The organism is Nonomuraea sp. NPDC052116, assembly GCF_040680035.1.
GTDB lineage: Bacteria > Actinomycetota > Actinomycetes > Streptosporangiales > Streptosporangiaceae > Nonomuraea > Nonomuraea angiospora_A.
In genome coordinates, this window is the sequence record NZ_JBFAWA010000028.1 from 57,672 (window position 1) to 114,288 (window position 56,617).

Consider the following 56,617-nt stretch of genomic DNA (forward strand, 5'->3'; position numbering starts at 1 on the left):
CCAGCCGCATGCCGCGGATCTTGATCTGGTTGTCGGCCCGGCCGAGGAAGTCCAGCGACCCGTCGGGGGCGAAGCGCGCGAGGTCGCCGGTGCGGTACAGCCGGGAACCGTCCCCGGCGAAGGGGTTCGCCACGAACCGGGACGCCGTCAGGCCGGGCGCGTTGACGTACCCGCGGCCCAGGAGGAAGCCGCCCACGTACAGCTCGCCGCCGACGCCGACCGGGACCGGGCGCAGCTCCTCGTCCAGCACGTACAGCTCGGTGTTGGGGTTGGCCTTGCCGATCGACGTCGACAGGCGCTCGGCCGCGCCCCGGTAGATGACGTGCGAGACGCCGATCGTCGTCTCGGCGGGGCCGTAGCCGTGGTACATGGGGATGTCGAGCCGGGTGCGGAAGCGCTCGTACAGCTCCGGGGTCAGCACCTCGCCGCCGCACCACACGTGCCGCAGGCTGTCCAGCCGCCCGGAGTCGCCCGCGATCTCCAGCAGCACGTCCAGCATGGACGACACCAGGTACGTGAAGGTGACGCGCTGCTCGGCGATCACGCTCAGCAGGTGGTGCGGGTCGCGCTCGCCGCCGGGCCGCAGGACCACCAGCCGGCCGCCGCACACCAGCGGCAGGAAGATCTCGTTGATGGAGATGTCGAACGACAGCGGCGCCTTGAACAGCGACGCGTCGTCGTGGCCGAACCCCAGGATCTCGCGGGACTGCCACAGCAGGCGCTCGCTGATCGCCTCGTGCCGGATCATCGCGCCCTTGGGCCGCCCGGTCGAACCGGACGTGAAGATCACGTACGCCAGGGCGGGACCGGGGACGGCGATGTCGGTGTCCTCGGTGGGATACGACCCGAACCGCCAGTCGTCGAGATCGACGGCCACGGCCTCCGGCTCGCCCGCGCCGCGCTCGCCGGAGTCGTTGAGCTGCGCCACGACCCCGGCGTCCTCGATGACGACCGCCCGGCGCGCGGCGGGCCACTGCGGATCGAGCGGCACGAACGCGCCCCCCGCCTGGAGCACGCCCAGCAGGCCGATCACCATCTCGGCGGAGCGGCCCAGCGAGATGCCGACGATCTGTTCGGCGGTGAGCCCGCAGTCGATCAGGTGGTGGGCCAGCTGGTTGGACAGCTCGGCCGCCTCGCGGTAGGTCAGCGACCGGTGCCCGTCCACGATGGCGACGGCGTCCGGCCTGGTCCGAGCCTGCTCGCGGAACATCTCCACGATGGTCGGGCGGACCCGGTCCACGTCGTTGTCGTTCCACTCGGCCAGGGCCGCGAGCCGGGCCGGCACGCTGGACGGGCCGATGGTGCCGATGGGCCGATCGGGGAAGTCGGCCAGGTCGTCCAGCGCGAGCTGCGCGTCGGCCGGCGCGACCCCCTCGGGGACGGTGATGCTCCGGCCGTCCGCGCCGACCTCCCAGCCGGCGACCCCGTCCCCGCCGTTGTCGGCCCATCCGAGGACGTCGGCGAACAGGGTGGCGGAGGTGAGGTCGAGACTGCCGGGGCTCTGGCCGGCCGCCCAGTAGGCCAGCCCGATGGCGCACGCCTTGGTGATGGTCCTGTCGGAGTAGCCGCCGGTCCGCCGGCGCACGTCGGCCAGGCGCGCGGGAGAGAGCAGTGCGAGACGAGTGCTCGGTTCCGTCATCGAAGACTCAGCCGTCCCTTTCGAAGGATGAAGGTTCTTGCCACGCGCGCCACAGCCGCGCGTACCTGCCGCCCAGAGCCACCAGCTCCTCGTGGGTTCCCTGCTCCACGACGCGTCCCGCGTCCAGCACGGCGATGCGGTCGGCCGCCATCGCCTGGGTCAGCCGGTGCGCCACGAACAGCGTGGTACGGCCCTTGCAGGCGGCGGCCACGGCCCGCTCCAGCTCGGCGGCGCCCTGGCTGCCCGCCTCCGCGGTCGACTCGTCCAGCACCACGACCGGCGACCGGCCCAATACGAGCCGGGCCAGGGCGATCTGGGCGACCTTGGTGCCGTCCAGCCGCTCCCCGCCCTCGCCGACCACGGTGTCCAGCCCGTCGGGCAGCGCCGCGACCCACGTGTCGGCGCCGACCCTGCGCAACGCGTCCATCAGCTCGGCGTCGGCCGCCTCCGGCGCGGCCAGCCGCAGGTCGCCGGCGAGCGGACCGGAGAACATGTGCGTCTCCTGCGTCAGGATGCTCACCAGGGCCCGCGCGCCGGCCTCGTCCAGCCCGGCGAGATCGGTCGATCCGATGCGCACCGACCCGGCCTGCGGGGTCCCGATGCCCGCGATCAGCGCCGCCAGGGTCGACTTGCCGGCGCCCGTCGCCCCCACCAGCGCCAGCGACCCGCCGGCCGGGATCACCAGGTCGACGTCCCGCAGGACCGGCCGCTCCGAGCCGGGTTGGCTGCCGGGATAGCTGAACGTCAGCGCCTCGACCACCACCGGGTACGGCCCGGCGTCCGCGGCGGCCACCCGCCCCACCAGCCGCTCCTCCGTGGCCTCGCCCAGCACGCCGACCAGCCGGGTCAGGCTGGCGCCCGACTTCTGCGCCTCGTCGAAGGTGAACAGGATGGCGCCCAGCGGGTTGAACAGCCGGTGGAACAGCAGCGGCGCCACCGATGCCTCGCCCAGGGTGACGGCGCCGGCCTCCAGCAGGACGTACCCCACCACGAGGATCAGGACCAGCCCGATGAACTCGGCGCGGTTCTCCCTGCCGACGAACCGGCCGAAGAACCGGAACACCTCGACACCGAGATCGCGCACCCGCCACGACTCGCGGGTGACCTGCTCGCGGAAGGCCTCCTCCAGGCGGTACGCCCGGACGGTGTCGATCCCGTTCAGGCCGCTGATCAGCGCCTGCGCGCGATCGGCCTGCGCCTCCCGCTGCCGCTGGTAGAGCGGCGCGGACCGGGGGAGGTACCAGCGCAGGGCCAGCGCGTACGCGGGCAGCGCGCCGGCGCCCGCCAGGCCGAGCCGCCAGTCCAGCCCGAACATGCCGGCCGTGGCGATGAGGACCAGCACCCCCGACGAGAACACCGTGGGGACCGCCGTCCGGATGCCCTTGGACACCACGGCCACGTCGTCGCCGACCCTGGACAGCACGTCGCCCCGGCCGACCTGCTCGATCCGCGCGCTCGGCATGCCCAGCACCGCCCGTACGGCGCCTTCCCGCAGCCGCGCGAGCAGGTCCGCGCCCAGCCGCCCGATCAGGTACGTGGACGCCGTGGTGGCCGCCGAGCCGAGCAGCGCGGCGGTCACCATCAGCACCCCGACGGTGACCAGGACCGACCGCGACTGGCCTTCGACCACCCCGTCGACCACCCGGCCGAGCAGGAGCAACGGCAGCACCTGGAGCGCCGCCGCGGCCACCGCGGTGAGCGCGGTGGCGCTCGTCAGCCAGGGCACCTCGCGGCAGTACGCCGCGACCCATCGGGTGGCCTCGCGTCCGGTCGCCGTGCGCAGGATCGCCGGGGCGACGCGGGTGCCGGTGGTGCTCACACCCGGCCCACGGCAGGCCGGGGACAGGACACGTTCACCGGCATCACTAGGCGGCCGACTTGACGAGCTCGTCGATCGCGTACGGCAGGGACAGCAGGGTGCCCTGCGACATGGCCGCGCCGATCGCGGGGCCCTCGCTGTCCAGCAGGTACGACACCTTGCCGCCCTTGACCGCGGGCAGGTTGGCGAACAGCTTGAAGTTCTTCAGCGCGTTCTGGTCCGCCTGGTCGGCGATGACGAAGATGTGGTCGACGTCGATCAGGTCGATGCGCTCGGGGGACAGCACGGTGTAGAAGCTGCCGCCCGCGATCTTGTCGATCTCCGTCGCGCCCTTGAAGCCGATGCCCGACACCAGCCGTCCGCGCACGTCGGTGGTGGTGAACGGGGCGACCGAGTTCTTGTACCAGGACACCGCAACGGCGGTGCGCTCGGCGAACTCCGGGTGCGTCTTGCGGGCGGTGTCGAGCTTGTCCTGGATGCCCTGCACCAGCTTGGCGCCCTCGTCGGCCTTGCCGAGCGCCTTGGCGATGTGCAGCGCGTTGTCCTGCCACGGCGCGCTGAACGGCTCCTTCTCGGCCTTGGTGCGGCCCACCGTGGGAGCGATCTTGGAGAGCCGGTCGTAGGCGGCCTGGTCGATCTCGGAGTAGACCGCGATGATCAGGTCGGGCCGCAGGGCGGCGATCTTCTCGTAGTTGGGGCCGGAGTCCCCGTTGCTCATGATGACCTCGGGGCGGGTGTCGCCCCACTGGTCCTTCACCCAGGGCCACTGGGTGTTGATGTCGGGGGTCTTGCCCGGCGGGTTCGGGTACTGGTCGACCATGCCGACCGGCTTGATGCCGAAGGCCAGGATGGCCTGGTCGTCGGTGTAGCCGACGGAGACGACCCGCTGGGGGGCCTTGGTGATCTGCGTGGACCCGAACGCGTGCTCCACGGTCAACGGGAACACGCCACCACCCGTGGCGGCCGCAGTGGTGTCGCCGCTCGGCTTCTCCGCCGAGCCGGAACCGCATCCCGCGATCAATGTCGCAGCGGACAACACCACTGCGATGCCCCGCAAGGTCTTCGTCACTGTTCTTCGCTGGAGGAGCATCCGGAATCCCTTGCTTTCGTGCGATCCACTGGAACCGTAACATGCGCAGATTAGGTTAGCCTAACCTTACTTCTTCAGGTTCGCCCGCACCAGCAGGTAGACGAGGAAAGGGCCGCCGATCGCGGCGGTGACCACGCCGACCGGGAGGCTGACCGGCAGCGCCGTACGCGCCACCAGGTCCGCGCCGATCAGCAGCAGCGCGCCCACCAGCCCGGATGCCACCAGCGGCGGCGTCGGGCACCGTGACAGCCGCATCGCCACCTGCGGCGCCACCAGCGCCACGAACGGGACCGGGCCCGCCGCGCTCACCGCCACGCCGGCCAGCAGCACCGCGCACAGCAGCAGGACCGCCCGCACCATCGAGTACCGGACGCCCAGGCCCGCCGCGACCTCGTCGCCGAAGTGCAGCGGCCTGAGCTGGAACGCCACACACGACACGACGGCCATGAGGACGAGCGCGCACCACAGCGCCACCCAGACCTCGCCCCACGTCCGGTTGTCCAGCGAGCCGACCAGCCACGCCTGGGCCCGCGCCACGTCCCGGATGTCGGCCGTGACCAGCAGCCAGATCGTGATCGCCTCCGCCACGGCGCTCACCGAGATGCCGATGAGGATGAGCCGGAGGCCGTCGATCCCGCGCCGCCACGCCAGGAAGTACACCAGCAGCCCGGTGCCGAGCCCGCCCGCGAGCGCCGCCGCGGACAGGCCCACGGAGTCGACGACGGCCGCGGCGACCCCGCCCGACACCGTCACCAGGAACACCGCGACCGCGCTCGCGCCTCCGGTGATGCCCAGCACGTCCGGGCTGGCCAGCGGGTTGCGCGCGATGGACTGCGTGATCGCCCCGGACACCCCGAGCGCGATCCCCACGACGAGCCCGGCCAGGGCACGCGGCAGGCGCAGATCCATGATCACGAACTCGTCGACCCGCTCGCCCTGGCCGAAGAGCGTGGCGATCACCTGGGACAGGCCGATGGGGAAGTCCCCGGTGCCGATGGACAGGCAGAACGCCAGGAAGGCCGCCGCCGCCAGCAGCAGCGTGACCAGCACCATCCAGGGCCGCCACACGAACGACGCGTGGCCGAGCCGCACGCCCGGTGTCACCGGCCGCTTCACCGCCGTCTCGTTCATACCGTCTTGAACTTTCCGCGCCAGACCAGCGCCGCGAAGAACGGGGCGCCGACGACGGCGACGACGACGCCTGCCTGCAACTCGCCCGGCCGCGTCACCACGCGCCCCACGATGTCGCAGGTCAGCAGGATGACGGCGCCGAGCAGGCCCGCGCACGGCACCAGCCAGCGGTAGTCCGGCCCGGTGAGGTACCGGGCCACGTGGGCCACCATGAGCCCGAGGAACGCGATGGGGCCGCACGCCGCCGTCGTCGCGCCCGCCAGCAGGGTGATGGCGACGATGCCGACGGTCCGCGTGCGCGTGATGTTCACGCCCAGCCCGCGCGCGACGTCGTCACCCAGGTTGAGCAGGTTGACGGCGGGCAGCGTGGTGAGTCCCAGCACCAGCCCGGCCACGACGAACGCGGTCACCGGCCGGATGACGTCGAATCCGACCCCGGCGACGGTGCCCGCGTTCCAGAACCGCAGGGCGTTCAGCGACGCCTGGTCCGATAACGCGACCGCCGTCGTCATCGCCGCCAGGAACACCGCGACCCCCTGCCCCGCCAGCGCGAGCGTCAGCGGGCTGCCCGCGCCCCGGCCGATGCTGGCCAGCCCGAACACGACGGCGCCGGCGGCCGCCGCCCCCAGGAAGGCGAACCAGACGTACTGGTACGGATTGGCGAGTCCGAACAGGAGGATCACCGACACGACGGCGAACGAGGCGCCGGAGTTCACCCCCAGCAATCCCGTGTCGGCGATCGGGTTGCGCGTGTACCCCTGGATCAACGCCCCGCTGACCCCGAGGGCGACGCCCGCCACGATCGCGAGCACGGTCCTGGGCACCCGTACGGTCTGCACGATCAGCGCGATCTCGGTGAGCCGCTGGTCGGAGCCCGGCTCCGGGAACAACCCCTGCCACACCTCCGCGAGGCTCAGCCCGCGCGCGCCGACGGCCAGCGACACCGCCGCCGCGACCAGGAGAACCATCGCGAGCGCGCCCAAGCACACCACCCGCCGCCGGCGGACCCCTGTGACCTCGGACGTGGGACGTTTCTCCAGAGTCGTACTCATCGACCTACAATCCACGGGGGCGCGTCTCGATCATGAAACTTAGGTAAGTCTATCCTTAGTTTCTGGCCGACGATAGGGACGGAGTACGACCGCGCATGGAGCACACTTTCGCCACGTTCGGGTTCCCCGGTGAACCCGGTTCCGACGAGTTCTGGGCGGCGGCGGGAGCGCCCGCGTCGGTGCCCGCCGGCGACGGCTGGGTGACCCTGTTCCTGTGGCGCGGGTCTCCGGCGAGCGTCGGCTTCGAGAGCTGGTCGGAGCCCGTGCCCCTGCGCCGGTGGGGCGACACGGACTGCTGGTACGCCGAGGTGGCCATGCCCGCGCGGCTACGGGTGACGTACCGGTTCGTCACGGACGACGGGGCCTGCGCCGACCCGTTCAACCCGGCCGGCGCGGGCGGTGACCGGTCCATCGCCGCGACCCCGGACGCCCCCGCCCAGCCGCACTGGCCCGCCGTCGGCGCTCAAGACGTCCTGCCTCTCCCGCGCACCCGGATCCGCTGGAGCAGTGAGCGGCTCGGCGGGCGGCGCACCGTGCGGGTCCACCCGGCGGGCGGCGGCGGGCCGGTGGTCCTGCTGCTCGACGGGGACGACTGGCTGTACCTGCACCCGGCCATGACCGCGTTCGACTCGGCCGTCGCCCACGGCGAGATGCCCGCCGTCACGCTCGTCTTCCTGCCCGCCCAGGACAGGGAGGCCGAGTTCGGGTGCGTGGCCGAGCTGTGGGAGGCGGTCCGGGACGAACTCCTGCCACTGGTCGCCGAGAGCGGCGTGCCCGCAGACCTGGACCGGCTGGTGGTCGCCGGGCAGAGCCTCGGCGGGCTGAGCGCGATGTACGCGGCCCTGGAGTTCCCGGGGCTGGTGTCGGCCGTTGCCTGCCAGTCGGGGTCGTTCTGGTGGACGCCCGGCGCCGCCGGCCTGGCCGGCCCCATGGGCGGACCGCTCGGCGGCGCGATCGCCGAGCGCCTGCGGGAGCGCCCCGACCTGTCCGGACTGCGGGTCGCGTTCGACGTGGGGGAGCACGAGACGCGGATGCTCCCGCACTGCGAGCTGGTCGAGACCCTGGCCGAACAGGCCGGCGCGACCGTGCGGGTCTCCCGGTCGGCCTCGGGCCACGATCGGGCGGGCTGGCGGCACGCCCTGCTCAGGGATGTGGCCTGGGCGCTGCGGTGACGGCCGGGCCGTCACCGCGGCGGCCGTCAGCGCGAGAACGCGTACGGGGTGCGCAGCCGCCCGGCCACCGCGTCGACGATCTCCCCGGCCCGCACGGCGGTGTTCGACAGCAGCGTCGAGGTCAGGCCGTGGGTGTGCTCGGTGGCTCCCTGCACGTAGATGCCGCAGCGCAGGTGCGTGGAGGTGGCGATCCGGTAGTCACGCTCGATGCGCAGGGCGCCCGAGGGCAGCCGCTCGCAGTGCTCGCCGACGGCGCCCAGCAGGGTCAGCGGGTCGCCGGGCCGGTAGCCGGTGGCGTAGACGAGCGCGTCGGCGTCCAGGACGGTCCGCTCCCCGGTGGGCAGGAACTCGACGGTGGCGCGCACGCCCTCGGCGTCCCGGGCGACCTCGACGAGCCTGGAGGCGTTGAGGATGCGCAGCCGCTGGCTGCCCCGCACCTTCTCCTGGTAGTGCCTGCGGTACAGCTCGTCGATGAGGTCGAGGTCGACCACCGAGTAGTTGGTGGAGGCGTGGTAGGCGCGCAGGCTGTCCTTGACCGCCTCGGGCGCGTCGAAGTAGTGGTCGACCGCGCCGGAGTCGAAGATGCGGTTGGCGAAGGAGCTGTCGTCGGCGGGGGTGTAGCCGTACTTGGAGAAGACCGCGCACACCTCGGCGCCGGGGAAACGGCCGTGCAGGTGGTCGGTCACCTCGGCGGCGCTCTGGCCGGCGCCGACCACCACCAACCGGCGCGGGTCCGTCAGCGTGGGGAGCCTGTCCAGGAGCTCCTCGCTGTGCCAGACGCGTTCGTCGCCGACCATCCCGTCGGGCAGCACCGGGACCAGGCCGACGGCGACGACCAGGTTGCGGGTGCGGCGGGTGCTGAGCTCCCCGTCGCCCTGGCGGACCACCACGTCGAGGTACTCCACCGCGCCGTCGGCGGTGACGGGGGTGACCGCGACGACCTCCGAGCCGTACTCGACCTGGTCGGCGAACGGCGCCGCGGCCCACTCCAGGTAGTCGTGGAACTCCATGCGGGAGGGGAACATCGTCTTGTGGTTGATGAAGTCCAGCATCCGGCCGCGCGCCTTCAGGTAGGACAGAAAGCCGAACTCGCTGGTGGGGTTGCGCATGGTGACCAGGTCCTTGAGGAAGGAGACCTGCATCGTGGTGCCTTCGAGGAGCATGCCGCGGTGCCATCCGAACGAGAGTTGCTTCTCCAGGAACACCGCGTCGATCCGCTCGCCGGTACGCGCCTGCCGCTCGCGCAGCGCGATGGCCAGGGCGAGGTTGGAGGGTCCGAAACCGATGCCGACGAGGTCGTGGACGGGCTGCTCGGCAGTGGGCATGAAAGGCCTTTCGAGAGAGCGGTCCGAGATGGGAGCCTTGGGTGGAATCAAGAACCAACTTAGGTTAGGCTCGCCTAATTAGGCGAGCCTAACCTTTATTCCCCTCACCTCACAAGGAGAGCGCTGATGCGGGTCGTGATGTTCGGCTACCAGACCTGGGGGCATCGCACCCTCCAAGCCCTGCTGGACTCCGGGCATGACGTGGTGCTGGCAGTCACTCACCCTCAGAGCGACCACGCCTACGAGAAGATCTGGAGCGACTCGGTGGCCGAGCTGGCCGAGGCGCACGGCGTCCCGGTCGTGCTCCGCAACCGGCCCGACGACGAACTCCTGCTCACCCTCAAGGAAGTCGAGCCTGACCTCATCGTCGCCAACAACTGGCGCACCTGGATACCGCCGGAGATCTTCACCCTGCCCCGGCACGGCATCCTCAACGTGCACGACTCGCTGCTCCCGGCCTACGCCGGCTTCTCCCCGCTCATCTGGGCGCTCATCAACGGCGAGAAGGAGGTCGGCGTCACCGCCCACATGATGGACGCCGAACTGGACGCCGGGGACATCGTCGTGCAGCGCGCCGTCCCGGTCGGCCCGGCCGACACCGCCGCCGACCTGTTCCACCGCACGGTCGACCTCATCGGCCCCATCGTCGCGGAGGCCCTGGACCTCATCGCCTCCGGCCGTACCGAGTGGACGCCCCAGGACCGCACCAAGGCCAGCTTCTTCCACAAGCGTTCGATCGAGGACAGCAACATCGACTGGAACTGGCCGGCCGAGGACATCGAACGGCTGGTGCGCGCCCAGTCCGACCCCTACCCCAACGCTTTCACCCACTACAGGGGCGAGCGCGTCCGCGTCCTGAAGGCCTCGGTCTCCCAGGGTGTCTACGGCGGCACCCCGGGTCGGGTTTTCATCCGCGAGGGCGACGGCATCGTCATCGTCGCCGGCGCCGAGGCCCGCCGGGGCCGCAGCCACGGCCTGGTGATCGAACGGGTGCGCACCGAGGACGGCACCGACCTGCCGGCTGGCGAGGTGTTCCGGACGATGGGCGGCTACCTCTCCCGCCACCCGTGAGCGATCACTGGTAGGCGGAGGCCTGGAGGTCGTACAGGCGGGCATACCGGCCTGAGAGTTCGATGAGCTCGGCGTGCGTGCCGCACTCGGTGATGCGGCCGCCGTCGAGCACGACGATCAGGTCGGCCATCCGGATGGTGGCGAACCGGTGCGAGACCAGCAGGGTGATCCCGCCGGTGGCGTGCTGCCACTCCTGGGCCGCCTCCGCGTACCGCTGGTAGACCTCGTACTCGCTGGCCGCGTCCAGTGCGGCCGTCGGCTCGTCGAGTACGGCGAGCAGCGGCGTCGACCGCATGAACGCCCGTGACAGGGCGACCTTCTGCCACTGGCCGCCGGACAGCTCGACGCCGTCGCCGAGGGCCTTGCCGAGCCGGGTCTCCCCGCCCTCCGGCAGGCGGGCGAAGACCTGGGCGGCGCCGCCCTTCTCTGCGGCCCGCGCGATGTCGTGCATCCTGGGCAGGTCGCCCACGCCGACGGCCTCGCGGGCCAGGAACGGGAAGCGGCTGAAGTCCTGGAAGGCCGAGGTCACGCGGTCCCGCCAGGCTGCGGGATCCAGGTCGGCGAGGGGTGTCCCGTCCACAGTGATGGTGCCGCCGGTCGGCCGGTAGAACCCGCACAGCAGCTTGACCAGCGTCGTCTTCCCGCTGCCGTGGTCGCCGACCAGCGCCACCGTGGCCCCGGCGGGGAGCCGCAGGTCGATGCCGCGCAGCACGGGCGGCCTGCCGTAGGAGAAGTCCACGCCGGACAGGGTGATGCCGTCGCGCAGCCGGTCGGGCGGGGCGAGCGTGCCGCTGGTGCTCGCCGTGTGCAGGTCGCGCAGCCAGAGGTAGTGGCCGGCCATGGTCAGGCCGCGGGCGGCGAGGGTGAGCGCGTGGGTGAGCAGGTCGAGCTGGCCCCTGATCTGGCCGCCGAGCGTGGCCACCAGCAGCAGCGCGCCGGGACTGACCGTGCCGGACAGGGCCAGCTGAACGGTGAGGAACAGCGCCCCGATGAAGGCCGCCACGAAGACGAGCGAGCCGAGCAGGGTGAGACCGCCGACGGCGAGCGTGGCCCGCCACAGGATCGCGGTCCGCTCCTCGCGCAGGCGGCGCGCGATCGCGGCGGCGTGCGCGCCGGAGGCGCCGAGCCGGAGCTCCTTGGCGGAGTTCGCCTCGGTGATCATCGTGAAGAGGTGCTGTTCGGCCCGGTTGCGCTCGGCGGTCTCCGCCCTGGCCGCCTCGGTCCGGCGCGAGGTGGTCCGGGTGAGCAGGATCGACGGCACCGCGAACAGCGGCAGCGCGAGCAGCACGGGATGCACCCTGGCCAGCAGGATCGTGGTGATGACCAGCCAGAGCCCGCTCTGCACGACGCTCAGGCCGGCCAGCCCGGTGGTGACGGTGCGCGGGCCGAGCCCGCGGATCTGCTCGATCCGGCGCAGCGACTCGGTGTCCTCCAGGTGCGCGGTGGTCGGCAGGGTCGCGCACCACCGCATGATCCGCTTGTCCAGTACGGTGCCGACCTCGCTGCCCACCAGGCCGGCCTGCACCTGGATGACGCGACCGCCGGCCAGGACGAACGCGCCCGCCGTCGCCGCGCAGATCGCCCCGCCGACGATGAGCGGCCGGGACCCGGTGAGGGCGCCGTCCACGATCCACTGCAGGCCGAGGGCGGTCAGCGCGGGGGTGATCGCGCCCAGCGGGGTCAGGACGAGCAGCAGCCAGGTGCGCCCCGGCCGGTGGCGCAGGCACTCGCCCAGCAGGGTACGGATCTCGGCGAACCTCATGCGCTCTCCTTGAACTGCCGGGCCTGGAGGTGGAACATCCGCGCGTACTCACCGTCGGCGGTGAGCAGCTCGTCGTGGGTGCCGTCCTCGGTGATCCGCCCGCCGGACAGCACGACGATCCGGTCCGCCTTGCGCACGGTGGAGAACCGGTGCGAGATCAGGACGACGCTCGCCTGTCCGCGCACCTGGCGGATGCGGTCGAAGGCCTCCAGCTCGGCCTCGATGTCCAGGTTGGCGGTGGGCTCGTCCAGCACGAGCAGCCGCGCCCCGCAGGCGGCCGCCAGCGCCGCCCGGGCGAGCGCCAGCTTCTGCCACTGGCCGCCGGACAGGTCGCCGCCGTCGGCGTACTTGGGCGAGAGCACCGTCTCCCAGCCCCTGGGCAGCCTCTCGATCAGCCCGGTCGCGCCGACCGCGGCGGCCGCCGCCTCGACCTGCTCGCGCGTCGCCTCCGGCGCGGCGATCCTGATGTTCTCGTACGCGCTCAGCTCGTACCGGTTGAAGTCCTGGTACACCGCGTACGCCGTGGGCTCGGTGACCACGGTGCCGCCGCGCGGGAGGTACTGGCCGGTGAGGAGCTTGGCGAGAGTCGTCTTCCCGGCCCCGTTCACGCCGACTACCGCGATCACCTCACCGGGTGTGAGCGTTAACGTCACGCCTTTCAGCACGTGGACCTCCCCGTACCCGAAGTCCACGTCCTGAAGGGCGATCTGTCCGGCGCCGTCCGGTGTGGGCGGCGGCTCCAGATCGGGCGCGAGCGCGCGGATCCGGGTGACCGCCTCCACGGCGGGCATCGCGACCTCGTCCATGTCCTCGCCCTGGCTCGACATGGAGATGACGAACATGGCGGAGACCGCGCCGATCGTCGCGGCGATCCGGCCGACCGACACCTCACCGGAGGTGGCCACCGCCACGTACACCAGCGACGCGGTCGCCGCCCACCCGAGGAAGACCGCCATCTCGCGCCGCAGCAGGGCCACCCTCGACTCGACGACCCGCCGCGCGGCGTCGGCGATGTTCTCGTCCGCGTGTCTCTCCAGCCAGCCGGTCAGCCCGAAGATCCGCACCTCCTTGGCGTCCCGGCTGTCCGACATCATCGCGGCCCACGCGCGGCCGCGCAGCGCGGCCGGCATGGTGCCCGACACCACCTTGAAGAACTCCCGCCACATGCTCGCTCGGAAACGACCCAGCAGCAGCGCCGCCGCGACCGTCGCCGGGCCCCACCACCACACCACGGAGGAGAGCACCAGCATCGCCGTGACCAGCCCGGCCATGGTCAGCCCGGTCCGGAACCGGGCCACCGCCCCGGCGCCGATGCCCTCGTCGGACCAGGTCAGCAGCGGCGAGCGCATGGTGGTCAGCTCGTTCTGGACGGCGACGTCCTCCACCCGGTCCAGGGTCGGCAGCGCCAGCACGCGGGAGGTCAGCTCCTCGCGGACCGCCGCGTCGATCCGCTGCCCCACCCGTTCGGCCAGCGGCCGGCTCATCGAGCGGAGCACGTTGCCGGTGACCAGCAGCGCGCCGAGCAGCGCCAGCGGCGCCACGATGCCGACCTGCCCGGCCGCGCCGGTGGCGACGCCCTGTGCCAGGCGGCCCACCAGCTCGCCGGTCACCAGGGCCACGGCGGTCGGCTCCACCAGGAGGAACAGTTCGAGGAGGGAAAGGGCCGCCAGCCACGGCCGGCCGGCCAGCAGGAGGAAGCCCAGGAACCGGCGTTTGGGGGATAAGGCCACAAACAGCACCCTATCGACGTCCCGGCCTCAAGATTGATCAGCGCCGGCCGCACTGTGCGGCCGGCGCGGGGATCGCTCAGGGGCTGGAGCAGCCGATGCCGGTGGGCGTGTTCGCGCCGTTGCCGCCGGCGACGTAGCCGAACGTCGTGGTGCCGCCGCCTGCGAGGGTGCCGTTGTAGGAGGCGTTGCGGACGCTGATCGCGCCGCTGGTGCCGGTGTTGACGCCGCCCCACAGGTTGGTGACGGCCTGCCCGGCGGCCAGGGTCATGCCCACGGTCCACCCGTTCAGCGGTGCCGATCCGTTGTTGCGTACGGTCACCTCCGCCTGGAAGCCGCCGCTCCAGGTGTTGACCGTCCGGTAGGTCGCGGTGCAGGCGCCGCCCTGCCCGGGAGGCGTGGGCGTCGGGGTCGGCGTGGGGGTCGGGGTTCCCTCCAGGCTACCGGGGACCGAGCGCAGGGCACTGTACCAGACGGTCGCCATCTTGCTGTAGCCGCCGGCGTTGGGGTGGACGCCGTCGGCCAGGTCCGCGGTGGTCAGGGCGCTGTACATGTCCACCAGGTGAACGTGTTTGCCGGCTGCGGCCCTGGACTGCACGATGCCGGGGATCGCCGAGTTGAAGCCCCTGACGGTCGGGTCGGCGCCGTTGAGGGGGATGATCGTCGCCACGAACACCTCGGCGTCGGGCGCGGTGCCGGTGATGCGATCGATGAGCGTGGCCAGCCTGGAGGAGGCGCCGGTCGGGTTCTGGACCATGTCGTTGGTGCCGATGTGCAGCAGGATCGTACGCGGCTGGTAGGTGCGCAGCCAGGTCACGATGTTGGCGTCGATCTGGTCGATCCGCCATCCGGAGTGGCCTTCGTGGTCGTGGTCGCCCAGGTTCGAGGGACCGTTGAACTGGGATCCGACGAAGTCGACCCGGTAGCCGGCGGCCACGAGCTTCTGCCACAGGTCGACGCGGTAACCCCCTGGCACGTTGAACCCGTCGGTGATCGAGTCGCCGAGCGGCATCACCCGTACGCCGCCGTTCGACTCCGCGCCGGCCGCCGTTGAGTGCACCGTTGCGTACACCGTGGCCGCGAGCAGCGCCAGCACGGCGACCAGGCCGCTCAGCAGGCGCGTCATCCTCACCATGGATGTCTCCGTTTCTGTGAGCGCTAACAGAGACCGCGGTCCCTGAACGGTCGGCCCCTTCCACGTGGAGCGAACCCCGCCGGGCGTGGACCCGTCAATGCGCCGCTCCGCCGATCCCGTCCTGTCGCCCGCCGTCTTCCCTGGTCGCGCGGCGCGGCCCGCCCCGGACGGAGGATGAAAATTTCACGCCACCAGCCCGTGAAACGTTTCGGGTATCCGGCCTGAACGAGGCCCTCGAAGTGATCCGTACGAAGCTCGGAGGGCCTGGTCAAGTGGCCGAAATATTTCGGATCGCTATTGACACGTTTCGGAAGGCCTTCCACACTGGCCGTCGTCAGAGCGGCGTCCCCGGAAGGCATGAGGAGTTCACCTTGGGCACATCCCTCCGAACGGCCCGCAGACCGACGTTCGCCGCGCTCGCGGCGGCCGTGCTCGTCGCCGCGGCGGTCCTCGTCCACCTCGTCTCACCGAACGCGGGCGCGGCCGCCTGCGGCCCGCTGCCACCAGCGTCACCGGCACCCGCAACGGCACCACGCTGACTGTGACCGTGCAGGCCAACGGCCGCTCTGCCGCGTTCAACGCGACCGTCCGGCTGCCCGGCGGCACCGCCGCCACCCCGGCACTCACCTGCACCGTCACCTGACCACCCGTTTCGCCGGCCGGGCGTCATGAGCCGGCGTACTGCCCGGCGTACTCAGCCGAGGGCTCGATCGGGGTGATGACGTCGATGAGGACCCCGTTGGGATCGGCCACGATGAAGTGCCGCTGCCCGAAGTCCTCGCTGCGCAGCGCCAGCTCGGCGGTCAGCCCCGCGCCGACGACGAGCCGTTCCCATTCGGCGTCCACGTCCGCCACCTCGAAGTTGAGCAGCAGCCCGCGGACCGGGGCGCGATACGCCTCGGGCAGCGTCGGGTGGGTGTGGTCGAGCAGCGCGAGCTCATAGGACGGTGTCCCGGGGCGCCGCAGGCTGACGTACCAGTCGGCCTCGAACGTCGTCTCGAACCCCAGGAGCCCGGTGTAGAAGTCGCGGGACTCCTGAAGCCGGGCGGTGCAGATCACGGGATAGAAGCTGGTCAGTTTCATACGAACCTCTTTCGCATACCATCGGTACGTGAATGTGTATTTGACGTACCATCGGTATGTCAAGGGAGGAAGCATGAAGACGCACGGCGTCCGGGCGCAGCAGCGGGAGCAGACCAGGCAGGCCCTGCTGCGGGAGAGCAGGCGCCTGTTCGCGGACCGGGGCTACGGCGCGGTGAGCCTGTCGGAGATCGTCGCCGAGGCCGGGGTGACCAAGGGCGCGCTCTACCATCTCTTCGAGAGCAAGGCCGAGTTGTTCAGGGCCGTCCTGGAGCAGGTGCAGCAGGAGGTGGCCGAGACGGTGGCGCGGACCGCCGACGTCCACGACGACCTCTGGACCCGGCTGACCGTCGGCTGCCAGGCGTTCCTGACGGCCAGCACGGCCCCGGGCGTTCAGCGGATCATGCTCGTCGACGGCCCCGCCGTGCTCGGCTGGACCGAATGGCGCGCGATGGACGAGGCCGCCTCGGCCCGCCACCTGGCCGAAGCGCTCACCGACCTGATCAAGGAGGGCACGATCGCGCCCCAGCCGGTCGCGCCGCTGACCCACCTGCTGTCCGGCGCGATGAACGAGGCGGCGCTGTGGCTGGCCGGCTCGGACGACCCCGCGGACCTGCCGGCCACCCAGGCCGCCCTCGCACGGCTGCTGGAGGCGCTACGGCACGCTCAGCCCGACATCCCCGAGGAGGTGTAACCCTCGACGAAGCGGCGCTGCAGAGACAGGAACAGCACCAGAGGCGGCAGGGCCATGATCAGACCGGCCGCGCTGACGAGCGCCCAGTCGGGGGAGAAGCCCTGCTGGAAGGAGTAGAGCGACAGGGAGGCCGGCAGTTTCTCGCTGTCCTGGATGAACGTCACGGCCAGCAGGAACTCGTTGTACGCCTGCAGCCCCGCGATCAGGCCCGCGGTGAGGACGCCCGGCCAGATCAGCGGGAAGACGATCCGGGTGAACAGCCGCACCTCTCCCGCGCCGTCGAGACGCGCCGCCGCTTCGTACTCCCTGGGGACGGCGAGCAGGAACGAACGGATCAGCAACGTGGCGAACGGACTGTAGATGGCCCAGTAGATGACGATCAGCCCGAACCTGCTGTCGTACAGCCCGATCTTCGTCCACAGGGACAGCAGCGGCACCAGGAACAGCTGGATGGGCAGCGAGCTGGCGACCAGCAGATAGAGGATGAACAGACCGGGTTTGGGCAGGTCGAGCCGGCCGAGCGCGTAGGCGGCGCAGCCGGAGATGACGCAGACCCCCGCCGCGGTCGACACGGCGATGATCGCGCTGTTGACCAGGCCCGCGCCCATGTTCGCGTCGGTCCAGGCCGTCGCGAAGTTCTCCCAGCGGAACTCGCCGGGAAGGCCCAGGGGGTTGGCGCTGATCTCGCTCGGAGTCTTCAGCGAGGCCAGGACGAAGACCAGCATCGGGCCGAGGGCGTAGACGGCCAGGACGGTCAGGATCAGGTAGGCGAACGGGCGCCGGGTCATATCTCCCACCTCAGGCGGCGGCGCAGGTAGAGGTAACCGCCGACGGTGACCGCGCTGATCAGGGCCAGGATGACGCCGATCGCCGAGGCGTAGCCGGCCTGCTGCTCGCTGAACGCGGCGCGGTACATCACGGTGCTGAGCACGTCGGTCGAGCCGGCGGGACCTCCCTGGGTCAGGATGTAGATGTAGTCGAAGACGAGGAACGACCAGATGACGGTCATCAGCGACAGGAACATGAAGGTCGGGCGGATCGACGGCAGCGTGATGTGCCAGAACTCGCGCCAGCTGCCGGCGCCGTCCATCCTCGCCGCCTCGTAGAGCGACGGCTCGATCGACTGCATGGCCGCCAGGAAGATCACGACCAGGAAGCCCCACCACTGCCAGTTGTTGATGAAGGCCACCGCGCCGAGCGCGATCCGCCCGTCACCCAGGAAGTTCACGTCGTTGAGCCAGGGGAGGCCCAGGCTGCCGAGGGCGGGTGCCAGGCCGCTGGTCGGGCTGAGGATCTGCCGCCAGATGGCGGCCGAGACGACGGTCGCGATCACGTACGGGATGAAGTAGAGCAGCCGGAACAGCAGTTGGCCGCGCTGGATCCGGGACAGCAGGAAGGCGCCGAGCAGCCCCATCGACATCGGCACGACCAGGAAGAAGGCCGTCCAGAGCAGGTTGTGCAGCAGGGCCCCGCGGAAGTCGGGGCTGCCGAACAGCGTCGCGTAGTTGGCGAGCCCGACGAAGTGCGCCTCGTCGAGGCCGTCCCAGTCCGTGAAGGAGTAGTACACCGACATCAGGCCGGGCCCGGCGACGACGAGCAGGTTCACGAGCAGCAGCGGAGCGATGAACAGCCAGGCCGTCAGCCGGGCGCGGGCACGGGGCGCGCTCACGACTCGGGGGCGAACGGCTTGGCCACCGCGCCCGCCGCGAGCTCTGCGGCGAAGGTCTTCTGCAGTCCGGCGCAGAAGTCGGCGGGCGACATCGCACCCGTGATGACCTTGTCGAACTCCGTGTAGAGATAGGTGTCCGTCTTCGGCGGGACGAAGCTCCAGCTCGCGTAGCCCAGGTTCGTGGTCTCCGGGATGGCCTTGTACAGCCGCGCGACCCGCTCGTCCATGCCGGCCGGGTAAGCGTCGGCGGAGACCTTGAGCGGCGGGGGGTTGGTGCCGGTCGTGGCGAGGAAATCGAGCATGCGCTTGGGATCGGCGATGAGGTAGTCGATGAACTCGGCCGCCCCCGCCGGGTTCTCCGAACGCGCGTTGATCGACAGCGTGGTGCCGATCGCCAGCGGATAGACCCCGGCGGGCACGCCGTCACCGAGCGAGGGCAGCGGCGCCCAGTCCCACTTCTTGCCGCCGGTGAAGAACGTGCCGGCCGAGTCGAAGCTCCACGTTCCCGTCATGTACATCGCGACCTTGCCGCTGGCGAGGCCGGTGAACATGTCGGTGTCGGTGTTGGTGAAGTAGCGGTCGGCCCCGCCGCCCCACCAGCCCTTGTCGATCTGCGCCTTGAACAGGGTGATGGCGTCGACGAAGACCTTGTCGTCCCACTTGCGGGCGCCGGTGAGCGCCTCGTGGATGGCCTTCGGGCCGGCGGCGGCGTTGAGCACGCAGGTCAGGTACCACTCACTCTGCGCCTTGTAGCCGCTGTTGCCCGCCCCGACGGGGATCAGGCCCGCGCTCTTGGCGGCGGCGCACACGGTCTCGAACTCGGCCAGCGTGGTCGGCACCTTCCAGCCGTGCTGGGCGAAGGTGTCGGGGTTGTAGTAGAGCACCAGCGAGCCGTAGCCGGCGGGCACGGAGTGGAGCTTGCCGTCGATCTTGCTGACTTCGTACGCCCAGGGCAGCAGTTTGTCCTGCCAGCCGTACTTCGTGGCGTACTCGTCGAGCGTCACGGTCTTGGCGCTCTTGGCGAAGGACAGGGCGGCCGAGGGGCCGTCGGCGTAGACGACGTCGGGGCCCTTGCCCGCCGCCACCGCGGTGTTGGTCAGGTTGCCCAGCGTCATGAGCTGCTTGACGTCCATCTTGACGCGGACGTCCTTGGCGCTCTTGTTGAAGGCGTCGACGAGGTTCTGGCGGAAGTACTTCTCGCTGTCGGGGGTGGCGAAGGCGGCCCAGTAGGTGACGCTGTTGCTGCCGGAGCCGGAGGACGAGCTGCCGCACGCGGCGAGCGCCAGACCGGCGGCCACGGTGGTGCCGCTCAGCTTGAGGAAGTCACGGCGGGCGAGGTTGACGGACAAGGTGGTTCTCCTTACGGACGGCTATGACGAGTCGCGGACGATGAGCCGGTGAGCGAGGACGATCTCGCGGGCCGTGTCGTCGTACTCGCCGGCCAGCCGGTCGAGCAGAAGACGTGCGCAGGTCCTGCCGATCTCGCGGGCCGGGTTGAGCACTGTGGTCAGGGCGGGGGTGATGAGGGAGGCGGCCTCGATGTCGTCGTAGCCGGTGACGGCCACGTCGCCGGGGACGGACAGACCGAGCTGCCTGGTCACGTCGAGCGCTCCGACGGCGATGAGGTCGTTGGCGCAGACCAGGGCGTCGGGGCGGGGCGAGCGGGAGAGCAGGACTTTGGCCCCCTCCACGCCGCCCGCCCGGGTGAACGTGCCCGAATGGATCAACTCGGGCAGGATCGGCCGGCCGGCCTCGCGCAGCGCCCGCTCGTAGCCCTCGAGCCTGATCTGGCTCGGGTGCGCGTGCGGCTCGCCGTTGAGGAACGCGATGCGCTGGTATCCCCGGTCGATCAGGTGGCTGACGATGTCGTGCACGCCGCTGGTGTCGTCGGCCCTGACGATGTCGCCGAACTCGGCGCGGAAACGGCCGCCCAGCCGTACGAGCTTGGTGCCGGACTTCGCGATCTTGTCGATGTCCTGGTCGGTGGCGCCGTAGGTGGCCAGCACGATGCCGTCGACCCGGCGGGCCAGCACGTGCCGTACGACCTCGGGCAGGGCCCGGCTGGGCAGCGCCGCGTCGGTGACGGACAGCAGGTAGCCGCTCGACATCAGCACGTCCTGCAGCCCCGCCGCGACCAGCGGATAGAACGGGTTGGTCAGATCGGGGACGATCAGCGCGATCGACTCGCTGCGGTCCGTGCGCAGGCTGCGGGCCGAGGGGTTCGGCCGGTAGCCGAGCTCTTCGATGACCGCCTCCACCTTGGCCCGGGTACGGGCGCTGACCGGTCTGCGGCCGCTCAGCACGTGCGACACGGTCGTCACGCTGACTCCGGCGGCCGCGGCGACGGCGGCGATGTCCGGGCGCCGGCCTGCTTCCTTCATCTCGCTCCCACAAAATGCAAATCGATTTGGGTCGTAGCATGGAGTGCGGCCCCGGCTCCGGTCAAGGGGTCAGCGTAACGATCCTGTTTCCAGAAGTCATCCCAGGCAGCTCGCTGTTCGTGGGGGAGCGTGCGCTGCTAGCGTGTGCGGCATCATGCAAAACGATGCGACTCTGGAGAGCGAGTGACCACTCTGGACCGGTGCCGAGGCGCGCTGCTCGGCCTCGCGGTCGGCGATGCCCTCGGCGCACCCACCGAAGGCATGACACCTGCTGAGATCCGCGCACGCTACGGCAGGGTCATCGACTTCCTCACCGAGGACGCGGCCGGCACCGACGACACCGAGTACGCGGTCCTCTGCGCCCGGGGCCTGCTCGCCCACGGCAGGAGCATCACCGCCGACGACGTGGCCGACGTCTGGCTGGACGCGGTCGCGGCGCAGCGGGGCGGCTTCCACGGCGCCGGCTTCAGCGAGATGGTCGCCCTCGCCAATCTGCGTTCGGGGCTGCGACCGCCGCAGAGCGGTAGCGACAGCTACGAGATGTGGAGCGACGGCGCCGCGATGCGGATCGCTCCCGTCGGCATCCTCTGCATGGGCGACCCCGACGAGGCCGCCAGGATCGCGGCCGTCGACGCCTCGGTCAGCCACGCCCGCGACGGCGTCTTCGGCGCCCAGGCGGTCGCCGCGGCCGTCGCCGTCGCGATGACCGCGCACGACCACCGCGACGTGATCGACGCGGGGGTGCGCGCGCTGCCACGGGACTCCTGGTCGGCGCGGCTGGTGGGCCGGGCGCTCGACGTGGCCGCGGCGGCGGGCTCACCCGCCGCCGCGGAGGAAGCGCTGTACGCGGAGATCCCGCTCTTCCACTACCCCTGGGCCGATGCCGCCCCGGAGGCGGTCGCGCTGGCCTTCGGCCTGTTCGCCGCCCACCGGGGGGACTTCACCCAGGTGGTGCTGGCGGGGGTCAACATCGGCCGCGACTCCGACACCATCGCCGCCATCGCCGGCGCCATGGCGGGCGCCCTGCACGGCGCCCAGGCCATCCCCGAACGGTGGCGGGCCCAGGTGGCACGCGTGAGCGGACGATGCATCACCGCCACCGCCGGCACGGACCTCGTCGAACTGGCCGACCGCCTGCACGACGCCGGCCGACAGAGCTCGCCGCTCAGGGAGGTGGCCGTCGATGGGCGTTGACGCCACCGCCACGCGGGACAACCGTGCGGCCGGCGCCCTGCTGGGGCTGGCCGCCGGCGACGCCGCGGGCCTTCCCGCCCAGTTCCACCGCAGGGCCGGCTCGGCCTGGGCGCGGGCCGCCGGTTGGCGGCTCTCGGCCGCGCTGGACGAGCAGCGGGTCTCGCGCCCGTTGCTGCCGTTCACCCTCGGCATCGGGGACGACATCCCGCTGTCCCCCACGGACGACGCCGAGACCGCGGCCATGGCTGCGCTGGTGCTCCTCGAGGCACCGGGCCACGACGCGGCCGCGCTCTTCGCCGAATGGCGCAGGCGGATGTCGTCCGACGTCTGGACCGGCGTCGCCGAACGCTCCGCGATCATCAACAGCGCCAGGGGCCTGACGCCGCCCGCCACCGGCAACGACAACCCGATGCACTACTCCGACAGCGCCGTGCCCGCCGGAGTGTCGATCGGCCTCTACTACGCCGGCGACCCGGCCGGGGCCGCCGAGGTCGCGCGACGCTATGCCGAGATCACCCACGCCGAGGACGGGGTCTGGGCCGCTCAGGCGATGGCCGTCGCCATCGCGTCGCTGGTCGGCGGCGCCTCCCTCCGCGACGCGCTGCGGGAGGCGGAGGGCGCCTTCCCCGAGAACAGCTGGACCGCCCGCAACCTCGCCACGGCGGCCCGCGTCCGCGAGTCGGCGCGTACGGCCTTCGAGGCCGTCCCCGGCCTGGTCGAGCGGCTCAGCCCGGCCGTGTACAGCCATGGGGGAGTGGCCGCCGAGACCCTGCCCACGGCCTTCGTCCTGGCCGAGCTGGCCGACGGCGACCTCGCCACGGCCCTCGGCTCGGCCGCGCTGGTGGCCCGGCAGTCCGACAGCATGCCGGCCATGGTGGGCGCGCTGTGCGGCGCGGCGTCGGGGGCCGCCGCCGTCCCGGACGCCTGGCGGCGGCATGTGGATGAGATCGCGGGCGTCCTGGTCCCCGACCTGAAGGGGCTCAGCCTCACGGCCCTTGCGGGTCGCCTGCTGGCCGCGTCCGAGTCGGACGGCCGCAGGCCCGGCTGAGACGAACGGGCGGTCGTCGTCCGGCTGCTCATAAGGGCGGCGGCTGCCAAGACGCCCCGGAGCAGTACGGCCCCGGGACGAGCTGCCACGGCAGGGCTGTCCGCGTTGGCCCGCCGGGCTCGGTCTGCATGGCTCGGTCTGCAGGGCTCGGTCCGCAGCGCTCGGCCCGCAGGGCTCGGCCCGCAGCGCTCGGACCATGGGGCGATGAGGCCTGGCCCATGACGCCCGACATGAGCACCGTTGTCGGCATGGCGCGCAGTCCGGCCGCAGACCGCCGTCAGGACGACGAGGGGCGGGAACTTCCCCCTCGTCGTCCTGACGGCGGCAGGCCGACCGCGCCTCGGCTTCGGCGCCGAGATCGACGTGGCGTACGGCGTTCGCCGCAGGTCATGGGACGACACGGGACCCGGGTTAAAAGTGGGTGACATTTCGCATCACGTGCCGGAATGTTGGACGAGGGCGATGAGTTTTGTCGGTGGTGTAGGTCAGTCTGTGTATGACCACGACTACTCGTGAGACCCAAGGCTGGAATGCCGGCCGTGACGACACCATTTCCGACAATTCTGATAGAGGTACCGTGCCCAGCCCACAGCTCGACTCACCCGCCAAGTCCGCGGCCGCCGGTTCAGGCCGCACCCCGGCCGTGATCCGGCTGCTTGTGCTCGCCACGTTCGTGGTCATCCTCAATGAGACGATCATGATCAATGCGATCCCGCGGTTGATGGACGCGCTGCACATCACCGAGCAGACCGCGCAGTGGCTCTCGACCGCCTTCATGCTGACCATGGCCGCGGTCATCCCGATCACCGGCTGGTTCCTGCAGCGGGTGTCCACCCGCAGCGCCTACACGGTGGCGATGGCGTTGTTCTTGATCGGCACGGCGCTGGCCGCCGTCGCGCCGACGTTCGAGGTGCTGCTGGGCGCGCGCATCGTCCAGGCGTCCGGGACGGCCGTGATGATGCCGCTGCTGATGACCACGCTGATGCAGGTGGTGCCCGAGGAAGATCGGGGCAAGGTCATGGGCAACGTCACCCTGGCCATCTCGGTCGCGCCCGCGATGGGCCCCGCGATCTCGGGCGTGATCCTGCAGTTCGGGTCCTGGCGCCTGCTGTTCGCCGTGGTGTTCCCCATCGCCGCCCTGATCGCCTGGAGCGGCCTGAAGCGGCTCAAGAACATCGGCGAGCCCCAGTTCAGCACCATCGACTGGTTCAGCGTGGTGACCGCGGCGGCCGGATTCGGCGGCCTGGTCTACGGGCTCAGCCGGTTCGAGGGCGGTGACGTCCGGCTTGCCGCCGGGATCGTGGCGGCCGGGCTGGTCACCGTCGCCGTCTTCGTCTTCCGCCAGTTGTCGTTGCAGAAGCGCGACGTGCCGCTGATGGACCTGCGCACCCTGCGCCACCGCACCTACACCGTCGCGCTGATCCTGATGTCGGTGTCCTTCATGGCGATGCTCGGCTCGATGATCCTGCTGCCGCTCTACCTGCAGAGCGTCCGCGGGCTCAGCGCCCTGGAGACCGGGCTCCTCGTGATGCCGGGCGGCCTGGCGATGGGCCTGCTTGGTCCGACCGTCGGCCGCCTGTTCGACCAGTTCGGCGGCCGGGTGCTGGTCATCCCCGGCGCGATCGGCATCATGCTCTCGCTGGCCGGCTTCACCCAGGTCACGATGACCATGCCGTACTGGCAGATCCTCGGCCTGCACGCGCTGCTGATGGTGAGCCTGGCCGCGACCTTCACCCCGGTGTTCACCCTCGGGCTCGGCGCGGTTCCCCCGCACCTCTACTCCCACGGCAGCTCGATCCTGAGCACGCTCCAGCAGGTCTCGGCGGCCCTCGGCACCGCGCTCGTGATCACCGTGATGAGCGCACGCGCCGACGCCCTGAAGGCCGAGGGGGTCGCCGAGGCGCTCGCCAACCTCGACGGCATGCGACTGGCGTTCATCCTCGGCGCGGTGCTGTCCGTGGCCGTGGTCATCACCGCCCTGCTCCTTCCCGCCCGGGCGGAACACGCCGTCGAGCTGGAGGAAGCCGGTCGATGAAGCCGCAACCCGGCTCGGCATGACCTGGTCAGGCGGCGCCTGAACGCGACCGACGTACGATGAGCACTTAACCCGGCCCGGCACAGGGTCGGGTTAAGTGCTCCGGGGGTGCAGGTGGCGTGTCCTCGACTCCGGCGCCGCCCTTTGAGAGGCGGGTCGGTGTGCCCGGCCGATCGTCACCGGCTGCTCCGTGCCGAGAGAGTAGTGCCGTCCACGGGTCATCAGCGGTGGTGGGCGTGGTGGCCGAGGCGGTGGGAGAGGGTGGCGGCGCCGGTGCGGACGAGGTCGGTCCACTGTTCTCGGCGCTCGTCGGTCCAGCGGACGGTGGGCACCGAGACGCTCATCGCGGCCACCATGCGGTCAGTGTGATCGAGTACGCCGACGGCGACGCAGGCGACCGCTTCGTTGGACTCGCAGTTGTCGTAGGCCACGCCTGCCTGCCGGATCTCGGCCAGTTGTGTGCGGAGCCCGGCGGGCGTGGTGATGCTGTTCGGGGTCATCGACTGGAGGGGCCGGTCGTGCGGGTAGCGGGCATCGAGTGCCTCCGGGGTCAGGGTGGACAGCAGCATCTTCCCGACCGCGGTGCAGTGCGCCGGGAGCCGGCGGCCGACCGCGGAGACCATCCGTACCGAATGGGTGCTGTCCACCTTGGCGATGTACACCACCTCGGCTCCGTCCAGTATCGCGACGTGCACGCTCTCGTCGCAGGCGGCGGCCACCTCGGTGGCCGCGTGCTGAGCCTGCCTGGCCAGGTCGAGGCGGTCGGCGAAGAGCCCGCCCAGCTCGAAGAGCCTCATGCCCAGCTGGTAGCGGATCGGGGCGCTCGGCTCGGCGACCAGGTAGCCGCGGTTGACCAGGGTGTTGACCAGCTCGTGGACGGTGGTCCTGGGCAGGCCGAGACGGGCGGTGATGTCGGAGGCGGCCAGCTCACCCTCGGCGAGGAACAGCTCGAGGATGTCGAGCGCTCGGTTGACCGCCGGAACCGTTCGGGCCATCGCTGTCTCCTGCTGGTCGGGAGGCGTGGCATGTCCATCGGCCGGCATTGACGACCGCGAGCCGGAATCGTTAGCCTCCGCATGTCGATATACCGAACCTTGTTCGAGATTTCGAACAATACGGGACTGGGAGCGCGATGTCCACCACTCATGAGCTGCTCGTCCGTCTTGGGCTGCCCGCTGACGACGGGTCCACGCCTCCGCCGTCTCCCGGGCGGTTCCCCGACGGGGCCCAATACCGCGTCGAGATCCCCAGCGTGGAGGGGCCGGCCAGCCTCGCCGCCGTCCTGCGCGAGGCGCAACGGCTGGACGTCCCGGTCACCCGGGTCTCGCAGGGCAGCGGGGTGGGCCTGCTCACGGACGGCGAGATCACCGACATGGTCGGCATGGCCGCCGACGCCGGGGTGGAGCTGTCGTTGTTCGCCCGGCCGTGTGCCGGCTGGGACACCTCCGCGATGAGCCGCGCGCCCGCCGGAGGTGGCCTGGCGCCGGCGGTGCGCGGGCAGGACCAGCTGGTCGCGGTGGTGGACGAGATCCGCCGGGCGGCCGAACTGGGCGTGCGCAGCGTTCTGATCGCCGACGTGGGTGTGCTCTCGGTGTTCGGCCGGCTGCGTGAGAGCGGGGAGCTGCCCGCGGAGATGCAGGCCAAGATTTCGGTGATGCTCCCGATCGCGAACCCGGCCACCGCCAAGGTGATCGCCGGGCTCGGCGCGGACACGCTCAATCTGCCGACCGACCTGACCCTCGCGCAGATCCGAGCCATCCGCGGTGCGATCACTCAGCCGCTGGACATCTACGTCGAGTCGCCGGACAACCTGGGCGGGTTCGTCCGACACTACGAGCTGCCCCGGCTGGTGGAGCTGGCGGCGCCGGTGTACGCGAAGTTCGGTCTGCGCAACGCCCCGGACATCTACCCGTCGGGCAGCCACCTGGAGTCCACGTCGGTGGCGCTGTCGATGGAGCGGGTTCGTCGCGCCAGGCTGGGGCTGGACCTGCTGGCGCGGGCCGGTTCCGAGGCCGTGTGCTCCGTCGCCGGCGCTGCCGGACTGGCCCTACCGGTCACCGGCTGACGTCGGGCGGGTCGCGTCGGCCAGGTCACGTCGGGCGGGGTCACGTCGGGCGGGGTCGCGTCGGGCGGGCCCTGCCGGTCAGCGGTTGATGCCGGGTGGGGCGGACCTGGCAGATTGCGCCCCACCCGGATCGGTTCAGCGCCCGCCGTCGACGTTGTATCGGTACGCGTCCAGCGCGGGCAGCGCCTTGCCGGTGAAGTCGAACAGGGTCGTGTTGCTGACGAAGTTCGGCTCGCCGACCTCCCAGCCGACCCCGGGCGCCGGGATCATGACCGGGTCCCAGTAGAGATCGCCGATCACGGCGCCGTCGGGCACGCTCTTGAGCGCGGCGAACAGCTCATAAAGGAAGTCGCGCTGCCCGGCGGGAGTCTCCCCGTAGGGCACGGGGCCGTTGTCGTGGAGCTGGCCTTCGAGGCCTTCGTGGGTGACCGGGTTCCAGTTGATGCCGGTCTCCATCACCATGATCTTCTTGTTGAACTCCCGGCTGATGGCGTCGAAGAACCGGACGACGGTGGGGATGTCACGGCGGGTCCAGAACGGGTAGTAGGACGAGCCGATGAGGTCGTACGGGACGCCGAGCCGGTTGAGCAGGCCGAAGAACCAGCGGTACTCGTCGTAGTCGCCGGCATCGGTGATGTGGATGATGACCTGTGTGTCCGGCGACACCTCCTTGGTGGCCCGGTAGCCGGCCTTGAGGAACCGGGCCAGCGCCGGCGCCCCGTCGGCGGTGTAGGAGTAGCCGTAGGGGAAGAGCAGCCCGCCCTGCATCTCGTTGCCGAGTGAGACGAAGGCCGGCGGCGTCCCCTGGGCGGCCATGCGCTGGAGGACGTACCTGGTGTAGTCGTAGACGTGGCTCTCCAGCTTGTCCACGGCCTGTTCGCGGAGCAGGTCCGTGACGTCGCGCCAGTCCTTGGGGATGTCCTGGATCTCGCCGTTCGTCCAGTAGTCGCTGTAGTGGAACGTCAGCTGGATTCGCATCCCGTACCGGGTGGCGCGCCGGGCGAGGTCGAGGATGTCCTCCTCGTCCTGGTAGCCCTCGGGTAGATAATGACCGGGATACCCGACCCGCGGGTGATCGGGGCCGGTGTCGTTGTAGAGGCGAAGGCGGACGATGTCCGTCCCGTTCTCCGCCATGATCTTCAGCGGGTCCTCGCGGCGGCCCCGCTCGTCGTAGTACCTGCCGCCGCTGTCCTCCACCCAGTTGAGCATCGTGATGTCGCCGCCGGCGAGGAAGTCGTACGGCGCTCCGGCGGTCAGCCGCACGTCGTCGAGCCGGGTCCAGCCGCCCTGGGGAGCCTCGGTGCGCAGGCCGATGGTGAGCCTGCCGTGCCGGACCTCGACGCCGCGGACGGTGACGACCGTCCAGGCGGACGACACCGGCACCGCGGTGCGGGCCTGGCGTCCACCGGCCGGCTCGGCGAACAGGTAATTGGCGCGCTGCCCGCCGCCGCTCTGGGCGTAGGCGGTGAGGGTGTAGTGCCCGTCGGGCACGCGCACGGCCTGGGTGGTGGTGACCGTGTACGCCCGCGTGCCGTTGTGCTGCAACGCGAACGCGCCGGTCCGGGCGGGCCCGGCGATCGTCGCCGCGCCGCGGGTGCCCGCCGCGCGCCAGCCCGGTAACTCGGCCGGCCCGGTGGGAGGGGTCTCGAAGCCGGAGTTGCGGATCTCGGGGGAGGGCGCCGCCTGGGCGACGGCCGGCGCCACGGGCCCGAGCAGGCTGAGGACCAGTCCGGCCGCCAGGCCTGCGCGAACGCTCCAACTGGCCATGGGCATCAGGGCTCCTTCGGAACGGGGGGTGGGGGCCCAGTGTGGCTGTCGTGTTTCAGGAGTGTCAACTGATTAATAATATTTTTCAATACAAAAGTATGCTTGTTAAAGGCATGGTCGCCACCGTCGGCCGGACCTCGCCGAGGTCGGGAAGCAAGGAGGCCACGTGCGAACCCCGGGACGGGGAGATCGGCTTCGCCGCGCTGAGCCGGGTGATCGACGAGGCGCACCAGCGCGTACGGGGCCCGCCAGAACGTCGACTTCACGCACCCCGCGTTCCGGTTCCACGCCGAGCGGATCCTGCGCCGGATGGGGGAGGAGTTCGGCCGCCACCCAGGGGTGATCGGTTTCCAGGTGGACAACGAGAATCGGCGTGCACCAGATCGCCAATCCGCACGTCGTCCAGCGGTGCCGGGAGCACGTGACGCACGACCTCATCGGCGGCGACGGCGGTCGCAACACCGACCTGCGCGCCACGGCGCAGCGGATGGACGTCACCGCGGTGAACATCTACCTGCCGCTCCAGAACGCTCTGCGGCTGCCCGAACCTCCCGCCGAGGAGATGGCGGGCCTCGGCCCGGACTGGTCACGCGACTACGGCGCCTGCGTCGCCTCGTGGAAGGCCGATCTGGCCCGGCGGCGGCCGGCTGTGGTTCGTCGCCAACCACGGTTGGGAGCCAGGTGCCGGAGGCCGCCGAGGACGGCGGCACGCTGCGGCTGGGCCCGTGGGAGAGCCGAGTCGTCGTGAGGTAGACCGGACGACGCGGAGTGGCGCGGGCTCAGCGTGCGCGGTTCCGGTACGCGGTAGGCGCGAGCCCGTGGACGCTCGCGAACTTCCGGGAGAAGTACAGGGCGTCGTCGTACCCGGCCTCGCGGGCGACGGCCTTGACCGCGAGGCCGGAGTGGTCCAGCAGCTCGCGTGCGCGCGCCATCCGGAGCTGCGTCTGGTACTTCAGCGGAGAGACCCCGAGCTGCTCCCGGAAGAGGGCGCCGAGCTGGGACGTGCTCAGCCCGACCATCGCCGCCAGCGAGTCCACGGAGGTGCGCTGGGGCGTGGTCGCGCGCAGGTGCTCGACGGCGCGTTCGACCGGGCTGAGCGAGGTTCCGAGGGGACGGCGGCCGGTGGCGACGACCTGGGCGAGCGCGTTCCACGCCGCGCCGGCGGCCCGTACGAGGCCGCCCGTGGTCCCGGCGTCCAGGCCGTCGATCACCTGGGAGATGAGACTGGCGACGGGTGCGGGATCCCGGAGATGCGTGACGATCCCGCCGGCCGCCGCCAGCCCGGCGCTGACGAGGTCGGCGGCGTCGGCGCCCACGGCGTGGAACCACCACAGGGTCCAGGGGTCGGTGTCCGAGGCCCCGTACTCGTGGGCCATCCCGGCGGGCAGGAGGACCGCGTCGCCCCGCTGAACGGCGAAACGTCCATCACCCATCTCGACCCATCCCGAACCGTCGGTGCAGACCAGCAGGATGTGCTGTCCGGCGCCGCCGGGCCGGGCCGCTCCATGCCGTGCGGCGCGGAGAAAGATCCCGGTATCGGTGACAAGGAGCCGGTTCGTCACGGGCCGGCTGAGAGCCCTGCGCACCATGGGCCGGGGGACGACCAGCATCCGTCCGCCGGCGAACCCCTCAGGCAGCGTCGTTTCGTCCATATGAGGCAGTGAAACGCCCATCGGCTCGCCGGGTCAACCGGCCGTACGATCGCCCACGCCCCTCTCGAAGGAGAACAATGAACGACAAGGCCCGCACCGTGCGCGTCTCTCCGCAGGCCCCGCCCCGCCGGGGACACCTCCCGTTGGGAGACGACACGAGGACGTCGGACCGGATCGAGGTCACGAGCCGGTGGCTCGAACGCGGCGGCAGGCCCTGGTTCCCGGTGACCGGGGAGATCCACTACTCCCGCATCCCGCGCGAGCGGTGGAACGAGGTCCTCGGGCACGCGCGCGCCGGCGGACTGGACACGGTGGCGACGTACGTGCTCTGGCAGGCGCACGAGCCCGAGCCCGGCCGGTTCCGGTGGGACGGCAACCTCGACCTGCGCGCGTTCATCGAGCTCGCCGCACGCCACGGCCTGGACGTCGTCGTCCGGATGGGCCCGTGGGCACACGGCGAGGCGCGCCGCGGCGGATTCCCGGACTGGCTCGTCGAACGCGGGCTCAAGACCCGCACCAACGACCCCGCCTACCTGGAGCTGGTCCGCGCGCTCTACGCCCAGACGATCAGCCAACTGGCCGGCCTCACCCACGCCGAGGGCGGGCCCGTGGTGGGCGCCCAGATGGACAACGAGCTGTACGACCAGCCGCAACATCTCGCCATGCTCAGGCGCATCGCCGAGGACCTGGGACTGCGGGTGCCCCTGTGGACCGCGACGGGCTGGGGCGGCGCCCTGGTGCCCGAGACGCTGCTCCCGCTCTACAGCGCCTACTCCGACGGGTTCTGGGAGGACTCGCAGACGGAGTGGCCCGAGTTCGCGGCCCACCACTTCCGCTACAGCGGGGTCCGCGACGATCTGACGGTGGGCGCGGACCTGCGCGAGGCGCTCGACGGCATCGTGCTCGACCCCGCCGCGGTCCCGCTCAAGGACGACGCCGCGACCCCCTTCGCCACCTGCGAGATCGGGGGCGGCATGCACGTCGCCTACCACCGGCGCCCGCTGGTCACGGCTCAGGACGTGGCCGCGCTCGCCCTGGCCAAGATCGGGAGCGGGTCGATCTGGCAGGGCTACTACATGTACGCGGGCGGCACCCAGCGGGTCGGGCCGCACGGCACCGAGCAGGAGTCCCACGCCACGGGCTACCCCAACGACGTGCCGAGCCTGAGCTACGACTTCTACGCCCCGATCGGGGAGCACGGCCAGATCCGCCCGCACCACCACCTGCTGCGCCGCCTGCACCTCTGGCTGGCCGGAGAGGGCGCCCGGCTCGCGCCGATGAGCGTCAGCGTCGGCGGCGGCAGCGACGACCCGGGCGAGCTGCGATGGGCCGTCCGTTCGGACGGGCGCGGCGGCTACCTCTTCCTGACCACCTACCAGCCGCCCAAGCGGCCGCTCGACGCGCAGAAGGAGGTCCAGGTCAGGGTGTCGTTCGAGGACGCCGACGTCACCGTTCCGACCAGGCCGCTCGACCTTCCCGCCGGGGTGTCCCTGGTGTGGCCGCTGCGCTACCCGCTCGCCCCGGGGCTCGTCCTGCGCAGCGCCACCGCGCAACTCGTCACCCGGATCACCGACGAGGACGGCGACCTGGTCGTCCTGTGCGCCACCGATGGCGTGCCGGTGGAGCTCGTCCTCGACGGCGACGTGCGGGTCGAGGGGGCTCGGTCCGTCGGCGACACGACAGTGGTGGACGTCGCCGAGCCCGGGACGGAGTGCGTCGTCGACCTGCCCGGCGCGCGCGTCCTCGTCCTCGACGAGGCGAGCGCGAACCGCCTGTACCGGCTGGAGGTCGCGGGCCGCGAGCGGCTCGTGCTGTCCGACGCGCCGGTGTACGCCCTCGACGGCGCCCTGGTGATCGAGTCGGAGGCCGAGCGGTGCACCGTGGCCCTGCTGCCCGCGCCCGCCGGGCTGACGGCCGACGGCGGCGACCTCGACGGCCCCCGTGGAGAAGGGCTGTGGCGCACCTGGTCGGTGCACGTTTCCGGCGCAGGCACCCGAACGGTCGCCGCCGGCCTGCACCCGAACGCCCCCGCGCCCCCCGACCCGGTGCGCGGCGGGCCGATGGACCGGCTCAGCGCGCCGGCCGACTACTCCGGCGCGGCGCACGTGCGCCTGAACGTGCCGCGTGCCGCGCTCGACGGCGCCGACCGCGTGCTGTTGCGGGTGACCTGGACCGGCGACGCCGGCCGCGCGTACGTGGGCGACCGGCTCGTCAGTGACCACTTCTGGCACGGGCGCGCCTGGGACATCGACCTCACGCCGTGGCGTGACGACGTCGCCGGACAGGGGGTGCGGCTCGAACTGCTGCCGTGGCGCCGCGACACCGGCGTGTGGGTCGACCCGGCCGTACGGAACGTTCCCGACGGCATCGCCGTCGCCTCCGTGGAGGTCGTGCGGGTGGGCCGCGTCATCTTGCACCTCTAAAAATCGTATCAATGCAGAAAATAGTAGTACTGATTTGTTGACACCGGCGCCGGCCGCCGAGCATGCTGCTCGACACGCCCCCTGAGGCGAATCCCCCATCCTCGAAGGAGTTCCAGATGACCGACGTATCGCGTCGCGTGTTCCTACGTCGGAGCGGAGCGGTCGGTGGCGGCCTGCTGGCGGCGGGCGTACTCGCCGCCTGCGGCGGTGAGAGCGGCAGCGGCTCGGCGTCCGTGTCGTCGGGCAAGGTCGAGCTCAACCTGTGGACGCACGACCCGGGCTACGTGAAGACCTTCACCGAGCAGGCCAAGCGCCTCACGGAGGCCCCGGGCGGCCGGTACGACTACACGATGAAGTTCACCAACGCCGACAGTGAGGCGCTGGTGACCCGCATGATCTCGACCGGTGCGGCGGGCCGGGGGACGCCCGACATGATCGGCATCGTGATCAGCGTCTTCCCGCGCGTCATGTCCGGCGGCATCGGCAAGCAGCTCTTCGCCCCGCTGGACGACCTGGCCGCGCCGGTCAAGGACGACCTGCTGCGCACCGCCCCTTACTCGATCGACGGCACCCTGTACGCACTGGAGTCCGACACCTGCCTCAGCGTCCTGTACTACCGGGAGGACGAGTGGGGGAAGAACAAGATCCCCGCGGACATCGCCACCTGGGAGGAGCTCGCCGAGGTCGGTGCGAAGCTGCACGAGAAGACCGGCCAGTCGCTCGGCATGGTCTCCACCGGCGACAACACCTCCATCACCAACCAGTTCCTCCAGCTCCTGCTCCAGCGGGGCGGCGGCTACTACGACGAGGGCGGCAACCTCGTCCTCGACTCGCCCGAGGCCGTCGAAGTGCTGGAGTTCATGGCCAAGGGCGTGCGGAGCGGCTTCCTGATCGCGTTGCCCGACCCGTACGGCGCCCCGAACACCGCGGCGCTGAAGAACGGCAAGCTCATCGCGACCGTCATGCCCAACTGGTACAACGTCTACGGCCTCCAGGCGAACGTGCCCGAGCAGAAGGGCAAGTGGAAGATCCGCAACCTGCCGAAGTTCGCGGGCGGCGGCCACCTCGCCTCGGCCATGGGCGGCACGGGCTTCGCCGTCCTCAAGGACAAGCCGGGCACCGCCGCCGCGCTGGAGCTGCTGAAGCAGACCTACCTCACCCCCGAGGGCCAGCTCCTCCGCTTCCAGATGGGCGGCTTCCTGCCCACCCTCAAGTCGCTCTACAAGGACCAGAAGCTGCTGAGCACCGAGGACGCCTACCTCGGCCAGCGCGTGTTCGACGTCTACACCCCCGCCGCCGCCGACAGCCCGACCTTCTACCAGAACGAGAAGCTCAACACGCTGATCGAGGCGCTGGGCGGGCCGATGCTGGAGACCCTCCAGGGCAAGAAACCCGCCGCCCAGACGATCAAGGAGGCGGCGGCCGCGTACAAGAAGAACGGCGGATGAGCGTGACCGAGGTCGGTGTGCCCCGGAGGCCGCTCACCGCCCGCCTCCGGGGGCCCGGCGCCGCACCCTACGTCTTCGTCCTGCCGTTCTACGTCCTGTACGGCCTGTTCCTGGTCGTGCCGATCGGGATCGGCGGCTACCTCAGCCTCACCGAGTGGGCGGGCCTCGGCACGCCTCAGTGGGTCGGTCTGGCCAACTACGAGCGGCTGCTGTCGGACGGCAGCTTCCGGACCGCCGTGGGCAACACCGTGATCTACGTGGCCTTCTCGGTGGGCGTGGTCGTCCCGGCCGCGCTGCTGGTCGCCCAGGCGCTCAACACCCGGGGGCTGAAGGGCCGGGACTTCTTCCGGCTGACGTTCTTCATGCCGGTGGTGCTGTCGCCGATCATCATCGCACTGGTCTTCACCCTGCTCTACGACCGCGAGTACGGCCTGCTCAACGCCGCCCTGCGCGGGTTCTTCGGCTGGGGCGGCATCGACTGGCTGGGCGAGCCGAGCTGGGCCAAGGTCAGCGTGATGCTGCTGGTCCTGTGGCGGTGGACCGGCTACCTGACGATCTTCTTCCTGGCCGGGCTGAAGAACATCCCGCGCGACTTCTACGAGGCCGCCGAGATCGACGGCGCCGGACGGGTGCGCACCTTCTTCAGCGTCACCGTGCCGATGCTCAAGCCGGTCACCGCGTTCGTCGCGGTGACGGTGCTGGTCGGCACGGCGCAGATCCTGGAGGAACCCATGCTGCTCACCAAGGGCGGCCCCGGCGAGGCGACGTTGTCGGTGGCGATGTTCATCTACCGCGAGGCGTTCACCCGCCAGCAGCTCGGCTACGCCGCGGCGGCCGGGGTGGTCATGTTCCTGCTCGTCTTCGTGCTCGGGCGGGCCGCCAACGCGGTGTACGGCGTGGGGAGGGAGCGATGAAGGCCGCCCCGCGGTCCCGCCGCGGCCTCGTCTACGTGTTCCTGGCCATGCTGGTGGTGCTGTTCGCGGTGCCGCTGCTGTGGGCGCTGAGCTCGTCGTTCAAGCCGCGCGGCGACATCTTCGCCTATCCGCCGCAGCCGCTGCCGATCCCGTTCACCTGGGAGAACTACACCCGGCTGCTGGAGACCCAGCCGTTCTGGGGCTGGTTCCTGACCAGCACGGTCGTCGCGGTGGTCTCCACGGCGGTGTCGGTGTTCGTCTGCGCGCTGGCCGGGTTCGCCTTCGCGAAGTACCGCTTTCCGGGCAAGAAGTTCCTGTTCAACGTGATGTTCAGCTCACTGGCGGTGCCGTTCGCGGTGATCGTGGTGCCGCTGTTCATCATGCTGATCAAGGCCGGGGTCACGAACGTCTACTTCACCCTGATCGTGCCCTGGCTGGCCCCGGCGTTCGGCATCTTCATGATGCGGCAGTACGTCGAGCAGTCGGTGCCCGACTCGATCCTGGAGTCCGCCCGGCTCGACGGGGCCTCCGAGTTCGGCCTGTTCCTGCGGATCGTGCTCCCGCTGCTGCGCCCGGCGCTCGGCGCGCTGGCCGTGTGGAGCTTCCTGAACAGCTACAACAGCTTCTTCTGGCCGCTCATCGTGGTCTCCGACCCGGCCCAGTACACCCTGCCCCTCGGCATCCAGGCGCTCTACGGCGCCGAGAGCCGCCAGGTCGACATGGTGCTCGCCGGCTCGGTCCTGGCGGCCATCCCGAGCCTGATCATGTTCCTGCTGCTGCGCAAGCAGCTGCTCGACGGACTGACGGCGGGGGCCGTCAAGTCCTAGGAGATCCCTGTGACCCCTTCTCGCCTGACCATCACCCTCTGGGACTTCACCTGGTACACGCGCACCGGGCCCGGCGAGCCGTTCGCCGACCTGGACGCGGCCTTCGCCGAGGCCGTGGCGCGCGGGTACAACACGGTGCGGATCTGCGCGATGCCGTACCTGCTGTTCGGCTCCGGCCTGGACACCACGGCGCTGACGTTCAGCCCCTTCGGCGGCTACGGCGGGCGCACCCGCTGGTACGACGTCCGCGAGCGCACCACTCTCGACGGGCGCCGCCACCTGCTGGCCCTGTTCGAGGCGGCCCGGCGGCACGACTGCCACGTGATCGTCTCCAGCTGGGAGTTCCAGCAGAGCTCGGTCTTCCTGGACGATCCCTCCTGGTACGAGGCGTTGCGTGCCGTACCGCCCGCCGACCGGGCGTCGGCGCTGGCCGACGCGCTGGCCGACCTGGCGGACTTCCTCGACGCGCACGGCCTGGCCGACCGGATCGCGTTCGTCGAGCTGCACAACGAGATCCAGTCGACCTGGCTCAACGAGGTGGTCGAGCCGGATCGGCCGAAGGTGCTCGGGCTGCGGCCCTACCTGGAGGCGGCGATCGACGCCTTCAAGGCCCGCCGCCCCGAGCCGGTCACCGCCAACTACGCCCGGGTGCCGGTCGGCGAGATGCGCGGCCTGCCGCGCAACGCCGACGTCGGGGTGTTCCACCCCTATGTCTACGGCGTGCTCGACGAGCTGATCGACACCTTCGCCCTGCGGGACGCCGCGCGGCCGTTCCCGCAGGAGCGGGCCCACCGGGAGCTGCTGCGGCCGGACGCCCCGCCGCTGGAGGAGTGGGGCCCCGACCAGGAGTGGCGGCGCGCGGCGACGGTGGTGCCCGCCCGGGAGGTCTACGTCCACGACTGGTGCGACCCGGTCCGGTTCGACCAGTGGTTGTACGACCGCTACTCGACCTACCGCTACGGCATGTCCGAACGGCTGCGCATCTGGATCGACGCCGCCGCCGACTGGGCCGCCCAGGCGGAGGTGCCGCTCGTGCTCGGCGAGGGCTGGATCGGGTACACCCCTCTCCACGGGACCTTCGAGGAAGGTCCGGTCGGCCGCGCGACCTGCCTGGAGGCCGTCGCCCACGCGGCCAGGGTCGGCGCGTGGGGCACGGTGGTGTGCTCCAACGCCGCGCCCCATCACCCGATGTGGCAGGACCGCGCCTTCCAGGAAGAGGCCAACGCACTGTTCACGGGAGCCGCACGATGACCCGTTTCGCCGGGAAGATCGCCTTGGTCACCGCCGCCGCGTCGGGGATCGGCGCGGCCACCGCCCGGCTGCTGGCCGAGCGGGGCGCCTCCGTCGTCGTCATGGACGTGGCCGACGACGCGGGGGCCGAGCTCGCCGCCGAGATCGGCGGCCACCACCTGCACGGCGACGTCTCCTCCGCGGCCGCCTGGACCGCCGCCCGCGACCTCGTCGCCGACCGGTACGGCCGCCTGGACGTCCTGCACGTCAACGGCCCCGGCCGGGTCGTGCCGTCGGTCCCCGTCCACGAGCTGCCCGAGGACGACTGGGACCGGCAGATCGCGGTCTCGCTCAAGGCCGCCTACCTGGCCGCCCACGTCTTCTGCCCCCTCCTGGCCGAGACCCGGGGCTCGATCGTCATCACCTCCTCCGTACACGCCCAGACCGGCATCCCCGGCTGCGGCGCCTACGCCGCGGCCAAGGGCGGCCTGCAGTCACTGGCCGGCCAGCTCGCCGTCGAGTACGCCCCCGACGTGCGGGTCAACGTCGTCGTCCCCGGGCCGATCATGACCGCGGCCTGGGACGGCATCGGCGAGCAGGGCCGGGCCGCGACGATCGCCGAGACCCCCGCGGGCCGGTTCGGCCGTCCCGAAGAGGTGGCCGCCGCGGTCGCCTTCCTCGCCTCGGCCGAGGCCTCCTTCATCACCGGCGCCTGCCTCAAGGTCGACGGCGGCTGGAGCATCTCCACCACCTCCTCCTAGAACGGACCCCCATGAAGATCGTGTCCATGGACACCTTCCTCGTCCCGCCCCGCTGGTTGTTCCTGCGCGTCCGTACCGACGAAGGCATCACGGGCTGGGGCGAGCCGGTCGTCGAGGGCCGCGCCGAGACCGTCCGGGCCGCCGTCGCGGAGCTGAGCGAATATCTCGTCGGCGAGGACCCCCTGCGCATCGAGGACCACTGGCAGGTCCTGACCAAGGGCGGCTTCTACCGGGGCGGCCCGGTGCTGTCCAGCGCGGTCGCCGGCATCGACCAGGCCCTCTGGGACATCGCCGGCAAGGCCGCCGGGCTGCCCGTGCACGCCCTGCTCGGCGGCCCGGTCCGCGACCGGGTCCGCATGTACGCGTGGATCGGCGGCGACCGCCCCGCCGACGTCGCCGCCGAGGCCCGAGCCCAGATCGAGGCGGGCTTCACCGCCGTCAAGATGAACGGCTCGGCCGCGCTGACCCCCATCGACACCCCGGCCCGCATCCGCGAGGTCGTCGAACGGGTGACGGCGGTCCGCGAGGCCGTCGGCGAGGAGAACGACGTCGTCATCGACTTCCACGGGCGCATGTCGACGGCGATGGCCCGGCGGGTGCTGCCGCTCATCGAGCCGCTGCTCCCGCTGTTCGTCGAGGAGGCGGTGCTGCCCGAGCACACCCCCAACCTGGCCGCCCTGGCGCGGTCGACCTCGATCCCGCTGGCCACCGGCGAGCGCCTCTACTCCCGCTGGGACTTCCGCGAGGTGCTGCGCGACGGCATCGCGGTGGCCCAGCCGGACGTCAGCCACGCCGGCGGCATCTCGGAGGTGCGCCGCATCGCCGCCATGGCCGAGGCGTACGACGTCACGATGGCCCCGCACTGCCCGCTCGGCCCGATCGCGCTGGCGGCGAGCCTGCAACTGGCGTTCGCGATCCCGAACTTCCTGATCCAGGAGCAGAGTGTGGGCATCCACTACAACCAGGGCAACGACGTGCTCGACTACCTGGTCGACCGCACCCCGCTCCGGTTCGCCGGCGGTTTCGCCGAACGCACCGCCGTACCGGGCCTGGGCATCGAGGTCGACGCGGCGGCCGTGGAGCGCGCGGCCGAGCGCGGGCACCGCTGGCGCAACCCGGTCTGGCGGCACCCGGACGGCTCCTTCGCCGAATGGTGATCAGGCGGGCAGGGTCGCCGCGACCGCGGTGAGGGCCGCGCGGGCGTCGGGGAGCGGTTGGCCATGACCGACGCAGGCCAGCCGCGCGTCGATCTCCGCGAGCCTGCGGAAGGAACCGAGCAGCTCTGAGCGGTCCAGATTGAACACCCCGGGCATGACCTGTCCGTTGACGTGCGCGACCGTGTCCCCGGTGAAGAGAACCCCGGAGCGTGGCAGGTGAACCGCGATGCTGCCGTCGGTGTGCCCGGGAGTGTGGATCACCCGTGCGCCACCGCCGAAATCGATCGTGTCGCCGTCCTCCAGCTCGCGATCCACGCGGCACGCGGGCGCGGCGGGCAGCGGATGGGCCCCGAGGTCGCGGTGCAGGACGCGCTCCTCGTCGGTGAAGAGGGGCGGAGGGGCGGGCTTCTCGCCGCGGATGACCGGCGCCTCCAGCCGGTGGGCCAGCACGGTGACGTCGCCCCACCCGCTGATCTCGGCGGCCCCGCCGCAGTGGTCCTCGTGGAAATGGGTGAGCACGACCCGCTTGACGTCGCTCCTGCGGTGGCCCAGTCGCTCGATCGCGGCCGCGATGTCCTTGCCGGAGGTGGCGACGCCCGCGGAGGAGCTGCACTTCGGCCGGGCCGGCGCGCGGCTGTTCATCAGCCAGCAGGCGCTGTCGAAGCGGATTCGCCGGCTGGAAGAGGTGCTGACGGTGCCGCTGTTCGAGCGGACGACCCGCGCCGTGGAGCTGACCGAGGCGGGGGAGCGGTTGCTGCCCCATGCTCGTGACGCGGTCTCCGCGTTCGACCGGGCGATCCAGGCGGTCCGCTTGGCGGACGACCCGTTGCGGATGGACGTGTACGACGAGCGGTTCACGCCGCTGCGGATGGTGCGTCAGGCGAGCGAGCGCGACTCCCGCGTACGGATCGAGCTGAGCATGCGGCAGGGGCTGTCCGTGGCGTTGCCGGCCCTGCGGCGGCAGGAGCTCGACGCCGCGTTCGGGCGCGTGCACGACACGCCGGCGCCCTGGCCCGCCGAGCTGGCGTACCGGCTCGTGCGTCTGGAGCCGCTGCACGCGTTCGTGCCCGAGGATCACCGCCTGGCCGCCAGGGACGTGCTGCGGCCGGCTGACCTGCGCGAGGCGGGCATCGCGATGCCCGACCCGGCGGGCGCGGCGGAGTGGCGCGGTTATCTCGTACGGCTGGCCGACCGGTTCGGCGTGCCGTTGCGCTTCAACGCTCCGGCCATCGGCCAGCGGCATCTTGTGGAGCAGTTCCTGGCGGAGAAGAGCGCGGTGGGGCTGGGCGAGATGAGCATCGACCCGGCCGGGAGCGGCCTGCGCCGCATCCCGATCGTCGAGCCGACGCCGCTGATGCCCTGGTCGATCGTCTGGCATCGGCGCAATCCCCGGCCGCTTCTGCGGGCGCTACTGCGGCAGCTGCGCCCGCGCCCGCTGCCCGCCCCCTCCGACCCCGGGGTATGGGTGCCCGAGATCGACCTGACCCCTTTGGGCTCCGACGGCTGAAGCCATGCGTGTTCACGTGCCAGGCGCGGCTACCGCCCTGCCCGCCAGGTGGTTGCGGATGGCGGTCCTGGCGCGCTCGTAGGCGTTCGGGTCGTCGTGCAGCAAGGAGACGGCGTTGGCGTTCTCCATGAAAGAGATCAGCTCGAAGGCGAGCTGGTCGGCGTCCGTGTCGTCGGCGAGCTCGCCCAGCTGGCGGGCATCCTCGACGGTACGCGTCACGAAGCGGATCCAGTCGAGGCCGGCCGCGGCGACGGCATCCCGCACCCGGCCCGGACGGGCGTCGAACTCCGCGGTGACGGCGAAGAAGAAGCAGCCCCCGGGGAAGACCCGCCGCTGCGAGTAGCTCAACCAGCTCTCGCACAGCCGTCGCACCCTGCCCAGGCCCGGCGGCACGGTCAGCGCGGGCTGGACGACCTCGTCGACGAACACGCTCATCGCGATGCGGATCGTGGCGAGCTGAAGCTCCTCCTTGGAACCGAAGTAGCCGAACAGGCCGCTCTTGCTCACGCCGAGCTCCGTGGCCAGCCGGCCGATCGACAGCCCTTCCAGCCCGTCCTGCGAGGCGAGGTCCGCCGCCCGGCGCAGGATCACGTCGCGGGCCCGCTCGTCCCGCGGCCGTCCCGCCATCTCCACCCCTTCTGCGTACGAACGTTCGGCCCAGGATAGCGGCTTGACGTCATCTTCGGTATGTTCCTATTCTCGGCACGAACGTTCGTACAAAGAAAGGGGTGGAGCAGCGGCATGCTGAGATCCCGATGGACTCCCGGACCGGCGGCCGGCGCCACCGGCTCGGTGCTGGTCAGCGTCACCGACTTCAAGATCAGCCGGCCGCTCGACCTGCCCGGCGTCTACCAGGCCGGGCTCACCCTGCGCCGCGCGTGGCCCGACCTGCCCGGCGCGGTCGGCATGTGGCTGTGGACGGAGCCGCTGGCGGGCAGGTGCGGCTCGGTGTCGATCTGGCAGGATGAGCAGGCCCTGCGCACGTTCGTCGCCTGGCCGGACCACGTCGCCATCGTGCGGCGCTACCGCGGGCGGGGAGAGCTCAGGTCCACCACCTGGACGACTACCCAACCCGACCCCGGCGTCTGGGCCCGGGCCCGCTCGTACCTGTCCGGCGACCGTGACTAGCCACACCACACAAAGAAGGACATATGCCACCCGAGACCGGCGAACACGAAGTGCTGCGCGTCATAGCCGACCGGGTCCGTAGCGGCAGCCGTCCCGGCGCCCGCCAGGACGGCCACCGGGTGGCCCTGGCCATCGAGGGCGGCGGCATGCGCGGCACGGTCTCCGCCGGCATGGCCCTGGCCCTGCACGAGGCCGGCGCGGCGCACGCCTTCGACGCGGTCTATGGGGCATCGGCCGGGGCCATCACCGGGGCCTGGCTGCTGAGCGGAACCCCCGAGAACCTGACCGGCTGGGCCGAGCCCGTCTACGCGCGAGCGATGATCCGCCCGTTCAACCTCCTGCGCGGCCGTCCGATGGTCGACGTGCGGAACCTGGTCGAGTACCTGTACTGCGAAGTGACCCGGATGGACTTCGACGCGGTCCTGACCAACCCGATCGAGTACCACCCGCTGGCCACCGACGTACAGACCGGGCAATCCACCGATCTGCGCCCCCATCTGACCGGTCCCGTCGAGCTGCGGCTGGCCCTGCGGGCCAGTGCGGCGCTGCCGTTCCTCGCCGGTCCGCCGGTCGAGCTGGCCGGGCGGCTCTTCTACGACGCGGGACTCGCCGAGTCCATCCCGTACCGCACCGCCCTGGCGCAGGGCGCCAGCCACGTCCTCGTGCTGCGGTCCCGTCCCGCGCCTTCGGCCGCGGCCGGAGCACCGGCCGCGCGACCGTCCTACGGATCGCGCCTGATCGCCGCGACCGTCCTGCGGAGCTACCCCGAGGCACTGCACCGGAGTTTCTACGCGCGCGACCACCGCTTGCTGCACGACGACACGCTGCTCGCCCGGTACGACCGGCCCGAGCCCCGGACGACCCCTCCACCCGCCGACGGCCAGGCCGCGCCCGATCCGGCGGTGCTGTCCGTGCGCCCCGCGCCTGACTCCCCGCGCATCGGCCGCCTCACCCGCGACGGCAAGCCCCTCAAAGCCGCGCTCGAAGCCGGGCGCGCAGCCGTCAACCTGCTGCTGCAACCGCTCGGCCGGCCGGCCGCCGCACCATAGACGCGACTCCGCCACGCGGCCGGGTGTCGCCACTTGGCGATGCTCCACGCGGGGCCAGGTGCCGGTCCGGCCAGACGCGCCGTCCGCGCCCGGCGGCGGGGCGTTGCGGAGGTGGCGGGATCTCGTGCCCGTGATCCGCCCCGCGCATGTACAACAGTGCCTATGAAGGATGACGATGACCTCCAGGCGCGGGGAGAGGATCTTTCGGCTGTCGTCACGGCGGTGCTGACCGGGTCGCGGCTGTTGGTGGCGGTCGCGGTGAGGTCATTGGGAGCGGTCGGGGACAGGGTCACGTTGCCGCAGTTCAGGATGCTGGTGGTGCTGGCCGGCCATGGTGAGACCAAGCTGGTCACGATGGCGGAGCTGCTGGGCGTCAACTCCTCCACGGCGATGCGGATGGCCGATCGGCTGGTGGCCGCCGGGTTGATCGTACGGGAGGTCAATCCGCACAACCGGCGCGAGAGCCTGATGCGGCTGACGGACGAGGGACGCCGCATCGTGGACGAGGTGACCGCGCGCCGCAGGGAGGAGATCGGCGCGATCGTGGCGCGGATGTCGGCCAGGCAGCGCCGGGCGCTCATCTCGGCGATGAACGCCTTCAACGAGGCGGGCGGCGAGCCACCCCTGGACGTGCCGAACCCGCTGGGCTGGTCCGCCGTCTGAATCGCTTACGCGGCGGCCGGAAGCCGTGCGGGCTCCCTCCTCGGCCGTCAGATGGACGGGGTGGGGAAGCTCTCGGGTGTCGTCAGGCCGGTGCTCTCCAGGAGGCGCTGGTGGTTGAGCACCGCGGCGTTGGCCTGTTCGGAGAAGCGCCGGACCAGGGTGTTCTGCGTGGTGCCGCGTACCGTGCCGATCAGGCTGAAGATCTGTCCGTGCGCCAGGCGCAGCCATTTGACGTACGTCTTGTCATAGGCGGATCCGGACCTGCCGGAAATATCTGTCATCCAGTCCTGCTGCTGAGGCGTGGGCTTCACCGGCAGTTTGACCTTCAGCTTGGCGGCCACATCGCGCACCTGCCCGTCGAGCATGTCGTGCTGAGCCGCGATCTCCTTGCTGACCTGGCGGACGCGGGCGCTGTTGGCGCGCTGTATCGCGTCCTGGGCCATGGGCATCTCCCACAGGCTGGCGAGCCGGACCTTCTTGATGAGCTCCTGGTCGGCCTCCGACAGCGGTCCCCACTTGGTCTGCCGGGTGCGGGTCTCCGGCTCGTCCTCCACCGGTTGGACGGTGGGTGCGTCGGTCGGTCCGGTCTCGATGTCGGTCGGCTCGGTGCCGAGGCCGGCGGTCGGCTCGGTGCTGAGGCCGGCGGTGTCAGAGACGGGCGTCGGCGTGTAGCCGGCGCAGGCGGTCAGAGTGCAGAGGGCGGCAATGCCGCAACTGATGAGAGCGCGACGGCTGTCGAGGAGTCGCATACGCCGTCATCCCCTTCCGGTCCCTTGGACGCGGCCTTCGTGAGTGGCGCCGGTCACTGAGGGATACGCGGGAGGGTGCGGGAGTGTTCATGGCATTGTGCAAGATTTGCATTGCGCAAGACTGCCGGGGTCCGCTGAGCCGTTGCCCGAGGCGGCCTTCACCGGTGCCATCCGTGGACGGCGTCCACCGCGTGCTCCTCCGGGCCGAGAGGAGCACGCGGGGCGGCGTCCACCCGATCGCGGTGCGGACCCGCCGTGTGGGCTCAGGCCGTGGGGCGGCCCAGGCCGCGCAACTGGTCGGCGGTCAGCGCGGAGACGTTCTGGTCGACAGGGGACTCGGAGTACTGGTGGATGGCCCAGGACTTCCAGTCGGCGGGCGGGGAGATGGCCCCCTTGGCCTTGCTGTAGTGGGCGACCCACAGCGGGTACTCGGACAGGCCCTTGCCGTACTTGTTGGCGAAGTTCCAGCCGCTGTAGAACATTGGGGTGATCCCCGTCTTGTCCTTCACGTACGACAGCCACGTCTTGGCCCAGGCGTTGACTTCGGCGACGGATCTGCCGTTCGCGGTCTCCAGGTCAAGGACCAGCAGGTCGCCGGCCTTGGCGGGCTGCGAGTTCACCACGGACAGGAAGTGCTCGGCCTCCGCGATGGGATTGTTGCGGGGATGGCCATAGTGGTACGCCCCGCGCACGATGCCCTTCTTGCCCAGCTCGCGCCAGTGCCTGGCGAATGAGGCGTCGCGGAAGGACGTGCCTTCCGTGGCTTTGATGATGCCGAACTTGGCCGGGCTGGCATTCCAGTCGTACAGGGGCTCGTAATTGGAGATGTCCAGGCCGTAGATGAGGGGTCCGGCTGCCTGACGAGTCGCCGGCACCGGGTTCTGCGCGGTGGGCGATGCGAAGGCGAAGGTGGCGATGGCGGCGGTTCCGGCGAGGATCGCGACGGCGACGGTGAAGCTGAGGTACTTGGTGAGGAGATCGCGGTGATTCTTGAGGATGTAGGCGATTGTGGCAAGCCGGGGCTTGGACATGAGGCATTGACTCCTTGCTTCCATACCGCCTACCGGGTTAGCTGACGGGTTCGGGCCTGGAAGTGCCCTACATGGCGCAGCCTGGGCTGGCGTCTGATTCACCCCAAGAACGTGGGTCCCCGGTTCCGCGAGGCGCGGATTCGGCGGCCGGACGCTGTCCCCGAAGGGCTTCTTCGGGCAGCGCGCGGTCCGGTCAACGAAGCGGCAACGATGTGGCGAAAGGGCTCCACATGTGTGCCGCAACTAGGCAAAAGATAGACATATACCCATAGATGGCGCAAGTAGCGCAAATCGGATTCGCGGGTGTGGGCGACTGGGCGGCGCTGAAATGCCGTGCCTGTAGGGATTCTGGCACTTGGCAAAAAATCGGGGGCGTCGCTTCCGGGCCTTTATGATCTCGGCACAGGTGGGGCAGGCCATTCATGCGTTGCCATTGTGACAAAACACCGTTCTACCGGTAATCGTGACTCCAGCCCCGTCCTTTGACGTCCGCGGCGCCGTCGGGCACGCGGGAGCCGGGCGGACTCCAACTCTCCGGGGGTCCGCACGTCGATCGGCCCCGGCGGGTCACCGGATCCCGGCAGGTGTCCCGGCGTCGCCGGTGCCGAGGGTGGTCAAGCGGGCTCCTCATCGGGGGTGGTGATGGGCAGGCCGGCGTCGGCGGCCCGGGGGTAGGCGTCGTCGATGTGGACCACCTGGCGGCCGCTGCGGGCCAGCAGGCTCGCGGCCGCCGCGGCCCGGTAGCCGGTGCCGCAGTGCACCCACACCGTTCCCTCCGGCACCTCGGCCAGGCGCTCCGGCAGCTCGGGCAGCGGGATGTGCACGGCGCCGGCCACGTGGCCGGCCCGCCATTCGTTGCCCATGCGCACATCCAGGACGGTCAGGCCGCCGACCGGTTCCCCCGCGCGAGCGGCGGCCAGGTCGGCGAAGGTCGCGGTGGCCAGCTCGGCGATCAGGCCCGGGTCGTGTCCGGCCCACTGTTCGACGGAGCCGGTCGAGGCGGCGGCCGGGCGGTCTATGCCGATGCGGGCCAGCTCGCGCTGGGCGGCGGCGACCTGTTCGGCCGACTCGCCGAGCAGCGTGAGGGGTGCGCCCCACGGGGCCAGCCAGCCCAGCCAGGTCGCCATCGGCCCGTCCAGGCCGAAGCTGAGTGTGCCGGCCAGATGCCGGTCCGCGAACGCCTTGCGTGAGCGCAGGTCCACCACCCATTCGCCCGCCCGCAGGCGAGCCAGCAGCTCCGCGCTGTCGGCCCGCCGCGCCGGGGTCAGGTCGATCGGCTCCGCTCCGGCGGCGTTGCGCGCGCCCATATGGGCGTAATAGGCGGGGTAGGCGTCCAGGCCTTCCAGGATGTGGGTGACGAAGTCGTCGGCCTCCATCCGCAGCACCGGGTTGACGTCCTTCTCCCGGCCGATGGTCGAGGCGGACGCGCCGGACTGCGTGACCGCGCAGAAGCTGCCGAACCCGTGCGTCGGCCAGAGCCGCGCCCCGTCGGGCAGCAGGCCGGACAGCCGCCGCGCGGAGGCGTGCTGGTGGCGGGCCAGGGTGCGGGCGTGCTCGGCGCCCAGCAGGTCGGTACGCCCGGTGCCGCCGAACAACAGCGACCCTCCGGTGAACACCCCCTCCGGCCCGCCCGGCCCGGCCACCACGTAGGACAGGTGGTGGAAGGTGTGCCCCGGCGTGCCCACCACGTCCAGCCACATCCGCTCGGAGACGGCGACCCGATCTCCGTCATGCACCGGCACACGGTCGAAGCCGACCTCCTCGGCCCCGCCCACCAGGTACGCCGCCCCGCTCACCCGGGCCAGCGCCAGGCCGCCGGAGACGTAGTCGTTGTGCAGATGGGTCTCCACCACGTGGGTGATCCGCACCCCCAGGCGGCCGGCCAGCGAGAGGACGCGGTCGATGTCGCGCTGCGGATCGACCACCACCGCGACCTGCCCGTCATGGGCGAGATAGCTGCGGTCCCCCAGGGAAGAGGTCTCGATCACCTCGACCTGGATCGTCATCTCCTTGTCTCCTTTCGATCGTCAAATACCCCGGGGGGTATCAAGAGAACATACGGGTGCCCCAGGGCACCCGATCACACGGTCACGAAAGAGCGAGGAACAGCTTCTCCAACCGCTCCACGCTGATCGGCGGCTCCTCACCCTGCTCGCGCGCCACCTGGCACTGCTGCAACCCGGTCGAAATGATCTTGAATCCGGCCCGGTCCAACGCCTTCGACACCGCCGCCAGCTGCGTCAGCACCTTCTCGCAGTCATCGGCGTTCTCGATCATCGCGATCACCCCGCCGAGCTGGCCGTGGGCCCGCTTCAGCCGCGTCAGCGCGTCCCTCAGGACGGTCGCGTCCATCTCCATCCGCACCACCTCCGCGCCCAATATACCCCCGGGGGTAACTCGGCAAGGGCCGCGGCGGTAGTCAGCGGCGCTGAGAGCCCTGGTCCACCTTGATCAGGGTTCCGGCCGGGGGCGGTGACGTGCTGGAGCCGCGCGTATTTCCGACGGGAGCAAGGGAACGAGAACGTGATCTCGGGACCTGACGTGCTCCTACGGGCGGCGGCGAGGAGGTCCGGCGAACGATTCGTCATGACGCGCGGGGTGTCGTGGGCGGCGACAGGTTGAGGAACTCAGATCTCGGATCGGCGAAGGAGGCCGGTCCTCTTCGGTGAGCTCAGGATCGGGGTCACCTCCAGCCTGCGGACATCGTCAAGCGATCCGACGGTCTCGGTGAGAAAGGAGTACAGCCCGCCCAGATCGTCGGCCGCGACGGCCACCAGGAGGTTCGCCGCCCCGGTCGTGGCCGCGGTGAACCGCACCTGCGGATGCCGGCTCAGCTCTTGTCCGGTCGCTTCCAGGCTGCCTGGACCGGTGGCGATCCACAGCAGCGCCTCACTGCCGATGCCCAGCAGCCTCAAGTCCACTTCGCACGCCATACGCACCATGTGGGCAGAGATGAGCAGGTCCAGCCGACGGCGCACCGTCGACGCCGACGTTCCCAGCCGGGTGGCCAGGTCGCTGTAGCCGGCGCGCGCGTTCGCGGCCAGCTGGTCGATGAGCGCGTCATCGAGCGGTTGAATCTGCGGCGCGTCGGCGGGCTCTCGCGGCAAGGTGGCGAGGGTCTCGAACTGGTCCATGGGCAGCAGTCCCGCGCTCCAGGCGAACCCCGCGGGAAACACTTTCAGCAGGTCGTAGGCGTCCCACGAATGGACGGCGGCTGTGGCGGGCAGGTCCCGAAGCAGCAGCGAGGTCCGGGCCCGGGGCCCGTCGAGAAAGAGCACGCTGCTGATCTCGTCACCGCCGCCGAGAATGTCGACCCACACCGTGTCGGCACGCCGCGCCAGTCCCGCGGCGATCGCCTGGATGCGGCTGGGCCGGCACCGGATCCGCAACACCATGGGGATGAGCCGGGGAAAGCGAGCGGGATTGCGGATCGCTGTGGGCCGCAACGTGCCGTCGTGCAGGAGCGGTGTCGCACGGCGCACGACCGTCCGCTCGGAGATCCCCAGGACACGGGCGATCGTTCGCCATGACGCCCGCGGCGACGCCATCAGCACCGCGGCGATCCGCCGCTCCGTCGCATCCATCTCATGCCTCATGTGTCTTACTTTCGCCAGAATCCCATGATCCATGACGCATATCACGAAGCCATGGGGGCGCTGCTCGCTCTTTTCCGCCGAGCGACCGTAGAACGGAGGCGTACCACTCCGGCAAGGAAGGTGACATCAATGATCGTGAGGGAACGCCCCGTCGTGGACACCGAGTCGGGGAGCGTGCAGGGCACCGTCGAGGACGGCGTCGCCGCGTTCCGCGGCATCCCCTACGCGGCTTCCCCGCTGGCGGACCGGCGCTTCGCCGCCCCCGCGCAGCACCCCGGCTGGTCGGGCCGGTGGGATGCCGCCTGCCCCGGCCCGTCCGTCCCCCAGGCCCCCTCCCGTCTCGAAGCGGTCATGGGACACCGCACCCCCGACTGGAACGAGGACGGCTCTCTCACCCTCAACGTGTGGACCCCCCGCCTGCCGGCCGGCGGACCCGCCCCGCACGCCCTCCCGGTCCTGGTGTGGTTCCACGGCGGCGGATTCACCAGCGGATCCGGTGGCTGGGACTGGTACGACGGCCGGAACCTGGCCGCCGCCGGCGACATCATCGTCGTCACCGCCAACTACCGCGTCGGTCCCCTTGGCTACCTCTACCTCCCGGAACTCGGTATCGAGAACCTCGGCGTGCAGGACCAGGCCGCCGTCCTCACCTGGGTGAAGCGCAACATCACCGCCTTCGGGGGAGATCCCGGCAACCTCACTGTCGGCGGCCAGTCCGCCGGAGCCTTCTCCGCCCTCTACCTCGCCCTCTCACCGGTCACCGGCCCGCAGATCAAGCGGGTCATCACCCAGAGCGGTCCCTGGGGGCTCCCCCCGCAAGACCCCGGGGAGGCGGCCGACCATGCCCGACGCTTCCTCAAGATCCTCGGCCTGGAGCGCAGCCCGGATCCCATCGCCACCCTGCGCGCCGTCCCAGCCGAGCAGCTCCTCGCCGCCTACCAGCGGCTCGCCCAGGACGTCTTCCGCCCGGGCGGCGTCGCTCCGCCGATGTACCCTGTCCTCGGCGCCTTCGGAATGCCCGAGGCGTGGGAACAGGCGCTGGCCTTCGGACGCCTCGACGGCAAGCAGCTGCTGACGGGGACCACCAGGAACGAGATGGCGGCGTTCTTCGCGTTCGACCCGCGCATCCAGGCCGTCACCGCCGCCCAGGCGAGCTCGATCGTGGCCGGCCAGCTCGACGGCGGCGCCGAGCGGTTCGACCGCGCCGCCGCCCGGCGTCCGCACGCGACACCGAGCGACGTCTTCACCGAGGTCGAGACCGAGATCATTTTCCGCGACGGGGCTCTCGCCATCGCCGATCACCACGCCGCGGCCGGCAACCCGACCTACGTCTACCAGTTCGACTACGCCCCGGCTCAGGACCCCGCACACCTGGGCGCCGCGCACTGCGTGGAACTCCCCTTCTTCTTCGACACCATCGACGCCTACCCCGACAGTCCCATGCTCGGCGAGGCCACCGTCGCGGCCCGCTCGCTCGGCCACATGTTCTCTCACGCGGTAGCGGCCTTCATGGCCACCGGCCGGCCCGCCGCGGATCAGTGGCACCCGTACGAGGCCGCCAACCCTGCGACCATCCGGCACTTCGCCTGATATTCCGCCGCCTCCTGGTCCGCGCGCCTTGGAGCACGGCCGCTCCAACGGCGGACGGGACCGGTGGCGAGCCCGCTGCCGACCGCGGCGAGCCCGCTGTGGCGACGGCTCTGCCGTCTGCGGTGGGCTGAGCTGCCACCGACCCGCCCAGCGGTCGCGCCAGGTGGGTGCGGATGCGGAAACCGTGGGTTTCTCGGCCGTGACGATGGATCGACGGCCGAGGCGATGGGACGTGACCATGTCCGCCGCCACCAGGAAACGCCCGCCGACGCCGGAGTGGGGGCCGGCCGTTACGAGCGTTTCCGGGATTCGGCGGCGGCCCAGGCGAAAATGCCCTTCGCCATGAGGGACAGTTCGCCGGCCGCCCTGGCGGAAAAGACCTCCGCGCGTACGCGATGCACTCCCGCGTCGTCCGGAGCCGCCAGGGCGGCCATTTCCGCCAGATGCCCGGCCAGCCGCTCATCGCCTTCGGAAAGGGCCTTGAGCGCCGCGTCCGCGAGGGCCTGCGCCCCGCCCGCCAGTTCCGCGACCGATTTCGCCAGCACCGCCTCGGGAGCGGGCTTCAGGTGGGCCGGATTGCCGTCGTACCAGCCGCCGTAAAGGCGCCACAGATTGCGTACGACGAATTCCGGCTCGTCGTAACGCGCCCGCAGATAGGGCCGGTCGGCCAGATGCTCCGGCGCCTTCACGGAGTGGACGATCTCGTCGACCCGGGCGCCCGCGTTGAGCAGTTGCAGGGTCTGCGTGATGAGCGACTCCAGCCATTCGGCCGTTTCCAGCAACGCCTGCCGGATGCGGTCGCGGCCGAAGATCGGGGCGCCGTGGCCGGGGAGCATGATCTCGGCGTCCATGGCGGCCATCCGGTGCAACGCGTGCACCCATTCCCGGGGATAGCGCTGCGCCTTCTGCGGGTTGCCGCAATTGGGCGTCACCCAGAGGAACAGGTCGCCGGGCAACAGCAGTTTGTGCTCGCGCACGTAGCCGATGGTCCCGTCGTCGGTCTCGCCCTTGGCGTGCACGAGGTCGAACGTGAGCCCGCCGCGCCGCACGGTCAGCGCGTCGGTGTAGGTCACGTCCGGACGGCGGTAGTCGGTGGGCCAGTGGAGCCCGGCGGCCTGGAACTGCCGCTGGTTGATCACCGAGTTATAGCCATTTGTCAACACATAACGCTCGAACCGGTCAACAACCGCTTTATGGGCATAAATCGCGGCGCGAGGCCCCGATTCCTCGAACGGCCCCGTCCCGAAGACATGGTCGACGTGCCCGTGCGAGTAGAACGCCGTGGTCAATGGCGCCCGCGTCCAGGCCCGGACGTCCTCGTGCAATTTCGCCGCCGAGAACGCGCTGCTGGTGTCGAACAGCACCAGCTCGCCCTCGGTCTCGAACGCGGTCACATTGCCGAACCCCGGCCACCAGCCGACACCGTCGGCGATCGGCTGAACGCCCTTGCCCTGCAGGCCCGCGTCCACGACGCTGTCGTCCGATTCGCCGCGCCAGACGCGCTCGGCGTACTCGATAATCATGGGCCCAACCCTGCTTCCAGAACCTCATTCTGGGCAAGGGGTTCGCGGCAGGATCTCGCCTTTGGTGCGCGGTCAAAGGGTGCAGGCGCTCGGCTTCCTTGCAGGTGCAGGTCAGAGATGATGACACGCTGTGGGAGCGCTCCCAGATATATGACGAAGATGTTTCCGAGCTGTCAAGGACCCGAAAGACAGAGCCAACGGAAACATGGATGCGACGTGCGCACATCGCGAATTGTTCTTGTTAGACCACGCTGGGCATCCGGAAATGCGGATCTAGCCCTTGACCTCGAAGGAGCCGAAACCTAGCCTCCCTCGTGGGAGCGTTCCCACGGCCTCATCAGGCTTCGCCGTTCCGGCTGCAGCACATCCGCGTCATCGCCGCGGACCTCCGTACGTGTACGTGTACCACCGCGTGTTCCGAGGAGAAAGACGCGTGACCAGGAGCTCCCTTTCACCGGCCAAGCAGGCCCTGCTGGAGCGCCGCCTTCGGGCGCGCGGCACCAAGGTCAGTGTTCCCCGCCGTGACCCCGGCACCGCGCCGCCGCCGTCGGCCATGCAGGAGCGATTGTGGTTCCTTGAGCAGTACGCCCCAGGCACGGCCGCCTACACCGTGCCGTTCGCGGTCCGACTGACCGGCGAACTCGACGAGAACGCCCTGGCCAGAGCCCTGACAGAGCTCACCCGGCGGCACGAGAGCCTGCGTACCAGCCTGGTCACCACCCCGGACGGACGCCCGGAGGCGGTGGTCGCCGAGGAGCCGGTCGTGGAGTTCCGCGTCACCGACGACCCCGGCGAGATCGACCGGGAGCTGGTCCGGCCGTTCGACCTGGCCCGCCCGCCGCTGCTGCGCGCCCTGCTGGTGCGCTCGGCCCCCGGCGAGCACGTGCTGCTGCTCACCATGCACCACGCGATCACCGACGGCTGGTCGTGCGACATCCTGTTCCAGGAGCTGCTGGCGCTGCACGCGGGCCGGGAACCGGCGCCGGTGCCGCTGCAGTTCGGCGACTACGCGCACTGGCAGCGCGGCCGGACCTTCGACGACGACGTGCGCTACTGGGTCTCCAGGCTGGACGGGGTGCCCGCCCTGGAGCTGCCGACCGACCTGCCCCGGCCCGCCGAGCAGCGCTGGGACGGCGCCGCCGTGGACGTCGTCGTGGACCCCGCCCTCACCGCGTCGATCGCGGAGCTGGGCAAGGCGCACCGGGCCACGCCGTACATGACGCTGCTCGCCGCCTTCCAGGTGCTGCTCGGCCGGTTCGCCGGGCAGGACGACTTCGCGGTGGGGTCGCCGGTGTCCGGGCGGGAGCTGCCCGAGCTGGAGACGGTCGTCGGGCCGTTCATCAACACCCTGGCCCTCCGGGCCGACCTGAGCGGCGACCCGACGTTCGGCGAGCTGCTCGGCCGGGTCCGCGACTCCACCCTGGACGCCTTCGCGCATCAGGCACTGCCGTTCGACCGGCTCGTCACCGAGCTGGCCGTGGAGCGGGACGTCAGCCGCACGCCGGTCTACCAGACCATGTTCGCGCTGCAGAACTACCGCGGCCGGACCCTGGACACCTCCGGGCTGGGCGCGGAGCCGTACCCGATCCCCACCGTGGCCAGCCGGTTCGACCTGGCGCTCTACCTCTTCGAGGGCGGCGGCGGGCTGCACGGGCAGCTCACGTACAGCACCGCGCTGTTCCGGGAGGACACGGCGCGGCGGCTCGCGGGATGCCTGGAGACGCTCCTGCGGGCGGCGGTCGCCGACCCCGGGCTGCCGATCTCCCGGTTGCCGCTGCTCGGCCCGGACGAGCGGCGGCGCGTGCTGGCCCTCGGGGTCGCCGAGCCGGCGCCGCCGGCCGGGATCGGGCTGCTGCACGAGGTCGTCGCCGGGCAGGATCCCGCGGCGGTCGCGGTGGTCGCGGGGGACGTCTCGCTCACGTACGGCGAGCTCGGCGCCCGCGCCGACCGGCTGGCCCGGCGGCTGCGGGCCCTCGGCGCCGGGCCCGGGGAACGGGTGGCGCTGTGCCTGGAGCAGTCGGCCGGACTGGCCGTGGCGGTGCTCGGCGTGCTCAAGGCGGGGGCCGCGTACCTGCCGCTGGATCCGGAGCATCCGCCCGAGCGGCTGGCGTACGTGGTGCAGGACGCCGGGGTACGGATCGCGGTGACCGATTCGGCCTCCAGGTTGCCCGATGGCCTGCTCACGGTCGGCCTCGACGAGCCCGGCGGTGACGAGGCGCCGGTCCCTCAGGACGTGACCCCCGACGACCTGGCCTACGTCATCTACACCTCCGGCACCACCGGAAGGCCCAAGGGCGTCGCGATCCAGCACCGGCAGGCGCTGGTCTATCTCGCGGGCCTGCGGGAGCGGCTGGGGATCGAACCCGGCGGTTCGTACGGGCTGCTGCAGTCGCTGGCCTTCGACTTCGGGGTGACGGTCTTCTACGCGTGCCTGATGACCGGCGGCACGCTGCACATCATCCCGCCGCGCACGGCGGGGCACGAGCTGGCCGAGTACGTCCGGGACGCCGGCATCGACTATCTCAAGATCACCCCGTCCCATCTGGCCGCGTTGCAGGCCGACGTGCTGCCGCGCAAGCTGCTGATCCTCGGCGGCGAGGCGGCGCCCCGCGACTGGGCGGAGGAGCTGGCCGCGTCCGGACGCTGCCGGGTCGTCAACCACTACGGCCCGACCGAGGCGACGGTCGGCGTCACCACCTATCCGGTCGAGGGCCCGGTCGGAGGCGACGCCGGCACGACCACCACGCTGCCCATCGGCAGGCCGCTGCCGGGGGCTCGGGCGTACGTGCTGGACGAGCATCTGGAGCCGGTGCCGATCGGCGTCGCGGGGGAGCTGTACCTCGGCGGGGACCGGCTGGCCAGAGGCTATCTCGACCGCCCCGCCCTGACCGCGGAACGGTTCCTGCCCGACCCGTACGGCCCGCCCGGCGCTCGCATGTACCGCACCGGCGATCTGGCCCGCCACCTCCCCGACGGGAACCTGGAGTTCCTCGGCCGCCGCGACCTGCAGGTGAAGATCCGCGGCTACCGGGTGGAGCTGGCCGAGGTCGAGTCGGTGCTCGGCCGGCATCCCGGCGTGACGTCGGCGATCGCCGACATGCGCGGCGGTCTCCTCGTGGCGTACCTCCTCGCCGAGTGCGGTGAGGCCCGGCCGGAGGCCGCCGAGATGCGGACGTGGCTGGCCGAGCGGCTTCCCGACTACATGATCCCCGCCCGGTACGTGTGGCTGGACGAGCCGCCGCCGCTGAAGTCGCACGGCAAGGTGGACCGGGCCGCCCTGCCCGACCCGGCGCCGGAGACGACCGGCCGGTTCGAGCCACCGCGATCCGCCGCGGAACGGACGGTCGCCGCCGTGTGGTCCGAACTCCTCGGTGCCGCCGAGGTCGGCGCCACGGACGACTTCTTCGAGCTCGGCGGCCACTCCCTGCTGGCCATGCGGGTGGTGGCCCGGCTCAGGCAGGAGCTGCCGGAGCGTGCCGTCACCGTGCTCGACCTGTTCAAGCACCGCACCGTACGCGAGCTGGCCGCGCTGCTGGAGTCGGACGGCGACGGCCCGCGCCACCTGCTGCACCGGCTCACCCCCGCCAGGACGGCCACCTCGACGTTGGTCTGCGCGCCGTACGGGGGCGGCAGCGCGGTCATCTACCAGCCGCTGGCCGACGCGCTGCCGGCCGACTGGGCGCTCTACTCGATCGCCGTGCCCGGGCACGAGCTGGGCGAGGAGTCCCGGCCGCTGGACGAGGTCGCCGACGGGTGCGTGCAGGAGATCCTCGACGGCATTGAGGGCCCCGTCACCCTGTACGGCCACTGCGGCCTCGGCGTGATGCTGGCCGCGGAGATCGCCCGCCGGCTGGAGGCCGCCGGCCGCGAGGTCGAGGCGGTGTACCTCGGCGGTGTCTTCCCCTTCGCCCGTCCCCGCGGCCGCCTCTCGGGCCTGACCGAGCTCATGGAGCGCATCCGCGGCGACCAGGCCTGGATCAACGACCTGCGCTCCGCCGGCCTGGACGTGGAGGAGGTCGGACGTGACCAGCTCGACCTCATGGTCCGCAACCGGCGGCGCGGCACCCGGCAGGCGGAGCGGTACTTCACCCGCATGTTCGAAGAGGCTACGGCCCCGCTGCGGGGGCCGGTGATCGCGCTGGCCGGCGAGCGTGACCCGGCGATGGAGTTCTACCAGGAGCGCTACCGCGAATGGCACGTGCTGTCGGAGCTGACGGCCCTGGTCGTGCTGGACGAGGCCGGCCACTTCTTCCTGAAATATCGGGCGGAGGAGCTGGCGGCCATCGTGACCGGCACGCACCGCGCCATCGCCGAGGGACGGACCGAGCCGCTGGCACGCGCACCGCGATCCACGTGGTGGCTGGAGGGCGTGTCCTCCGGAGACTCCCCGGCCCTCTCGGAGGAACGCCGGGCGCGGCCGGGCATGGGGCGGTTCGCGCTGGTCGCGGCCGGGCAGCTGGTGTCGATCCTGGGGTCGGCGCTGACCGAGTTCGCCGTGCCGCTGTGGATCTAC

47 protein-coding genes, 1 pseudogene and 1 riboswitch (2 of these 49 only partly in view) are annotated in these 56,617 nt (G+C 71.2%); of the genes and pseudogenes, 23 read left to right on the forward strand and 25 right to left on the reverse strand.

Going from position 1 to position 56,617, the window contains the following annotated elements; translation table 11 throughout:
- From AB0L65_RS41885 to AB0L65_RS41905, 5 genes are all read right to left on the reverse strand, one after another.
- A protein-coding gene (locus AB0L65_RS41885) for an amino acid adenylation domain-containing protein (RefSeq protein ID WP_364257769.1) crosses the window boundary here: on the reverse strand, nt 1–1,639 show its beginning. 9,236 nt of this gene lie to the left of the window's left edge; the window shows 1,639 of its 10,875 coding nt (coding positions 1–1,639); the start codon lies at nt 1,637–1,639; its stop codon lies beyond the left edge, outside the window.
- A 7-nt stretch (nt 1,640–1,646) separates the two neighbouring features.
- Nucleotides 1,647–3,458 carry an ABC transporter ATP-binding protein gene (locus tag AB0L65_RS41890; protein WP_364257771.1) on the reverse strand — a complete coding sequence of 604 codons (1,812 nt, stop codon included), beginning with the start codon at nt 3,456–3,458 and terminating at the stop codon, nt 1,647–1,649.
- Between the two features lie 46 nt (nt 3,459–3,504).
- Nucleotides 3,505–4,527 carry an iron-siderophore ABC transporter substrate-binding protein gene (locus AB0L65_RS41895; protein ID WP_364257774.1) on the reverse strand — a complete coding sequence of 341 codons (1,023 nt, stop codon included), beginning with the start codon at nt 4,525–4,527 and terminating at the stop codon, nt 3,505–3,507.
- Nucleotides 4,528–4,614: 87 nt separating this feature from the next.
- The gene (locus tag AB0L65_RS41900) at nt 4,615–5,679 is read right to left on the reverse strand and encodes an iron chelate uptake ABC transporter family permease subunit (protein WP_364257777.1); all 1,065 of its coding nucleotides are present in this window, start codon (nt 5,677–5,679) and stop codon (nt 4,615–4,617) included.
- Entirely contained in the window at nt 5,676–6,731 is a 1,056-nt protein-coding gene (locus AB0L65_RS41905; RefSeq protein WP_364257780.1) for an iron ABC transporter permease, read from the reverse strand. The genes AB0L65_RS41900 and AB0L65_RS41905 overlap by 4 nt, the downstream gene beginning before the upstream one ends.
- A gap of 95 nt (nt 6,732–6,826) precedes the next feature.
- Between AB0L65_RS41905 and AB0L65_RS41910 the strand changes: the two genes are divergently transcribed.
- Complete coding sequence (locus AB0L65_RS41910) at nt 6,827–7,903, forward strand: alpha/beta hydrolase-fold protein (RefSeq protein WP_364257783.1); 1,077 nt, start codon at nt 6,827–6,829, stop codon at nt 7,901–7,903.
- Nucleotides 7,904–7,929: 26 nt separating this feature from the next.
- Here AB0L65_RS41910 and AB0L65_RS41915 read toward each other — a convergent pair whose 3' ends face one another.
- Nucleotides 7,930–9,228 carry a lysine N(6)-hydroxylase/L-ornithine N(5)-oxygenase family protein gene (locus AB0L65_RS41915; RefSeq protein WP_364257785.1) on the reverse strand — a complete coding sequence of 433 codons (1,299 nt, stop codon included), beginning with the start codon at nt 9,226–9,228 and terminating at the stop codon, nt 7,930–7,932.
- A 126-nt stretch (nt 9,229–9,354) separates the two neighbouring features.
- Here AB0L65_RS41915 and AB0L65_RS41920 point away from each other — a divergent pair, with 126 nt between their 5' ends.
- The gene (locus AB0L65_RS41920) at nt 9,355–10,299 is read left to right on the forward strand and encodes a methionyl-tRNA formyltransferase (RefSeq protein ID WP_364257788.1); all 945 of its coding nucleotides are present in this window, start codon (nt 9,355–9,357) and stop codon (nt 10,297–10,299) included.
- Between the two features lie 4 nt (nt 10,300–10,303).
- Here the strand turns inward: AB0L65_RS41920 and AB0L65_RS41925 are convergent, their stop codons facing one another.
- The 3 genes from AB0L65_RS41925 to AB0L65_RS41935 all read right to left on the reverse strand — a co-directional run bounded on the left by AB0L65_RS41925 (nt 10,304) and on the right by AB0L65_RS41935 (nt 14,923).
- Nucleotides 10,304–12,061: an ABC transporter ATP-binding protein gene (locus AB0L65_RS41925; RefSeq protein WP_364257791.1), complete on the reverse strand. Its 1,758-nt coding sequence runs from the start codon at nt 12,059–12,061 to the stop codon at nt 10,304–10,306.
- A complete protein-coding gene (locus AB0L65_RS41930; protein WP_364257794.1) occupies nt 12,058–13,791 on the reverse strand; it encodes an ABC transporter ATP-binding protein in 1,734 nt (577 codons plus the stop codon). The genes AB0L65_RS41925 and AB0L65_RS41930 overlap by 4 nt, the downstream gene beginning before the upstream one ends.
- 76 nt (nt 13,792–13,867) lie before the next feature.
- Nucleotides 13,868–14,923: a cellulose binding domain-containing protein gene (locus AB0L65_RS41935; RefSeq protein ID WP_364257797.1), complete on the reverse strand. Its 1,056-nt coding sequence runs from the start codon at nt 14,921–14,923 to the stop codon at nt 13,868–13,870.
- 371 nt (nt 14,924–15,294) lie between these two features.
- On the opposite strand from AB0L65_RS41935, the gene AB0L65_RS41940 reads away from it, so the two are divergent.
- The gene (locus AB0L65_RS41940) at nt 15,295–15,462 is read left to right on the forward strand and encodes a hypothetical protein (protein ID WP_364257800.1); all 168 of its coding nucleotides are present in this window, start codon (nt 15,295–15,297) and stop codon (nt 15,460–15,462) included.
- 127 nt (nt 15,463–15,589) lie between these two features.
- Here the strand turns inward: AB0L65_RS41940 and AB0L65_RS41945 are convergent, their stop codons facing one another.
- Complete coding sequence (locus AB0L65_RS41945) at nt 15,590–16,006, reverse strand: VOC family protein (RefSeq protein WP_355199875.1); 417 nt, start codon at nt 16,004–16,006, stop codon at nt 15,590–15,592.
- A 73-nt stretch (nt 16,007–16,079) separates the two neighbouring features.
- On the opposite strand from AB0L65_RS41945, the gene AB0L65_RS41950 reads away from it, so the two are divergent.
- Nucleotides 16,080–16,697 (forward strand): TetR/AcrR family transcriptional regulator, encoded by a 618-nt coding sequence (locus AB0L65_RS41950; protein WP_350735659.1) that lies wholly within the window; start codon nt 16,080–16,082, stop codon nt 16,695–16,697.
- Here AB0L65_RS41950 and AB0L65_RS41955 read toward each other — a convergent pair.
- Genes AB0L65_RS41955 through AB0L65_RS41970 form a run of 4 tightly spaced genes read right to left on the reverse strand, consistent with a single transcriptional unit; the run spans nt 16,670 to nt 20,747 of the window.
- Nucleotides 16,670–17,485: a carbohydrate ABC transporter permease gene (locus AB0L65_RS41955; protein ID WP_364257804.1), complete on the reverse strand. Its 816-nt coding sequence runs from the start codon at nt 17,483–17,485 to the stop codon at nt 16,670–16,672. The two genes, AB0L65_RS41950 and AB0L65_RS41955, sit on opposite strands and share 28 nt — an antisense overlap.
- Complete coding sequence (locus AB0L65_RS41960) at nt 17,482–18,366, reverse strand: sugar ABC transporter permease (RefSeq protein WP_364257807.1); 885 nt, start codon at nt 18,364–18,366, stop codon at nt 17,482–17,484. Before AB0L65_RS41960 ends, AB0L65_RS41955 begins: the two co-directional genes overlap by 4 nt.
- Nucleotides 18,363–19,715: an extracellular solute-binding protein gene (locus AB0L65_RS41965; protein WP_364257810.1), complete on the reverse strand. Its 1,353-nt coding sequence runs from the start codon at nt 19,713–19,715 to the stop codon at nt 18,363–18,365. The genes AB0L65_RS41960 and AB0L65_RS41965 overlap by 4 nt, the downstream gene beginning before the upstream one ends.
- Before the next feature lie 21 nt (nt 19,716–19,736).
- Nucleotides 19,737–20,747, reverse strand: a complete 1,011-nt coding sequence (locus tag AB0L65_RS41970; protein ID WP_363975133.1) for a LacI family DNA-binding transcriptional regulator — start codon at nt 20,745–20,747, stop codon at nt 19,737–19,739.
- A 183-nt stretch (nt 20,748–20,930) separates the two neighbouring features.
- On the opposite strand from AB0L65_RS41970, the gene AB0L65_RS41975 reads away from it, so the two are divergent.
- The 3 genes from AB0L65_RS41975 (at nt 20,931) to AB0L65_RS41985 (ending at nt 25,024) form a co-directional block, all read left to right on the forward strand.
- The gene (locus AB0L65_RS41975) at nt 20,931–21,941 is read left to right on the forward strand and encodes an ADP-ribosylglycohydrolase family protein (RefSeq protein ID WP_364257813.1); all 1,011 of its coding nucleotides are present in this window, start codon (nt 20,931–20,933) and stop codon (nt 21,939–21,941) included.
- Nucleotides 21,931–22,989, forward strand: coding sequence for an ADP-ribosylglycohydrolase family protein (locus AB0L65_RS41980; RefSeq protein WP_364257816.1), 1,059 nt, complete (start codon nt 21,931–21,933; stop codon nt 22,987–22,989). The genes AB0L65_RS41975 and AB0L65_RS41980 overlap by 11 nt, the downstream gene beginning before the upstream one ends.
- A gap of 577 nt (nt 22,990–23,566) precedes the next feature.
- A complete protein-coding gene (locus AB0L65_RS41985; protein ID WP_364257819.1) occupies nt 23,567–25,024 on the forward strand; it encodes an MDR family MFS transporter in 1,458 nt (485 codons plus the stop codon).
- Between the two features lie 221 nt (nt 25,025–25,245).
- On the opposite strand, the gene AB0L65_RS41990 is transcribed toward AB0L65_RS41985, so the two are convergent.
- Nucleotides 25,246–26,019: an IclR family transcriptional regulator gene (locus AB0L65_RS41990; protein WP_364257822.1), complete on the reverse strand. Its 774-nt coding sequence runs from the start codon at nt 26,017–26,019 to the stop codon at nt 25,246–25,248.
- Nucleotides 26,020–26,156: 137 nt separating this feature from the next.
- Here AB0L65_RS41990 and AB0L65_RS41995 point away from each other — a divergent pair, with 137 nt between their 5' ends.
- Complete coding sequence (locus tag AB0L65_RS41995) at nt 26,157–27,089, forward strand: U32 family peptidase (protein WP_364257825.1); 933 nt, start codon at nt 26,157–26,159, stop codon at nt 27,087–27,089.
- A gap of 135 nt (nt 27,090–27,224) precedes the next feature.
- Here AB0L65_RS41995 and AB0L65_RS42000 read toward each other — a convergent pair whose 3' ends face one another.
- Complete coding sequence (locus AB0L65_RS42000; RefSeq protein WP_364257828.1) at nt 27,225–28,862, reverse strand: glycosyl hydrolase 53 family protein; 1,638 nt, start codon at nt 28,860–28,862, stop codon at nt 27,225–27,227.
- A gap of 228 nt (nt 28,863–29,090) precedes the next feature.
- On the opposite strand from AB0L65_RS42000, the pseudogene AB0L65_RS42005 reads away from it, so the two are divergent.
- Nucleotides 29,091–29,213, forward strand: a pseudogene (locus AB0L65_RS42005) (beta-galactosidase); the annotation flags it as partial.
- Nucleotides 29,214–29,229: 16 nt separating this feature from the next.
- Nucleotides 29,230–29,604 (forward strand): hypothetical protein, encoded by a 375-nt coding sequence (locus AB0L65_RS42010; protein WP_364257831.1) that lies wholly within the window; start codon nt 29,230–29,232, stop codon nt 29,602–29,604.
- A 31-nt stretch (nt 29,605–29,635) separates the two neighbouring features.
- On the opposite strand, the gene AB0L65_RS42015 is transcribed toward AB0L65_RS42010, so the two are convergent.
- Nucleotides 29,636–30,508 carry a helix-turn-helix domain-containing protein gene (locus AB0L65_RS42015; protein WP_364257834.1) on the reverse strand — a complete coding sequence of 291 codons (873 nt, stop codon included), beginning with the start codon at nt 30,506–30,508 and terminating at the stop codon, nt 29,636–29,638.
- Between the two features lie 77 nt (nt 30,509–30,585).
- Between AB0L65_RS42015 and AB0L65_RS42020 the strand changes: the two genes are divergently transcribed.
- The 7 genes from AB0L65_RS42020 (at nt 30,586) to dgoD (ending at nt 39,268) form a co-directional block, all read left to right on the forward strand.
- Complete coding sequence (locus AB0L65_RS42020) at nt 30,586–32,931, forward strand: beta-galactosidase (protein WP_364257837.1); 2,346 nt, start codon at nt 30,586–30,588, stop codon at nt 32,929–32,931.
- Between the two features lie 116 nt (nt 32,932–33,047).
- Nucleotides 33,048–34,379 (forward strand): ABC transporter substrate-binding protein, encoded by a 1,332-nt coding sequence (locus AB0L65_RS42025; protein ID WP_364257840.1) that lies wholly within the window; start codon nt 33,048–33,050, stop codon nt 34,377–34,379.
- Nucleotides 34,376–35,293 carry a sugar ABC transporter permease gene (locus AB0L65_RS42030; protein WP_364257843.1) on the forward strand — a complete coding sequence of 306 codons (918 nt, stop codon included), beginning with the start codon at nt 34,376–34,378 and terminating at the stop codon, nt 35,291–35,293. The genes AB0L65_RS42025 and AB0L65_RS42030 overlap by 4 nt, the downstream gene beginning before the upstream one ends.
- Entirely contained in the window at nt 35,290–36,120 is an 831-nt protein-coding gene (locus AB0L65_RS42035; RefSeq protein ID WP_364257846.1) for a carbohydrate ABC transporter permease, read from the forward strand. The genes AB0L65_RS42030 and AB0L65_RS42035 overlap by 4 nt, the downstream gene beginning before the upstream one ends.
- A gap of 9 nt (nt 36,121–36,129) precedes the next feature.
- On the forward strand, nt 36,130–37,371 hold the full coding sequence (locus AB0L65_RS42040) for a cellulase-like family protein (RefSeq protein ID WP_364257849.1): 1,242 nt from the start codon (nt 36,130–36,132) through the stop codon (nt 37,369–37,371).
- Complete coding sequence (locus AB0L65_RS42045) at nt 37,368–38,111, forward strand: SDR family oxidoreductase (protein WP_364257852.1); 744 nt, start codon at nt 37,368–37,370, stop codon at nt 38,109–38,111. The genes AB0L65_RS42040 and AB0L65_RS42045 overlap by 4 nt, the downstream gene beginning before the upstream one ends.
- A gap of 11 nt (nt 38,112–38,122) precedes the next feature.
- Nucleotides 38,123–39,268, forward strand: a complete 1,146-nt coding sequence (gene dgoD, locus AB0L65_RS42050; RefSeq protein WP_364257855.1) for a galactonate dehydratase — start codon at nt 38,123–38,125, stop codon at nt 39,266–39,268.
- Here dgoD and AB0L65_RS42055 read toward each other — a convergent pair whose 3' ends face one another.
- A complete protein-coding gene (locus AB0L65_RS42055) occupies nt 39,269–39,910 on the reverse strand; it encodes an MBL fold metallo-hydrolase (protein WP_364257858.1) in 642 nt (213 codons plus the stop codon).
- On the opposite strand from AB0L65_RS42055, the gene AB0L65_RS42060 reads away from it, so the two are divergent.
- The gene (locus tag AB0L65_RS42060; RefSeq protein WP_364257861.1) at nt 39,855–40,775 is read left to right on the forward strand and encodes a LysR family transcriptional regulator; all 921 of its coding nucleotides are present in this window, start codon (nt 39,855–39,857) and stop codon (nt 40,773–40,775) included. The genes AB0L65_RS42055 and AB0L65_RS42060 overlap by 56 nt on opposite strands.
- A gap of 12 nt (nt 40,776–40,787) precedes the next feature.
- Here the strand turns inward: AB0L65_RS42060 and AB0L65_RS42065 are convergent, their stop codons facing one another.
- Nucleotides 40,788–41,402 (reverse strand): TetR/AcrR family transcriptional regulator, encoded by a 615-nt coding sequence (locus AB0L65_RS42065; RefSeq protein WP_364257864.1) that lies wholly within the window; start codon nt 41,400–41,402, stop codon nt 40,788–40,790.
- A gap of 114 nt (nt 41,403–41,516) precedes the next feature.
- Between AB0L65_RS42065 and AB0L65_RS42070 the strand changes: the two genes are divergently transcribed.
- The 3 genes from AB0L65_RS42070 (at nt 41,517) to AB0L65_RS42080 (ending at nt 43,615) form a co-directional block, all read left to right on the forward strand.
- Nucleotides 41,517–41,903, forward strand: a complete 387-nt coding sequence (locus tag AB0L65_RS42070) for a hypothetical protein (RefSeq protein ID WP_364257867.1) — start codon at nt 41,517–41,519, stop codon at nt 41,901–41,903.
- Between the two features lie 23 nt (nt 41,904–41,926).
- Entirely contained in the window at nt 41,927–42,952 is a 1,026-nt protein-coding gene (locus tag AB0L65_RS42075; protein ID WP_364257869.1) for a patatin-like phospholipase family protein, read from the forward strand.
- Nucleotides 42,953–43,114: 162 nt separating this feature from the next.
- Complete coding sequence (locus AB0L65_RS42080) at nt 43,115–43,615, forward strand: MarR family transcriptional regulator (RefSeq protein WP_364257872.1); 501 nt, start codon at nt 43,115–43,117, stop codon at nt 43,613–43,615.
- 47 nt (nt 43,616–43,662) lie between these two features.
- Here AB0L65_RS42080 and AB0L65_RS42085 read toward each other — a convergent pair whose 3' ends face one another.
- From AB0L65_RS42085 to AB0L65_RS42105, 5 genes are all read right to left on the reverse strand, one after another.
- On the reverse strand, nt 43,663–44,364 hold the full coding sequence (locus tag AB0L65_RS42085; RefSeq protein WP_364257875.1) for a DUF4142 domain-containing protein: 702 nt from the start codon (nt 44,362–44,364) through the stop codon (nt 43,663–43,665).
- 263 nt (nt 44,365–44,627) lie between these two features.
- A complete protein-coding gene (locus AB0L65_RS42090) occupies nt 44,628–45,395 on the reverse strand; it encodes a GH25 family lysozyme (protein ID WP_364257878.1) in 768 nt (255 codons plus the stop codon).
- Nucleotides 45,396–45,406: 11 nt separating this feature from the next.
- A riboswitch (cyclic di-AMP (ydaO/yuaA leader) is annotated at nt 45,407–45,551 on the reverse strand.
- 458 nt (nt 45,552–46,009) lie between these two features.
- Complete coding sequence (locus tag AB0L65_RS42095; protein ID WP_364257881.1) at nt 46,010–47,401, reverse strand: MBL fold metallo-hydrolase; 1,392 nt, start codon at nt 47,399–47,401, stop codon at nt 46,010–46,012.
- Between the two features lie 82 nt (nt 47,402–47,483).
- Entirely contained in the window at nt 47,484–47,753 is a 270-nt protein-coding gene (locus tag AB0L65_RS42100; protein ID WP_364257884.1) for a metal-sensitive transcriptional regulator, read from the reverse strand.
- Between the two features lie 269 nt (nt 47,754–48,022).
- Nucleotides 48,023–48,979 (reverse strand): Lrp/AsnC family transcriptional regulator, encoded by a 957-nt coding sequence (locus AB0L65_RS42105; protein ID WP_364257887.1) that lies wholly within the window; start codon nt 48,977–48,979, stop codon nt 48,023–48,025.
- A gap of 141 nt (nt 48,980–49,120) precedes the next feature.
- Between AB0L65_RS42105 and AB0L65_RS42110 the strand changes: the two genes are divergently transcribed.
- Complete coding sequence (locus AB0L65_RS42110; protein ID WP_364257890.1) at nt 49,121–50,581, forward strand: carboxylesterase family protein; 1,461 nt, start codon at nt 49,121–49,123, stop codon at nt 50,579–50,581.
- 290 nt (nt 50,582–50,871) lie between these two features.
- Here AB0L65_RS42110 and AB0L65_RS42115 read toward each other — a convergent pair whose 3' ends face one another.
- Nucleotides 50,872–52,104, reverse strand: coding sequence for an alkyl sulfatase dimerization domain-containing protein (locus AB0L65_RS42115; protein ID WP_364257893.1), 1,233 nt, complete (start codon nt 52,102–52,104; stop codon nt 50,872–50,874).
- A gap of 433 nt (nt 52,105–52,537) precedes the next feature.
- On the opposite strand from AB0L65_RS42115, the gene AB0L65_RS42120 reads away from it, so the two are divergent.
- Nucleotides 52,538–56,617, forward strand: partial view of an amino acid adenylation domain-containing protein gene (locus tag AB0L65_RS42120; protein WP_364257896.1) — the 5' portion only. 1,236 nt of this gene lie beyond the right edge of the window; 4,080 of the gene's 5,316 nt are visible here — the first part of the coding sequence; it begins with the start codon at nt 52,538–52,540; the stop codon falls past the right edge of the window.

What these genes read in the sequence shown, in the direction of transcription:
- AB0L65_RS41900 (WP_364257777.1), bottom strand. Translation starts at nt 5,679, where the DNA reads ATGAACGAGACGGCGGTGAAGCGGCCGGTGACACCGGGCGTGCGGCTC.
- AB0L65_RS41905 (WP_364257780.1), bottom strand. Translation starts at nt 6,731, where the DNA reads ATGAGTACGACTCTGGAGAAACGTCCCACGTCCGAGGTCACAGGGGTC.
- AB0L65_RS41910 (WP_364257783.1), top strand. Translation starts at nt 6,827, where the DNA reads ATGGAGCACACTTTCGCCACGTTCGGGTTCCCCGGTGAACCCGGTTCC.
- AB0L65_RS41915 (WP_364257785.1), bottom strand. Translation starts at nt 9,228, where the DNA reads ATGCCCACTGCCGAGCAGCCCGTCCACGACCTCGTCGGCATCGGTTTC.
- AB0L65_RS41920 (WP_364257788.1), top strand. Translation starts at nt 9,355, where the DNA reads ATGCGGGTCGTGATGTTCGGCTACCAGACCTGGGGGCATCGCACCCTC.
- AB0L65_RS41925 (WP_364257791.1), bottom strand. Translation starts at nt 12,061, where the DNA reads ATGAGGTTCGCCGAGATCCGTACCCTGCTGGGCGAGTGCCTGCGCCAC.
- AB0L65_RS41935 (WP_364257797.1), bottom strand. Translation starts at nt 14,923, where the DNA reads ATGGTGAGGATGACGCGCCTGCTGAGCGGCCTGGTCGCCGTGCTGGCG.
- AB0L65_RS41945 (WP_355199875.1), bottom strand. Translation starts at nt 16,006, where the DNA reads ATGAAACTGACCAGCTTCTATCCCGTGATCTGCACCGCCCGGCTTCAG.
- AB0L65_RS41950 (WP_350735659.1), top strand. Translation starts at nt 16,080, where the DNA reads ATGAAGACGCACGGCGTCCGGGCGCAGCAGCGGGAGCAGACCAGGCAG.
- AB0L65_RS41955 (WP_364257804.1), bottom strand. Translation starts at nt 17,485, where the DNA reads ATGACCCGGCGCCCGTTCGCCTACCTGATCCTGACCGTCCTGGCCGTC.
- AB0L65_RS41970 (WP_363975133.1), bottom strand. Translation starts at nt 20,747, where the DNA reads ATGAAGGAAGCAGGCCGGCGCCCGGACATCGCCGCCGTCGCCGCGGCC.
- AB0L65_RS41980 (WP_364257816.1), top strand. Translation starts at nt 21,931, where the DNA reads ATGGGCGTTGACGCCACCGCCACGCGGGACAACCGTGCGGCCGGCGCC.
- AB0L65_RS41990 (WP_364257822.1), bottom strand. Translation starts at nt 26,019, where the DNA reads ATGGCCCGAACGGTTCCGGCGGTCAACCGAGCGCTCGACATCCTCGAG.
- AB0L65_RS41995 (WP_364257825.1), top strand. Translation starts at nt 26,157, where the DNA reads ATGTCCACCACTCATGAGCTGCTCGTCCGTCTTGGGCTGCCCGCTGAC.
- AB0L65_RS42000 (WP_364257828.1), bottom strand. Translation starts at nt 28,862, where the DNA reads ATGCCCATGGCCAGTTGGAGCGTTCGCGCAGGCCTGGCGGCCGGACTG.
- AB0L65_RS42015 (WP_364257834.1), bottom strand. Translation starts at nt 30,508, where the DNA reads ATGGACGAAACGACGCTGCCTGAGGGGTTCGCCGGCGGACGGATGCTG.
- AB0L65_RS42020 (WP_364257837.1), top strand. Translation starts at nt 30,586, where the DNA reads ATGAACGACAAGGCCCGCACCGTGCGCGTCTCTCCGCAGGCCCCGCCC.
- AB0L65_RS42025 (WP_364257840.1), top strand. Translation starts at nt 33,048, where the DNA reads ATGACCGACGTATCGCGTCGCGTGTTCCTACGTCGGAGCGGAGCGGTC.
- AB0L65_RS42030 (WP_364257843.1), top strand. Translation starts at nt 34,376, where the DNA reads ATGAGCGTGACCGAGGTCGGTGTGCCCCGGAGGCCGCTCACCGCCCGC.
- AB0L65_RS42035 (WP_364257846.1), top strand. Translation starts at nt 35,290, where the DNA reads ATGAAGGCCGCCCCGCGGTCCCGCCGCGGCCTCGTCTACGTGTTCCTG.
- AB0L65_RS42045 (WP_364257852.1), top strand. Translation starts at nt 37,368, where the DNA reads ATGACCCGTTTCGCCGGGAAGATCGCCTTGGTCACCGCCGCCGCGTCG.
- dgoD (WP_364257855.1), top strand. Translation starts at nt 38,123, where the DNA reads ATGAAGATCGTGTCCATGGACACCTTCCTCGTCCCGCCCCGCTGGTTG.
- AB0L65_RS42055 (WP_364257858.1), bottom strand. Translation starts at nt 39,910, where the DNA reads ATGAACAGCCGCGCGCCGGCCCGGCCGAAGTGCAGCTCCTCCGCGGGC.
- AB0L65_RS42065 (WP_364257864.1), bottom strand. Translation starts at nt 41,402, where the DNA reads ATGGCGGGACGGCCGCGGGACGAGCGGGCCCGCGACGTGATCCTGCGC.
- AB0L65_RS42070 (WP_364257867.1), top strand. Translation starts at nt 41,517, where the DNA reads ATGCTGAGATCCCGATGGACTCCCGGACCGGCGGCCGGCGCCACCGGC.
- AB0L65_RS42075 (WP_364257869.1), top strand. Translation starts at nt 41,927, where the DNA reads ATGCCACCCGAGACCGGCGAACACGAAGTGCTGCGCGTCATAGCCGAC.
- AB0L65_RS42080 (WP_364257872.1), top strand. Translation starts at nt 43,115, where the DNA reads ATGAAGGATGACGATGACCTCCAGGCGCGGGGAGAGGATCTTTCGGCT.
- AB0L65_RS42085 (WP_364257875.1), bottom strand. Translation starts at nt 44,364, where the DNA reads ATGCGACTCCTCGACAGCCGTCGCGCTCTCATCAGTTGCGGCATTGCC.
- AB0L65_RS42090 (WP_364257878.1), bottom strand. Translation starts at nt 45,395, where the DNA reads ATGTCCAAGCCCCGGCTTGCCACAATCGCCTACATCCTCAAGAATCAC.
- AB0L65_RS42095 (WP_364257881.1), bottom strand. Translation starts at nt 47,401, where the DNA reads ATGACGATCCAGGTCGAGGTGATCGAGACCTCTTCCCTGGGGGACCGC.
- AB0L65_RS42100 (WP_364257884.1), bottom strand. Translation starts at nt 47,753, where the DNA reads ATGGAGATGGACGCGACCGTCCTGAGGGACGCGCTGACGCGGCTGAAG.
- AB0L65_RS42105 (WP_364257887.1), bottom strand. Translation starts at nt 48,979, where the DNA reads ATGGATGCGACGGAGCGGCGGATCGCCGCGGTGCTGATGGCGTCGCCG.
- AB0L65_RS42110 (WP_364257890.1), top strand. Translation starts at nt 49,121, where the DNA reads ATGATCGTGAGGGAACGCCCCGTCGTGGACACCGAGTCGGGGAGCGTG.
- AB0L65_RS42115 (WP_364257893.1), bottom strand. Translation starts at nt 52,104, where the DNA reads ATGATTATCGAGTACGCCGAGCGCGTCTGGCGCGGCGAATCGGACGAC.